General features: G+C 40.7%; 57 protein-coding genes, 1 tRNA gene and 1 pseudogene. 41 read left to right on the forward strand and 18 right to left on the reverse strand.

The features are described from left to right. The 6 genes from ACTB00_RS13750 to ACTB00_RS13775 form a co-directional block, all read left to right on the forward strand. Positions 1 to 277 (forward strand): hypothetical protein (locus ACTB00_RS13750; protein ID WP_463300498.1); only part of this gene is annotated, 277 nt, incomplete at its 5' end. A gap of 28 nt (positions 278 to 305) precedes the next feature. Then, positions 306 to 986: a hypothetical protein gene (locus ACTB00_RS13755; RefSeq protein ID WP_463300499.1), complete on the forward strand. Its 681-nt coding sequence runs from the start codon at positions 306 to 308 to the stop codon at positions 984 to 986. Positions 987 to 1,175: 189 nt separating this feature from the next. After that, positions 1,176 to 1,715, forward strand: a complete 540-nt coding sequence (locus tag ACTB00_RS13760; RefSeq protein ID WP_463300500.1) for a tetratricopeptide repeat protein — start codon at positions 1,176 to 1,178, stop codon at positions 1,713 to 1,715. Beyond that, on the forward strand, positions 1,712 to 2,107 hold the full coding sequence (locus tag ACTB00_RS13765) for a hypothetical protein (protein ID WP_463300501.1): 396 nt from the start codon (positions 1,712 to 1,714) through the stop codon (positions 2,105 to 2,107). The genes ACTB00_RS13760 and ACTB00_RS13765 overlap by 4 nt, the downstream gene beginning before the upstream one ends. Positions 2,108 to 2,256: 149 nt before the next feature. Then, on the forward strand, positions 2,257 to 2,379 hold the full coding sequence (locus tag ACTB00_RS13770; protein WP_463300502.1) for a hypothetical protein: 123 nt from the start codon (positions 2,257 to 2,259) through the stop codon (positions 2,377 to 2,379). A 147-nt stretch (positions 2,380 to 2,526) separates the two neighbouring features. Continuing rightward, the gene (locus ACTB00_RS13775; RefSeq protein ID WP_463300503.1) at positions 2,527 to 2,883 is read left to right on the forward strand and encodes a DUF4870 domain-containing protein; all 357 of its coding nucleotides are present in this window, start codon (positions 2,527 to 2,529) and stop codon (positions 2,881 to 2,883) included. 153 nt (positions 2,884 to 3,036) lie between these two features. Here the strand turns inward: ACTB00_RS13775 and ACTB00_RS13780 are convergent, their stop codons facing one another. Next, entirely contained in the window at positions 3,037 to 3,612 is a 576-nt protein-coding gene (locus ACTB00_RS13780) for a superoxide dismutase (protein ID WP_463300504.1), read from the reverse strand. 429 nt (positions 3,613 to 4,041) lie between these two features. Here ACTB00_RS13780 and ACTB00_RS13785 point away from each other — a divergent pair, with 429 nt between their 5' ends. Continuing rightward, a complete protein-coding gene (locus ACTB00_RS13785) occupies positions 4,042 to 4,290 on the forward strand; it encodes a hypothetical protein (protein WP_159522407.1) in 249 nt (82 codons plus the stop codon). A 135-nt stretch (positions 4,291 to 4,425) separates the two neighbouring features. On the opposite strand, the gene ACTB00_RS13790 is transcribed toward ACTB00_RS13785, so the two are convergent. Next, positions 4,426 to 5,427, reverse strand: coding sequence for an FAD:protein FMN transferase (locus ACTB00_RS13790; RefSeq protein ID WP_463300505.1), 1,002 nt, complete (start codon positions 5,425 to 5,427; stop codon positions 4,426 to 4,428). A 204-nt stretch (positions 5,428 to 5,631) separates the two neighbouring features. Here ACTB00_RS13790 and ACTB00_RS13795 point away from each other — a divergent pair, with 204 nt between their 5' ends. Next, positions 5,632 to 5,739 carry a hypothetical protein gene (locus tag ACTB00_RS13795; RefSeq protein WP_463300550.1) on the forward strand — a complete coding sequence of 36 codons (108 nt, stop codon included), beginning with the start codon at positions 5,632 to 5,634 and terminating at the stop codon, positions 5,737 to 5,739. Between the two features lie 104 nt (positions 5,740 to 5,843). Further along, entirely contained in the window at positions 5,844 to 6,554 is a 711-nt protein-coding gene (locus ACTB00_RS13800; RefSeq protein ID WP_159522401.1) for a YebC/PmpR family DNA-binding transcriptional regulator, read from the forward strand. A gap of 200 nt (positions 6,555 to 6,754) precedes the next feature. Here ACTB00_RS13800 and ACTB00_RS13805 read toward each other — a convergent pair whose 3' ends face one another. Next, a complete protein-coding gene (locus ACTB00_RS13805) occupies positions 6,755 to 7,987 on the reverse strand; it encodes a 3-phosphoshikimate 1-carboxyvinyltransferase (protein ID WP_463300506.1) in 1,233 nt (410 codons plus the stop codon). 17 nt (positions 7,988 to 8,004) lie between these two features. Beyond that, positions 8,005 to 9,069, reverse strand: a complete 1,065-nt coding sequence (gene aroB / locus ACTB00_RS13810) for a 3-dehydroquinate synthase (protein WP_463300507.1) — start codon at positions 9,067 to 9,069, stop codon at positions 8,005 to 8,007. A gap of 101 nt (positions 9,070 to 9,170) precedes the next feature. Here aroB and ACTB00_RS13815 point away from each other — a divergent pair, with 101 nt between their 5' ends. The 3 genes from ACTB00_RS13815 (at position 9,171) to ACTB00_RS13825 (ending at position 12,233) form a co-directional block, all read left to right on the forward strand. Next, positions 9,171 to 9,620 (forward strand): hypothetical protein, encoded by a 450-nt coding sequence (locus tag ACTB00_RS13815; RefSeq protein ID WP_463300508.1) that lies wholly within the window; start codon positions 9,171 to 9,173, stop codon positions 9,618 to 9,620. A gap of 49 nt (positions 9,621 to 9,669) precedes the next feature. Next, on the forward strand, positions 9,670 to 10,776 hold the full coding sequence (gene dprA / locus ACTB00_RS13820; protein ID WP_463300509.1) for a DNA-processing protein DprA: 1,107 nt from the start codon (positions 9,670 to 9,672) through the stop codon (positions 10,774 to 10,776). A 143-nt stretch (positions 10,777 to 10,919) separates the two neighbouring features. Beyond that, positions 10,920 to 12,233 carry a DEAD/DEAH box helicase gene (locus ACTB00_RS13825; protein WP_463300510.1) on the forward strand — a complete coding sequence of 438 codons (1,314 nt, stop codon included), beginning with the start codon at positions 10,920 to 10,922 and terminating at the stop codon, positions 12,231 to 12,233. On the opposite strand, the gene ACTB00_RS13830 is transcribed toward ACTB00_RS13825, so the two are convergent. The 7 genes from ACTB00_RS13830 to ACTB00_RS13860 all read right to left on the reverse strand — a co-directional run bounded on the left by ACTB00_RS13830 (position 12,234) and on the right by ACTB00_RS13860 (position 19,118). Further along, on the reverse strand, positions 12,234 to 12,521 hold the full coding sequence (locus ACTB00_RS13830) for a muconolactone Delta-isomerase family protein (protein WP_463300511.1): 288 nt from the start codon (positions 12,519 to 12,521) through the stop codon (positions 12,234 to 12,236). It abuts the gene before it with no gap. Between the two features lie 135 nt (positions 12,522 to 12,656). Next, on the reverse strand, positions 12,657 to 14,447 hold the full coding sequence (locus tag ACTB00_RS13835) for a histidine kinase N-terminal 7TM domain-containing protein (protein ID WP_463300512.1): 1,791 nt from the start codon (positions 14,445 to 14,447) through the stop codon (positions 12,657 to 12,659). Positions 14,448 to 14,925: 478 nt separating this feature from the next. Next, positions 14,926 to 16,077, reverse strand: coding sequence for an alkaline phosphatase (locus tag ACTB00_RS13840; protein WP_463300513.1), 1,152 nt, complete (start codon positions 16,075 to 16,077; stop codon positions 14,926 to 14,928). Positions 16,078 to 16,167: 90 nt separating this feature from the next. Further along, positions 16,168 to 16,950, reverse strand: a complete 783-nt coding sequence (locus ACTB00_RS13845; protein WP_463300514.1) for a zinc metalloprotease — start codon at positions 16,948 to 16,950, stop codon at positions 16,168 to 16,170. Between the two features lie 117 nt (positions 16,951 to 17,067). After that, complete coding sequence (locus ACTB00_RS13850; RefSeq protein ID WP_463300515.1) at positions 17,068 to 17,736, reverse strand: AlbA family DNA-binding domain-containing protein; 669 nt, start codon at positions 17,734 to 17,736, stop codon at positions 17,068 to 17,070. Positions 17,737 to 17,783: 47 nt separating this feature from the next. Beyond that, positions 17,784 to 18,665, reverse strand: a complete 882-nt coding sequence (locus tag ACTB00_RS13855; protein WP_463300516.1) for a VIT1/CCC1 transporter family protein — start codon at positions 18,663 to 18,665, stop codon at positions 17,784 to 17,786. A gap of 3 nt (positions 18,666 to 18,668) precedes the next feature. Further along, complete coding sequence (locus ACTB00_RS13860; RefSeq protein WP_463300517.1) at positions 18,669 to 19,118, reverse strand: GNAT family N-acetyltransferase; 450 nt, start codon at positions 19,116 to 19,118, stop codon at positions 18,669 to 18,671. Between the two features lie 64 nt (positions 19,119 to 19,182). On the opposite strand from ACTB00_RS13860, the gene yjjX reads away from it, so the two are divergent. Next, the gene (yjjX, locus tag ACTB00_RS13865) at positions 19,183 to 19,707 is read left to right on the forward strand and encodes an inosine/xanthosine triphosphatase (protein ID WP_463300518.1); all 525 of its coding nucleotides are present in this window, start codon (positions 19,183 to 19,185) and stop codon (positions 19,705 to 19,707) included. Between the two features lie 9 nt (positions 19,708 to 19,716). Here yjjX and ACTB00_RS13870 read toward each other — a convergent pair whose 3' ends face one another. Then, entirely contained in the window at positions 19,717 to 20,025 is a 309-nt protein-coding gene (locus ACTB00_RS13870) for a NifB/NifX family molybdenum-iron cluster-binding protein (RefSeq protein WP_463300519.1), read from the reverse strand. Positions 20,026 to 20,054: 29 nt separating this feature from the next. Next, complete coding sequence (locus ACTB00_RS13875; RefSeq protein WP_463300520.1) at positions 20,055 to 20,411, reverse strand: carboxymuconolactone decarboxylase family protein; 357 nt, start codon at positions 20,409 to 20,411, stop codon at positions 20,055 to 20,057. Between the two features lie 355 nt (positions 20,412 to 20,766). On the opposite strand from ACTB00_RS13875, the gene ACTB00_RS13880 reads away from it, so the two are divergent. Together ACTB00_RS13880 and ACTB00_RS13885 are read left to right on the forward strand one after the other, a co-directional pair. After that, positions 20,767 to 21,240, forward strand: a complete 474-nt coding sequence (locus ACTB00_RS13880) for an SPOR domain-containing protein (protein WP_463300521.1) — start codon at positions 20,767 to 20,769, stop codon at positions 21,238 to 21,240. Continuing rightward, positions 21,237 to 23,135, forward strand: coding sequence for an amidophosphoribosyltransferase (locus ACTB00_RS13885; RefSeq protein ID WP_463300522.1), 1,899 nt, complete (start codon positions 21,237 to 21,239; stop codon positions 23,133 to 23,135). Before ACTB00_RS13880 ends, ACTB00_RS13885 begins: the two co-directional genes overlap by 4 nt. A gap of 70 nt (positions 23,136 to 23,205) precedes the next feature. On the opposite strand, the gene ACTB00_RS13890 is transcribed toward ACTB00_RS13885, so the two are convergent. Together ACTB00_RS13890 and ACTB00_RS13895 are read right to left on the reverse strand one after the other, a co-directional pair. Continuing rightward, positions 23,206 to 24,162 carry a GNAT family N-acetyltransferase gene (locus ACTB00_RS13890; RefSeq protein ID WP_159522363.1) on the reverse strand — a complete coding sequence of 319 codons (957 nt, stop codon included), beginning with the start codon at positions 24,160 to 24,162 and terminating at the stop codon, positions 23,206 to 23,208. 77 nt (positions 24,163 to 24,239) lie between these two features. Then, on the reverse strand, positions 24,240 to 25,082 hold the full coding sequence (locus tag ACTB00_RS13895) for a 1-acyl-sn-glycerol-3-phosphate acyltransferase (protein ID WP_463300523.1): 843 nt from the start codon (positions 25,080 to 25,082) through the stop codon (positions 24,240 to 24,242). A 399-nt stretch (positions 25,083 to 25,481) separates the two neighbouring features. Here ACTB00_RS13895 and ACTB00_RS13900 point away from each other — a divergent pair, with 399 nt between their 5' ends. The 15 genes from ACTB00_RS13900 to ACTB00_RS13970 all read left to right on the forward strand — a co-directional run bounded on the left by ACTB00_RS13900 (position 25,482) and on the right by ACTB00_RS13970 (position 42,443). Then, the gene (locus tag ACTB00_RS13900; protein ID WP_463300524.1) at positions 25,482 to 25,937 is read left to right on the forward strand and encodes a division/cell wall cluster transcriptional repressor MraZ; all 456 of its coding nucleotides are present in this window, start codon (positions 25,482 to 25,484) and stop codon (positions 25,935 to 25,937) included. Between the two features lie 6 nt (positions 25,938 to 25,943). Then, positions 25,944 to 26,846, forward strand: coding sequence for a 16S rRNA (cytosine(1402)-N(4))-methyltransferase RsmH (rsmH, locus tag ACTB00_RS13905; protein WP_463300525.1), 903 nt, complete (start codon positions 25,944 to 25,946; stop codon positions 26,844 to 26,846). Continuing rightward, positions 26,843 to 27,211, forward strand: a complete 369-nt coding sequence (locus tag ACTB00_RS13910; protein ID WP_463300526.1) for an FtsL-like putative cell division protein — start codon at positions 26,843 to 26,845, stop codon at positions 27,209 to 27,211. Before rsmH ends, ACTB00_RS13910 begins: the two co-directional genes overlap by 4 nt. Continuing rightward, positions 27,211 to 29,325: a penicillin-binding protein gene (locus ACTB00_RS13915; protein WP_463300527.1), complete on the forward strand. Its 2,115-nt coding sequence runs from the start codon at positions 27,211 to 27,213 to the stop codon at positions 29,323 to 29,325. The genes ACTB00_RS13910 and ACTB00_RS13915 overlap by 1 nt, the downstream gene beginning before the upstream one ends. After that, complete coding sequence (locus ACTB00_RS13920) at positions 29,325 to 30,782, forward strand: UDP-N-acetylmuramoyl-L-alanyl-D-glutamate--2,6-diaminopimelate ligase (RefSeq protein WP_463300528.1); 1,458 nt, start codon at positions 29,325 to 29,327, stop codon at positions 30,780 to 30,782. The genes ACTB00_RS13915 and ACTB00_RS13920 overlap by 1 nt, the downstream gene beginning before the upstream one ends. A gap of 10 nt (positions 30,783 to 30,792) precedes the next feature. Then, positions 30,793 to 32,043, forward strand: coding sequence for a phospho-N-acetylmuramoyl-pentapeptide-transferase (gene mraY, locus ACTB00_RS13925; protein ID WP_463300529.1), 1,251 nt, complete (start codon positions 30,793 to 30,795; stop codon positions 32,041 to 32,043). Between the two features lie 2 nt (positions 32,044 to 32,045). Then, positions 32,046 to 33,383: a UDP-N-acetylmuramoyl-L-alanine--D-glutamate ligase gene (gene murD, locus ACTB00_RS13930; RefSeq protein WP_463300530.1), complete on the forward strand. Its 1,338-nt coding sequence runs from the start codon at positions 32,046 to 32,048 to the stop codon at positions 33,381 to 33,383. Positions 33,384 to 33,421: 38 nt separating this feature from the next. Beyond that, positions 33,422 to 34,621: an FtsW/RodA/SpoVE family cell cycle protein gene (locus ACTB00_RS13935; RefSeq protein ID WP_463300531.1), complete on the forward strand. Its 1,200-nt coding sequence runs from the start codon at positions 33,422 to 33,424 to the stop codon at positions 34,619 to 34,621. 1 nt (position 34,622) lies between these two features. Beyond that, the gene (murG, locus tag ACTB00_RS13940; RefSeq protein ID WP_463300532.1) at positions 34,623 to 35,726 is read left to right on the forward strand and encodes an undecaprenyldiphospho-muramoylpentapeptide beta-N-acetylglucosaminyltransferase; all 1,104 of its coding nucleotides are present in this window, start codon (positions 34,623 to 34,625) and stop codon (positions 35,724 to 35,726) included. Further along, positions 35,723 to 37,108, forward strand: a complete 1,386-nt coding sequence (gene murC, locus ACTB00_RS13945; protein WP_463300533.1) for a UDP-N-acetylmuramate--L-alanine ligase — start codon at positions 35,723 to 35,725, stop codon at positions 37,106 to 37,108. Before murG ends, murC begins: the two co-directional genes overlap by 4 nt. After that, complete coding sequence (locus ACTB00_RS13950) at positions 37,101 to 37,850, forward strand: cell division protein FtsQ/DivIB (protein WP_463300534.1); 750 nt, start codon at positions 37,101 to 37,103, stop codon at positions 37,848 to 37,850. The genes murC and ACTB00_RS13950 overlap by 8 nt, the downstream gene beginning before the upstream one ends. 5 nt (positions 37,851 to 37,855) lie before the next feature. Beyond that, the gene (gene ftsA / locus ACTB00_RS13955; protein ID WP_463300535.1) at positions 37,856 to 39,157 is read left to right on the forward strand and encodes a cell division protein FtsA; all 1,302 of its coding nucleotides are present in this window, start codon (positions 37,856 to 37,858) and stop codon (positions 39,155 to 39,157) included. A 20-nt stretch (positions 39,158 to 39,177) separates the two neighbouring features. Next, the gene (gene ftsZ, locus ACTB00_RS13960) at positions 39,178 to 40,443 is read left to right on the forward strand and encodes a cell division protein FtsZ (RefSeq protein WP_463300536.1); all 1,266 of its coding nucleotides are present in this window, start codon (positions 39,178 to 39,180) and stop codon (positions 40,441 to 40,443) included. A 17-nt stretch (positions 40,444 to 40,460) separates the two neighbouring features. Next, entirely contained in the window at positions 40,461 to 41,885 is a 1,425-nt protein-coding gene (gene ftsZ / locus ACTB00_RS13965; RefSeq protein ID WP_463300537.1) for a cell division protein FtsZ, read from the forward strand. 108 nt (positions 41,886 to 41,993) lie between these two features. After that, complete coding sequence (locus ACTB00_RS13970) at positions 41,994 to 42,443, forward strand: GatB/YqeY domain-containing protein (protein WP_463300538.1); 450 nt, start codon at positions 41,994 to 41,996, stop codon at positions 42,441 to 42,443. A gap of 126 nt (positions 42,444 to 42,569) precedes the next feature. Here ACTB00_RS13970 and ACTB00_RS13975 read toward each other — a convergent pair whose 3' ends face one another. Together ACTB00_RS13975 and ACTB00_RS13980 are read right to left on the reverse strand one after the other, a co-directional pair. Next, the gene (locus ACTB00_RS13975) at positions 42,570 to 43,499 is read right to left on the reverse strand and encodes a glycoside hydrolase family 43 protein (RefSeq protein WP_463300539.1); all 930 of its coding nucleotides are present in this window, start codon (positions 43,497 to 43,499) and stop codon (positions 42,570 to 42,572) included. A gap of 94 nt (positions 43,500 to 43,593) precedes the next feature. Next, positions 43,594 to 43,794, reverse strand: coding sequence for an L-threonylcarbamoyladenylate synthase (locus ACTB00_RS13980; protein ID WP_463300540.1), 201 nt, complete (start codon positions 43,792 to 43,794; stop codon positions 43,594 to 43,596). A 108-nt stretch (positions 43,795 to 43,902) separates the two neighbouring features. Between ACTB00_RS13980 and ACTB00_RS13985 the strand changes: the two genes are divergently transcribed. Then, entirely contained in the window at positions 43,903 to 47,274 is a 3,372-nt protein-coding gene (locus ACTB00_RS13985) for a ligand-binding sensor domain-containing protein (RefSeq protein ID WP_463300541.1), read from the forward strand. A gap of 362 nt (positions 47,275 to 47,636) precedes the next feature. Here the strand turns inward: ACTB00_RS13985 and ACTB00_RS13990 are convergent. After that, positions 47,637 to 47,710 (reverse strand) — tRNA-His (locus tag ACTB00_RS13990). A gap of 100 nt (positions 47,711 to 47,810) precedes the next feature. Here ACTB00_RS13990 and mobA point away from each other — a divergent pair. The 10 genes and pseudogenes from mobA (at position 47,811) to ACTB00_RS14040 (ending at position 56,882) form a co-directional block, all read left to right on the forward strand. Next, a complete protein-coding gene (gene mobA, locus ACTB00_RS13995; RefSeq protein WP_463300542.1) occupies positions 47,811 to 48,371 on the forward strand; it encodes a molybdenum cofactor guanylyltransferase in 561 nt (186 codons plus the stop codon). Between the two features lie 235 nt (positions 48,372 to 48,606). Beyond that, entirely contained in the window at positions 48,607 to 50,850 is a 2,244-nt protein-coding gene (locus tag ACTB00_RS14000; protein ID WP_463300543.1) for a molybdopterin-containing oxidoreductase family protein, read from the forward strand. 8 nt (positions 50,851 to 50,858) lie between these two features. Next, complete coding sequence (locus ACTB00_RS14005; RefSeq protein ID WP_201301055.1) at positions 50,859 to 51,380, forward strand: 4Fe-4S dicluster domain-containing protein; 522 nt, start codon at positions 50,859 to 50,861, stop codon at positions 51,378 to 51,380. Positions 51,381 to 51,392: 12 nt separating this feature from the next. Continuing rightward, on the forward strand, positions 51,393 to 52,334 hold the full coding sequence (gene nrfD / locus ACTB00_RS14010; RefSeq protein ID WP_463300544.1) for an NrfD/PsrC family molybdoenzyme membrane anchor subunit: 942 nt from the start codon (positions 51,393 to 51,395) through the stop codon (positions 52,332 to 52,334). Between the two features lie 105 nt (positions 52,335 to 52,439). Then, positions 52,440 to 52,955 (forward strand): YeeE/YedE thiosulfate transporter family protein, encoded by a 516-nt coding sequence (locus tag ACTB00_RS14015; RefSeq protein WP_159522319.1) that lies wholly within the window; start codon positions 52,440 to 52,442, stop codon positions 52,953 to 52,955. 43 nt (positions 52,956 to 52,998) lie between these two features. After that, positions 52,999 to 53,604 carry a YeeE/YedE thiosulfate transporter family protein gene (locus ACTB00_RS14020; protein WP_463300545.1) on the forward strand — a complete coding sequence of 202 codons (606 nt, stop codon included), beginning with the start codon at positions 52,999 to 53,001 and terminating at the stop codon, positions 53,602 to 53,604. A gap of 43 nt (positions 53,605 to 53,647) precedes the next feature. Then, positions 53,648 to 54,277, forward strand: coding sequence for a rhodanese-like domain-containing protein (locus ACTB00_RS14025; protein WP_463300546.1), 630 nt, complete (start codon positions 53,648 to 53,650; stop codon positions 54,275 to 54,277). A 94-nt stretch (positions 54,278 to 54,371) separates the two neighbouring features. Further along, a pseudogene (locus tag ACTB00_RS14030) lies at positions 54,372 to 54,548 on the forward strand (transposase); the annotation flags it as partial. A gap of 283 nt (positions 54,549 to 54,831) precedes the next feature. Beyond that, complete coding sequence (locus ACTB00_RS14035) at positions 54,832 to 55,827, forward strand: hypothetical protein (RefSeq protein ID WP_463300547.1); 996 nt, start codon at positions 54,832 to 54,834, stop codon at positions 55,825 to 55,827. Between the two features lie 2 nt (positions 55,828 to 55,829). Next, the gene (locus tag ACTB00_RS14040; RefSeq protein ID WP_463300548.1) at positions 55,830 to 56,882 is read left to right on the forward strand and encodes a GmrSD restriction endonuclease domain-containing protein; all 1,053 of its coding nucleotides are present in this window, start codon (positions 55,830 to 55,832) and stop codon (positions 56,880 to 56,882) included. The last annotated feature ends 789 nt before the right edge of the window (positions 56,883 to 57,671 follow it).

The raw sequence follows: 57,671 nt of genomic DNA on the forward strand, positions 1-57,671 counted from the left end.
TCATGATGATCAATATTTATTTGTTAAACATGACATCAATTTACAAACATTCAATAACTTTGGTTGCAGCTGTCCGCCGAATGGCGGATTTAGTTCAACACGGTATATAGCAAATAGGGCGTTCGGTGGTTTACGAAAGCTCAATGCTATTTACAAACACCGCCAAATCGTTGATTTGGCTTTTAAAATGAATAAGATAAAAACAAAATACAACGTTTTGGCTCAGTGCAAACTTGAAAGTTTATCGCTTTCTACTGCCCTACTTGCCATATACTAAACGTTATAGGGCATTTTGAAAAAAGACGATGAGACACATTTTCTACATATTGATTTTTCTTCTAACGACTACAAATAATGTCAATAGTCAGTCTATTCGAAAAGTTGTAGGTAAAAAGTCAATAGAAAATTATCAGAAATACTTGATTGAAAATCCCAGTTCACCTCTTATTCTTACAATTACAGATTCCTTGAGACAGATGTGGGATAGACAAAATATCAAAAATTACCACTGTTTTTGTTATTGCAACTGCATTGAACTATTCGTCAATTTAAAAAGTGAAATCAGACTTGAGAACAAAGAAATTGACATATCGGATTTAAAAGACTCATTGGTTTATGCAATTGACAATCCAGATAACAGGCAAAGTTTACCAGAAAAAGAAGTAATAAAATCGGCTTATTTCGGAGAATTTGTTCGCTCAAAAGGAATTGTCGACATTATCACGAAAGATGCAAATCAAGAATTCTATTCTGAGATAATCAAGATTGTAGAATCTGCATTTATAGAAATTAGGAATAATTGGGCAAGGTACTTCTTTGACAAAGATTACATATATCTCGACAAACAATTAAAGGTGAAACTTGACAAACTCTTGCCTTTCAAAATAAGATTTGAGAGATATATGCCATGGAATTTAAGATTGCCATATCCTCCTGAAGAGAAATATGAATTGAAAGGAATTCCTGACTCTGAAGAAAATGAATAATAAAAAACGCCCTATAACAATTTGTAATATGGCAGGCGGGGGTCTTCTCGGTTTGACAAGTCAAACCAGTGTTGCCACCTCCTGCGGGTCTGACAGGATTTCTGTTGGAAATCCCGCCCGACCACATACAAGTGACCGTTATAAGCCAGCTTGAAAGAAAGATGCAAAGTATTAATTTTGAATAGTAGAATGGAAAATGATTTTGACAATTATGACTTCGAAGAATGGGAAGGTGACTATCAACTTATCCAAGAAGAAGACTGGGCTGGACTGGTAAAATTAAGAAAACATAAAGCTGAAAAATATCCTAATGATTTACAAAGTCAATGGAGATATGGCGAAGCTCTGGTTTATAATCAAGAATTTGAACAAGCTCTTTCTTTTATGACCCCTATTTATAAAAAAGAACCCGGTTATTCTGATGTTGTTCATTCAATTCTCGATGCACTTTTAGGATTAGGAAAAACAGAAAATGATTTTGAGTGGATTGAAAAGCCAATTGTCTTAAAATTAGATGAACAAACAAAAATATTTTGTGCGAACTTTTTAAAGAACAAGAGAAAACCAACCAGATTTTACGACCTGATTGAACACTTCATTTTTCAATCTTATTATCTGACATTTAAAGAAGAAGAATTGTGTGCTTTTTTGAAAAAAGATAAACGTTTCGTGTTTACGAATGAAGAAGAATTTTGGGATGTTAAAATTAAACTATCAAAAAATAATTGAACAGAACAGAATTAAAAAATAAGATTAAAGAAATTAGTAATCAGTTGATAACAGATAAAGGATTTATTTGTTCCATCGACATATTATGTGAATTGGGTATTTTAAGTAAAGCCCAAATAAAAGACTGGAGATTTGGAAAAATTCCATATTTGGAAAAAGTCTGCAATAAAAATCTTGGGACTTTGACTTTTATAAACAGGACAATTAAAGAAATTGCAAAAGATAAAAATTTAAAACAATCCTGGACAGCTTATAACAAATTTGGGAAAGGGGTTAAATCCAGACTGATTTTTAGTAAAACCAGAGAAGATAATATTGAAAATGCTTATGCTACTCATTATATTGACACAGAAAAGATTAAAGAATTGAAAAGAGAAAAAGCCGGCTTATAACAAAGTACATATTTCAGAGCGGGGTTGGTGCGGTTAGCAACTGCGGATTCTCGTTCCATCGTTCAGTCCTACAGAACATGAACGCTCTCCGAAATCCGCTCCGCAACATGTACTAACCGTTGTGCCCAATATAAAAACAGACTACGAAAATGAAAAATAGATTACTGACTTTTGGATCCTTGCTGGATCGGATTTGCAATCCGATCCGTGTTAACTATGGATTTTCAATCCATAAAGGCGAACTAATGGAGAACAACCAACTGGAAAAGTAAAAACGGTAGCTAACAAGTGTTCGGCTCGCGCGTAGTGCAGTGCTTGAACCGGGTGTTGACTTAAGCCGGGATTAATGGCCGGAACAAGTATTATGGGTTTTGATTTCAAACCATACTTCTCTATCTTGCAAAGAAAAAAATTAAAACATGGAAAGAATCATTGATGATCGGGACGAGCGCATGTGGGGTATGCTCTGCCATATTGCTGCTTTTGCAGGTTTGGTGATTCCCTTTGCCGGGAATGTCATCGGCCCATTAGTTGTTTATTTAATGAAAAAGGAAGAATATGGTTTTGTCGATGATCAGGGAAAGGAATCCTTGAATTTTCAAATTACCGTAACCATCCTGATGTTCGTGTCGAGCCTGTTAATTATTGTAGGCATTGGATTTCTGTTGCTGGCAATTGTTGGAGTTGGCGCTTTGGTGCTAACCATTATTGCCGCAATAAAAGCAAACGAAGGCGAGTTTTATCGCTATCCCTGGACGATTCGGTTTCTGAAGTAATAAATAACCATAAAAGAGGGAATCGTTACGATTCCCTCTTTTTATTTTGTCAAGTCTGAGTCAGTCATGCTGAACTTGTTTCAGTATCTGTAACAAAAGGATACTCAGCAACAAGTTCAGATCGACTTTCCCAAAATGTGTCAATGCGATCTATTAAAATCGCTCTGAAACAACTTTCCAATCCAGTACTTTCCAGAAATCTTCCACATACTTAGGACGGGCATTTTGCTTATCCAAATAATAAGCGTGTTCCCACACGTCGCAAGTCAGTATTGGAGTTAGTCCATCGCGCATTGGGTTGGCTGCATTGCTGGTCTGAACGACGCTTAGTTTACCAGCATCGTCTTTAACTAGCCAAGCCCAACCAGAACCAAACAATGTAGCAGCTGCCTGCGAGAATGCCTCTTTAAAACCTTCAACGGTTTTCCACTCTGCTTCAATAGCAGCTTTCAGATTATCCTTTGGTTCGTTGCATCCATCAGGCGAAAACTGCATAAAATAAAAGGTATGGTTCCATACCTGAGCGCCATTGTTAAAAATCCCACCTTCAGCTTCTTTGACGATCGTTTCCAAATCAGCATTTTCAAATTTGGTTCCTGAAACAAGGTCGTTCAGCTTATTCACATAGGTCTGGTGATGTTTCCCATAGTGAAAATCCAATGTCTTTTCACTAATGTATGGCTCAAGAGCACTTTTTGCGTATGGTAATGCTGGTAATTCAAATGACATAATTCTGTAATTTAAAAGTTAGACGATTTTATGTTTGTTTTTGTCTTTCTTAACAGGAAGGAAGCTTAAAAGGTTTGAAAATAAAACGGGCATTCGTTTATTTAAAACGATTCCATATTGTGCGTTCTCATGGGGTGCTGATGCTCAAACACCTAATCTATTTCGAACGTGATGATCGTGAACTGGCGAACTATTTTCCCAGTTCGCATTCATTGGAAAATAATGTAGCGAAGGAGTAGATTTTATGATGTGATTTTAACCAACAAGTTTTTTGGGAATGGCTCACACGGACTTGTTTTCGTTCTGTTAAAATCCGAAACTAAAACTCAACCATTTGTTTGGTGATCTTGTTTATAATGAAAGGAAGCTTAAATTTTTCGGTTCACCTGATTTTAAGTATTTTTGTGGCGTTAAAGAAAGGATAAAACAATGGAATTTTTAATAGTATTTGGATTGGCAGTGGCATTGGTTGCTATTGCTTTTGTTGGGTTGGCTGTTCGGATGTTGATTCAAAAGAAAGGGAAATTTCCAAACTTGCATATTGGAAGTAACAAACATATGAAAGCACGTGGAATTACCTGTGCTCAAACTTTCGATAAAATGGAGCAGGCCAAAGCCAAACGACAACTTTCATTTAAAGAACTATCGATATTGAATGATGTAAAAGGAGGCTGCTAAGCTTCCTTTTTTTTGTAAGGATAAAGTCAGTCTGAATTTATTCATACTCTGTTTTTCGTAACCACAACATGTTTCTATAAATCCTGAAATATATTCAGGGCGACAGGCGGCCGCTGCCTTCAAGCTCTCATCTTCTTAAAACTCCTTTTTAAGCATGCTTTTAAAGCCGGGGCTAATGTAGGTTTTGTAGTTGCCTGCTTCATCCGAATAAATAAAGTACACCTCAATTTCCGGCTCTGCCTCGGCTATTTCAATGGATTTTTCCAATCCGCTGACCATAAAAGCAGTTGCGAAGGCATCGGCAGTCATGCAGTTGTCGGCTAATACGGTTGTGCTCAAGAGGCTGTGTTGAACCGGATATCCTGTTTTTGGGTCAATGGTATGGGCGTATTTCACCCCGTCTTCAATATAAAAATTGCGATAATTACCCGAAGTAGCCAAAGCCATATCTTTCAATTCTACGATAGCCTTTAGTTTTTGCTCCGTGAACAACTCATTGTCATCCGGATTGCTGATCCCAATTGACCAGTAATTGCCTTTGGCGTTTTTACCGCTGGCAACCACCTCACCTCCAATTTCAACCATGTAGTTTTCGCAGCCCTGATCTTGCAGGTAGTTGGCTACTAAATCGCTTGCAAAACCTTTTGCAATAGCGCTGGCATCGAGCATCGTATTCGGATGATCTTTTAAAAGCTTTCCGTTTTCAATTCGAACTTTTTTGTAACCCACAATGTTTTTCAACGAGTCGATTAGTTCTGATGTGACCTGTTCTTTGTTTTTAAAACCAAATCCCCAAACATTGACCATTGGCGCAACGGTAATATCAAATGCTCCATTGGTAATTTCCGAAATTTCTTCAGCTTTTTTAAAGACGGTCGTAAAATATTGATCCAGTTCAGTGTCAATATTCCTGTTCACTTTCGAAATGGTTGATGTTGAATCGTAGGTTGACATGGAATGATTCACTTCATTCATCACGGCTTCTATTTCAGTTTGTAAATCTTTACCTTCAGGGCTTTCATACGTGACATGATAGATGGTGCCATAAATAAATCCTTCGTTCGAAATGTATTGACGATTGCCTGAGCAAGAAGCAAGTGTTACAATTATCAGGAATATCCAGTATGTGTTTTTCATGTTGATTATGAGTTTTTTACCATTTCGGACCGTGTGCGTTTTTTGCAAGTTTAATCATTTAGGGGCGTAAAGATAGTTGATTCGGTTATATTAGAATGAATTATGAGATTAGTAATTGGAATGTTCGTTGAAAATCAGGAATAGATTTTTGAGCGTTTCGTTAAAGTGGAAGATGATCAATAGCAATATTTCAGAGGAACAGGAATTGGACTTTTTCTGTGTCAAAAAATTATTCAGAAACTAAATGTGCGTATTTTGGTCGAATCGCTTTATGGAGAAGGAGCTACTTTTTATTTTGTAATCGATGAATAATATACGAAAATCGATTTTTTAGCCTTTCAGAAATCAATTGTGAATGATTATTTTTATTTTTGCAGTCGTTTAAAATAATTCATTCACACTAAAATATTTGTACTGTGGGAAGAGCATTTGAATACCGGAGAGCAGCAAAGGAAAAACGCTGGGGACATATGTCTCGAATTTTTCCAAAGTTATCGCGTTCAATAACAATGGCAGCCAAAGAAGGAGGCCCTGATCCGGACATGAATGCTAAGCTGCGTACAGCGATTCAGAATGCCAAAGCGCAAAACATGCCCAAAGACAATATTGATTCGGCCATCAAGCGTGCAGCAGGGAAAGATGCCAGCGAGTACACCGAAGTTAACTACGAAGGAAAAGGTCCACATGGGGTGCTTATTTTTGTCGAATGTGCCACGGACAATTCAACCCGTACTGTAGCCAATGTAAAGTCCTATTTCAATAAGGCTGGCGGTAGTTTGGTGCCAACCGGATCGTTGGAATTTATGTTTGACCGAAAAGCGGTTTTTCAGTTCGAAGCCTACGAAGGTATGGATTTGGAAGAGCTGGAACTGGAGTTGATTGATGCGGGGCTGGATGACATTGAGCAAAATGAAGAAACTGTTTATGCCTATGGTGACTACACTGCTTTTGGAACGCTTTCATCAGCTTTAGAGGAGAAAAAAATAGATGTGAAAAAATCAAACCTGGAACGGATTCCTACTTCGGCTGTTGAGTTTACCGAAGAACAGCTGGAGGAAATTGAAAAGTTGATTGATAAGCTGGAGGAAGACGATGACGTTCAACAGGTGTTTACCAATATTGCCTGAGTAAGATACTTTATACATTGAAAAGCTGCTGCCGGAAGGTGGTGGCTTTTTTTGTTGTCGCGAGTTCTGTATTGAAAGATAAGGTCATTCCGAACTTGTTTCGGAATCTGCGTTGACTTCAAGCAGATCCTGAAATAAGTGCCGGATGACTTTCTTTGAGGTCGTTGATGACCATCAAAAACTCATTGTATAAACATTTGCTACTCGCGGTCGGTTACTTCAAATCCCACTTGTTTCAAGTGTTCGTAATATTCCGGGTACGATTTTGAGATAACCATTGGGTCGTCAATATCGATTGCTTGAAACATCGCAGCCGGGGCAAAGGCTAGTGCCATGCGGTGGTCGTGGTAAGTCGCAATGCAAGGCACTTCATCTTTGGGTAACGAGAAACTGCCATCCCATTTTAGCTCGCCGTGTTTGGGTTCTGTAATTTCGGCTCCAAATTTTGCCAGCTCATTTTGCAGTGCCGCAATGCGGTTGGTTTCCTTAATTTTTAAAGTTTCCAGGCCTGTAAAATGAAAAGGGACTTTTTTAAGCACGCACAGCATCGCCATGGTTTGTGCCACATCCGGATTTTCAATAAAGCTGAGTTGTAAATGTTTGGGTTGAATGTCAGCCGACTTTGTAATAATTACACCATCGCCAGTGGCTTGACTGTCAACTCCAAAATCTTTTAACCAAGCTGCAATTTGGCAATCGCCTTGCAAACTCATCAAACGAAGGTTTTTCAACTCAATTTCAGCTTCGTCAGACAATGCTGCTAGTTGATACCAATAAGATGCGCCAGTCCAATCTGCTTCAACCGTAAACTCACGGGCTTGGTAAGCTTGTTCAGCAACAAGGATTTCATTGCCTTTCCAAACGGAACGAACACCAAATTGCTTCATTAATTTCAGCGTCAACTCAATATAGGGGCGCGAGGTAATTTTGTTTTTCAACCGCAGTGTCAGGCCTCCTTCAATTACAGGGGCAATCATGAGCAATGCCGAAATGTATTGACTGCTGATACTTCCATCCAATTCCAATACTTTTCCTTTGAGATGTGAGCCAAAAATACGAAGTGGCGGATAGCCTTTGTTTTCCACATATTCAATTTTTGCTCCCAGTTCGGTCAACGCGTCGACCAAAATATGGATTGGGCGTTGCTTCATCCGATCTGACCCGGTAATCGTCCACTCACCAACGATCTGCGAGAGGAAAGCTGTGAGAAAGCGCATGGCTGTTCCTGCATGTCCAATATCAAATTTATTGGTGTTGGAGGTCAGTACTTGTTGCATTACCTCAATATCGTCGCTAACCGATAAGTTCTTCAAATGGTAAGGACTGTAACTCAAGGCATGAATAATCAGTGCGCGGTTAGCAATACTTTTCGACGATGGAAGGTCAATACTTCCGTTAACGGTTTTATCTGATTTGGAAAGGCGGTATTTCATGATTTGTTATTCCGAAATTAGAGTTGACGATAATAGTCAAGTGCTTCAATAATCAATTCTTTTGAGCAGTCTTTGTTTATTTCAACCTGACCAATTGTTGATATCAAGGTGAAGTTAATCCGGCTGCCTTCATTCTTTTTATCGTGCGTCATCAGCTCGTAAAGCTCGTCGTAAGCTGATGGCTCAATTTCAAACTTGCCATAGGTTTGAAGCATCCACTGGTTGATTTCCTTTAACTTTCTCTGGTCGAAACCACAAACTTTAGTAGAAAGGTACAACTCGACAATCATTCCGTAAACCACTGCAAAACCATGCAGGATTGGGCGATTGTCGTATAGAGCATAACTTTCAAAAGCATGGCCAACCGTGTGCCCGAAATTCAATGCCTTTCGGATATTTTTTTCGGTCGGGTCGTTTTGCACGTGCCATTCTTTGACAGCTACCGAGTGTGCAATAATTTCCTGCAACGAATCGTAGTCGACCTTTTTAAGATCGTATTGCATCAATTCTTCCCAGTGCTCAGGATTTTTAATTAAGCCGTGTTTCAGCATTTCAGCATAACCGGAAAGGAAATTGTCCGCATCAATTGTCTTTAAAAAGCTGGTGTTGATGATGACTGCATCCGGCTCATTAAATACCCCGATTTCATTTTTTAAACCATTAAAGTTGATGCCGGTTTTTCCGCCTAGCGAAGCATCAACCTGTGCTAACAGAGTTGTTGGGATATTTACGAATGACATTCCGCGTTTAAAGGTTGAGGCTACAAAACCACCCAAATCGGTGAGCATTCCGCCACCAATATTGATCAGCAGCGATTTGCGGTCAGCACCATTCTTTGATAGGAATTCCCAAACTTGCTCTACCGAGCGAACTGATTTATTGGGTTCTCCTCCTCGGATACTGATTGTTTTGATGCCATACTCTTCTATAACATTGTTGATTGAAGGAAGGCAAAGCTCTTTGGGTGTTTCTTCGGTCAATAAAAATACTTTGCCGGCAGGAAATTGCTGAACGATTTTCTCGAGTTCGTCAGCTACCTTTTGGGAAAAGATAATATTTGAATGTATTTTTGATGTCGCCATTTGTCTGTTTTAAAATGCGGAGCACAAAGTTAAGATATTTTTAGCAGTGCTATAAAGTCAATAGGAAAAACGGCTCATTATTTACAATTCAATAAAAGGTTATGGAGATATCGAATCAAAAGCGTTCACAGAAAATAAAAAGAGGTTTTAATCTGGGAGTTGTGCTGTTGTTATTGCCTATTTTGCTTTTTGTGTGGCAGGAGATGGACTTATTTGCGCTGATAAATGGCGGTTTGTTAATCATTTTTATTATTGTTTTTCAAATTGTGGGACTGGATTACGTGCAGTATGAGTCGACCAATGAGATGATTAAAGTGCGTTACTATCCTATCATTTCTTTTTTCGGTAAGGAATATAATTCAATTGAGTTCAGGAAAGTGCTTTTGCATAAAGCTGAAGTGAAGAAGACGTTTTTATTTAGCGATTTATTTCTGGAAGTAAAGACAAAAAGAGGAGTTGCCGAATATCCTTCTGTCAGTTTGGCGGCGATGAGTAAGAAAGATATTGGTGCGATTAAGGCCGATTTATCTCAATATTTAATGGAAAAATAGTACTTGCAAATTCAGGAGGGAATAACTAAATTTATCATAAACCTCGTGGATGTCTGAAACAGAAAATCTAAAATATCAAATTGCATTGTCATTAATTCCGGGTATTGCTCTAGGCAATGCCAGACGATTGGTTCATGCCTTAGGCGGGATTAAGCCTATTTTTGATGCCAACGAAAAAGCCTTAAAACGAATACCGTACATTGGTGAAATAAAAGCTCGTGCCATTATTGAAAGCGACGCCCTGGAGCGAGCTTCAGAGGAAGTTGAATTTATTCTGAAAAATGATATTCACTATGTTTCATTTTGGGATGACCATTATCCCATGCGATTAAAGCGCTGCGTGGATGCACCGCTCATGCTTTTCTGGAAAGGGAATATCCAATTTAATGCAGAAAAAACGGTGGCAATTGTAGGAACCCGTAATGCAACGAACTATGGCCGCGATTTTTGTGATGGGTTGGTTCAGGATCTGGCGCAGCGAGGCGGTTACACAGTAATTAGCGGCTTGGCCTACGGAATAGATGTTGCGGCTCACAAAGCTTGTTTGAAAAATGGAGTGCCAACGATTGGTGTTTTTGCTCACGGCTTGGATCAGATTTATCCCCGGCAGCATCGTCAGGTGGCAGAGCGAATGCTTGAGTCGGGTGGCGTGGTCACTGACTTTATTAGCGAAACGAAAATCGATCGGCAGAATTTCTTGCGCCGCAACCGGATAATTGCCGGTTTAGCTGATGCCACAATAATTGTTGAATCAGCTGAAAAGGGTGGTTCACTGGTGACCGCAGATATTGCCGATTCGTACAATCGCGATGTTTTTGCACTTCCTGGCCGGCATATCGATCTGTTTTCGAGAGGTTGCAATCAGCTGATCAAATCAAACAAAGCGGCAATGATTGAAACCTTGGATGATCTGGAGTATGCCATGTCGTGGCAACAAACTGTGGATAAACCAACCAAAATACAGAAGCAACTGTTTGTTGAATTGAATGATGAAGAGCAGCGAATTGTTGATTCGTTGAACGAGGCTCCTTTGTACATCGACCAGCTCTGTTCCATCGTGCAAATGCCAATGGGCAAGGTTTCTTCAGTATTGTTGGCACTCGAATTTAAAGGTTTGGTAGCGAGCTTGCCGGGGAAAATGTACAAGTTGACGTAGGGTGCTTCAGCTTCTAATCGGCGATTATCAATGCGCAGGTGAAAACCGCGGCACCCAATTCAATTGACAATTCAAAACACGCGGTTAAAAACCGGAACATCCGTTTGGTAAACTGGAAATTTAAAAGTGTATCTTTGCGGCCTATGACAAGTTTCAGTGAATTAAAAATAAACAAGTCAATTTTGAAGGTGTTGGACGAGATTGGCTTCGAACATCCAACTCCTATTCAGGAAAAAGCAATCCCTATCATTAAGTCGGGCATGGATGTCGTTGGAGTGGCGCAAACCGGAACGGGCAAAACCGCAGCTTACCTGTTGCCAATTTTTTCCAAACTGGTGAAAGCCGAAGGCGAAGATCCGAGAGTACTCATTTTGGTGCCGACCCGGGAACTAGCGATCCAAGTTGGAGAGGATATTGAAGAGTTGACTCCCTATAGTAACATTCGACATGCTGCCGTTTTTGGTGGCGTAGGATGGACCAAACACGCAGCTTTGATTGAGCCGGGTATTGACATTTTGGTGGCAACCCCCGGGCGACTCCGTGATTTGTATCATGCCAATGCTGTTTCGCTGAAAAAAATAAAAACACTTGTAATTGACGAAGCCGACCGAATGCTGGATATGGGCTTTATGCCACAAATTCGTCAATTGTTGGAGATTATTCCGGTCAAGCGGCAAAACCTGCTATTCTCTGCAACATTTAATGAGAAGGTGGAAGTAATGACTCACGAGTTTCTTGATTTTCCGGAGCGTGTCGAAGTTTCTCCATCGGCTACTCCTGCCCAGTTGGTTAAACAATCCTATTATAAAGTTCCGAATTTTAAAACCAAGTTGAATCTGATTCGGCACTGGTTAGAAGATGAGGAGGTATTTAGCCGGGTTTTGATTTTTGTGCGAACCAAGGAACACGCTGAAAAGGTCTTTAAAGTCATCAAACGAAAGACGGAAGGGGAGAAGCGGATACTTCATTCAAACAAGGGGCAAAATGCCCGGATGAATGCGATTCAGGCCTTTAAAGATGGAGAATTAAGAATACTGATTTCCACCGACGTCTCGGCTCGGGGACTGGATGTTTCAATGATAACACATGTCATCAACTTTGATTTGCCACAGCGTTACGAAGATTACGTGCACCGAATTGGACGAACTGCACGAGCCAATAATCATGGCGAGGCAATTGCCCTGATTGATCCCGCGGAGGAATACCATTTAGTAAAAATTGAAGAGGTTATCCGAATGAAAGTTGAGGAAAAATCTATTCCTGACGAAGTGGTGATCGAACCGACCGGGAAAGCTGAAGCGCAAGAGCAATCGCGGGAAATCGACCGACAAAAGAAAATGGATGATCCTACTTTTCAAGGAGCTTTCCACGAAAAAAAGAGAAAGCCGCCTGTGGAACGAAAAGATGGCAAAAACCTGGCGAAACAGCGGAAGAAGCATAAACGTAAACGCCGTTAATTATTGGAACAGTCTGGCAAATCCGGGATAGGCTTTTAAAGGGATTAATTCAAACTCAATGAGCTTATTTTCAACGAGGGGAAGCTGCTGTAATTTTTGATTTGCCTGATCAACCGAATTAGCTTCAAGAATTAAAACGGCACTGTTTTCATCTGCCCGGAAGTAAATTTCACGAATAAACCCGTCTTGCTGAAATTCCCAGGCTTTTTTGGCCTCTTCTTTAGCGTATTTAGTAAAGTCTGTCGTTTTAGCGTGTGGAAGTTCTTTTTCCAGTGCAATAATTTTCATGTGCTTTTTAATTTTACGTTTGTACAATTTCCGTACGTCGCTGTAGTTCTTAAGTTTTGTACACCAATGCATCGAATTCCCACTAATCATCCTCCTGGGTGAGCAAAATTTTGATCATGGTCGTTTCAGCGTATTTTATTCTTGAGGTAACGTGAAGTAAAAGATGCAGCCTTCACCTTTTATTCCGGCACTAATTACACCAACTTCTCCACCAAGCTTCTCCACAATTCGCTTGACTATTGACAGGCCGAGTCCGGTTCCTTCGATATGTGTTTGGTTGAATCGCTCGTATTTTTTGAACAGCTTTGTCTGGTCTTGTTTTGTCAACCCATTGCCATTGTCCTTTATCCAATAGCGAATTTTCTTCTCATGATAGAATTGTTTTGCCCCTAGTTCGAGAACCGGAGGTTTTCCACCATACTTAATGGCGTTGCTGATATAATTAACCCACACCTCCTCAATCCATGGGGAATAGCCAAGAGCTGTGGGCCATTCTTTGGGTTTGATGATGGTGACGTTCGACGTTTTAATCATGTCGTCCAGGCGAATCTCACATTCTTTTAATATACCAGCCATGTCCACTTGCTCTCTTTTTATATCCTGCTGCCGAACACTGGCCATTGTCAACAGCTCTTTAATGACATGAAAAGATTTGTTTGCCGAAAGCTGGATCAGTTCAATTATCTCTTCCAGATTTTGATAGTTCTTGTTCTCAATTTCCAGTTTCAGCAAATCGTTGGACGTAACAATAGCACCAATCACGTTTTTTAAATCGTGAGCCACGGTGTGATCAAATGCATCCAAGTCAGCGATCAGTTTTTCCTTTTCTTCGATCTCTTTTTTTAATTGCTGATTCGTGTTTTGGATGGATTGCTGATAGATTGTTTTTTCGGTAATATTCCGCAAGACAATCAGTTTCCCATTCATCTGATTGGCTTGATCAAACAGCGAAGTAACCCGAATATCAAAATAGGTAAGTTGGCCACTTAGTTCTGCTTCCAGATCCATCGATTCAATTTGTTCCTTTGGGGCGAGTTGGTCAATCAATGATTTCTGTTTAGGGAACACATCTGCCAGCGATTTTCCAATTGTATCATTTTTGCTGCGGTGTGTGAGCTCCAGAAAGGCTGGGTTCACATCTGCAATCCGACGGTGTTTATCAACAATAATAACTCCGTCGGGTAAAATGGCTAATAGTTTATTTCGGGCAATTGGCACCAGGTCGAATATGCCAAATCGCAGATTGATGTATGTTAGAATAACTCCGGAAAAAGCAAAGAAAATTGGAGTCCAGTCAAACCCCTGTATCGGTCCAACATTGAAAACATACATCACATTGCCAACCACGGGAAACACACAAGCGATAACGATGAAAATGATTTGCTGCTGGTAGTTTTCCGGGTACTTAAAGATTAACGGAATGATGTTGGCTATACTTAAGGTTAGCAAGATGTAGTTGAAAGCAAAAACAAGCCAGAACGATATCCCATACGTGTATATCGTGGTGTTTAATTTCGGATCAACATGATAAGATTTCCAATGTAGGAAATGGTAATCATTGGTGGTTACAGAAATTAAAAAAATTGCAGATAACCCAAATAACAAAGCTAGTAGAGTCGCATTTATTCGGTGCTGCTTATAGGCAAAATGAAGACTGAATAAATAGAAAAATACCGGAGCAAAAACAATACCCAGATACGAGAGTTTTGACCAAAATATTTTTGATTCGATTACCGTGGCAGAATATTCGAGAGCATAAAAAAAAGCCCAGGCTGCTATCGCAATTTGTAAAAGCGACAGATGCAAAATTCCCGGCGTTTTTCGGTATTTATACAAATAAACACTGATGATTATCCCTGTGACTCCTGACATGAGAAGTATGATTGTTAAGGGAGTAATCAGGTATGTTCCAATTTCGTGATGCATGCGGTAATATTGTCCGCGTGAATATACAAATTTTGCCTCTTGTTCTCCCTTGTCGGTTTAAATTAGAAAGCGCCTTTTATTTCTCAGGCATGGATAATTCGATCTAATGATTTTTTCTGACGACAGTTATTTTTTTGCGACTTAGCCAAAAGGCAAGTCACACGAGCTGTTTCGCGATTTCATGCCTCAGCGACCACTTCTTCATATTAGGCTAATAATTCCCGTAATTGCCGACTTGGGTTTTCGTAGAATATCGTTGAAATCAGCTGGCTTTATTTCCAATGCTACCCCGAACATGACAACGGCCAATGAAATGTTTAGAAACAATAAGCCTGAAGAGGAGAAGTTCAGTTGCGGTCAATTATGTCTGTTGACGAATTCATTGGAAAAAGCTTAGTTAAACCAAGCTCTAAAACTAAAAAACTATTGAAAGAAAGCATGTCCCTTCAATAGTTTTTTAGTTCTGTGAGTGTTGAATCTATTTCAAATCAAGTAATTTCATCATTCGATTGGCAATTTCAGTGTTATCAAGGATTCCTGTGAAATTTACAGCTCCCGGGCCAAAAGCAAAAACAGGAACCATAACTGCTGTGTGGTGTCCGGTTGCAAATCCGCCTTCAACAATTTTGTTTTCGATGTCGCCTCCATTTATTGCAAATCCGCCGGTTTCATGATCCGCCGTTACTATGATCAGCGTTTCTTTATTGTTGGCGGCAAACTCAAGGGCTTTGCCAATACTCTGATCAAAATCAAGCATCTCTTCGGTAATGTATGTGGTATTGTTTTGATGGCCCCCCCAGTCAATTTGAGACCCTTCAACCATTAAAAAGAATCCTTTATGGTTTTGACTGAGTAGGTCAATCACTTTTTCAGTCGCTTTGGGCAGCAATCCATTTCGTTCAGGAGCTCGGCCATTGTGCTCGGGTGCTGTTAACCCAACTAATTTACCTTCGGTGAAATTTTCAATCTGATCAATGTCTTTCAATACCGTGTAATTTTTGGCTTCCAGTTCTTCAACCAGGTTTCGGCCGTCTTTACGCTCCGTGAAATGTTTATATCCACCTCCAACAAAAACATCGATATCCGTTTTCAGAAAATCGGCGGCAATTTCTTCATACATATTACGCGATGACTGATGTGCAATAAATGAAGCAGGTGTTGCATGGGTAATGGCAGAAGTGGAAACAAGTCCGGTTGATAAGCCATCTTCTTCGGCCAACTCTAAAATTGTAGGATGCGAAACGGTATCGGCATCAACACCAATAGCTCCGTTGTATGTTTTATAACCACTTGAAAGAGCTGTTCCTCCGGCTGCTGAGTCGGTAATGTAGTTGCTGGCCGATTGTGTTTTCGAAAAGCCAGCGTGTTTGAAATTTTCAAGAAACAGATGACCTCCGTTGGCTGTTAATCCCGCAAAAACCTGAGCCGTTCCCATTCCGTCGCCAATCATTAATATGATATTTTTCGGCTTCTTATTTTTGAATGAATCCTCATATTTTTTCACCTCGTAATTGATCGTACCTCTATAAACTTTAACTGAATCTTCTTTTGTCAGTGTTTTGTAATTTTCCTGAGCATGCACCGAGCAGGCCATTATAATACTCAAGATAAAAGTTGCTATCTTCTTCATGTTTGTCTGTTTTATTTTAGAACAGTAAAAATAATCAGAAATATATAAATGAATGGATTAGCCGGATTAATTATTGATTAATTGAATAGATTATTTGCCTCCATTGTTTCTCAGATCCTCTATACAGTCGGACCGTAGTGCAGGAGTGCTGTTGGTTGAAAAAGTTGAAGAAAAATTGTTGGTTTCCGCAGCATAATACATCAAGCACCTTGGGTTGGAGCAATGATTACTGCTATGAATGCTGTCAAGGTGATTATTGATCATCGGAGTACCATTGTTTACCAATCCAAAAAGATGACCAAATTCGTGTTTTAAGACCGTGGTCTCCACGTTGTGTGTTGTGGGCTGATTTTCACCTCCACTATATTCCTGAATTGTTTTTTTAAACAAGGCAAATGAGCTTGCGCCATAGGCTAGTCCCAGTTTTTTTTCGTCAGCACTGTTGCCGGCATAATCCCCATTCGTAATAAAAATCCACGCGGTCAGCAACGTGTCATTCGTCAATTTTTCCCGGTAACTCGCTTCAATAGTTTTTAAATCTTCTAACGAATAAGAGGTTTTTCCGGTTTTGGGAATTGGTTTGTAAAAAAGCTGGATTCCCTTCGGTTTGTGGATACGTTCATCCAGAAAAGAGACTAACTTATAAATTGATAGACTATCGAGTTGTTGCCCATCGAGGTATACCGCCTCAATAACAAGCTGTTTGTATTTAACATCTGATAAAAAATCATTTGGAGTAACATTGTCGTTAATGTTTTGCTCCGGAACTTCAGGGATTGGAGGTTCAACAGGATCTGTTCCGCCGTTATTACAACGAACAAAAGCTATTAGAATAGCAAGTAAAATAGAAAAGTGTATTAAAAAACGAATCATTTTGCAGAGAATTATTCCCTATCTAAAAGAACTCATTTTTTATTAGAAAGGTTCGCTATTTGCAATTAAATGATTGTAAAATCAGTTGACCTTGAAAAGAACTTATGACTATTTAAGCTACCGGACTTTTTCGATATTCCACTCATCGCGATCGAAATTTTCAGAAATAGCATAGATGATATTTTTCTCTGAGGTTCTTATTTCAAGAATTCCCAAAACAATAAAATCAGAAATAATTCGCTCGGCTTCGCGATAACTAATTTGCGCTTTCCGGGTAAATGACGAATGGCTGATGGTTTCGTTTTTGTCCAAATAATCAAGCAGAAATTGTTCCGAATTTGAGTAGTTGAGGAATATGCCGTTGTTTCGTTTTTCTTTTTTCCAAACCTCAATCATAATTCTATTGGCCAGTTTGTTTTCGTCATCCTTCCGGTAGTAGGCCATCCATCTTCCGTCATCGTTTTTTGCAAAATGCGGCTTGTTTTCACTTGATTTGATTGTGGCTTCCAGTACCGTTTTTCCGTCAATAAAATGTTGATGGGTTGTAAAATCAATTTCGGGTTTGCTGTATATTTTGGCTGCCGATTCAACCATGTAGTATTCTTCTTCCGACCGCACTCCCGCAATATTGCCATTGTCTTTTACGCCAATCAAAAGGCGTCCACCATCGGTGTTGGCAAACGCAACCAGCGATTTGGCAATCTTTTTAGAATCGCTGATGCAATATTTAAAATCCTGTCGTTGGTGTTCTCCTTCAAGGATCAATTTTGACAAATAAAAACTCACAATATTTCTCCATTTTTTCAGATTAACAAGCCTTGACTTGGATTGTTTTAAACCTTGATACCAAAAGCAATGCGAATCAGGTAACCCAGCCCAAATGAAATCAAACCAACTACTGTACTTAGAATGACCATTTCCAAAAATCGCTTTCTGAATGGTTGGTCGTTGGCTACTGAGATGTAATAACTGTAAACAAAGACAACAAATATGGAGTCAGCTACAGCAACTGCCAGCGCCACAAAGGGAGATGCAAAAATGAGGAATGGTGCGACTAGAAAGACAACGGCAACCAGATAGGCCAGACCGGTGAAAATAGCAGACTTAATTGCTCCGTCTTCATTGCCTTCTGATTTATTCGAGAGGTATTCCGACGACGACATGGATAATGCACCGGCAATACCGGCTATGATTCCGGCCAAAGCAACTATTTTGGTGTTTTGCAAGGCGAAAGTCAGCCCGGCTAAAGTTCCCAGGATTTCAACCAAAGCATCGTTTAGTCCTAGCACGATTGATCCGATGTACTCCAGCTTGTCTTCTTTAATGAGCTTGATCAGTTCTTTTTCGTGGTCGTTTTCATCTTTGCTGATGCCGGCTGCTTCGGGAACCTCTTTGGCAATTTGGTTGTAATTGATTTGGGCATTTTCTTCGCCCTTTTCCATTAGTTTAATACCAAACGTAATTCCAAAAATACGGGCAATCCAGTAAAATTTAAATATATCCCATTGGCTCGGATTTACCTCACGGGCAGTGTATTTTTGCCAGATTTTGTAATGCCGCAGTTCATCGTCAGCAATGTCGTTTAAAACTTTGCGATTATGGTCGTTTTGGATCCGACTTGCCAGCCGTTTGTAGATATTATATTCTGTAATTTCATTTCGCTGAGCAATGATCAGTTGCTTACGAACTTCAGGTGAAATTGGTTTTCTTTCCATCGTTCAGTCTTTTAACCATTCGAATAACCGGTAGTGCTCGGCCGTCATACCTAATTTTTGATAGACTTGTTGAGCCGGGGTGTTGCTCTGGTCAACATACAAACGAATTCCTTTTAAACGATCCTCTTTTTTCACCAAGCCCTGGATGTGGCTGTACATTTTTTTGTATACGCCGGTTCCTCTGAATTCGGGTGAAACGTAGACCGATTGAATCCAAAGAACGGTGCCATTTCTCCAGTCGCTCCATTCGTATGTTGTTAACAGTGATGCAATGATTCTTCCATCCCGATCAGCTACATAATAAGTTCCTTTCGATTGATCGTCGAATACGTGTTTTACACCCAGATCAACTGTTGTTTTGTCTAATTGTATGTTTTCTGTTTCCAAGGCCATAGCCAATTGAAATTCTGCAATCTGTCCGGCGTCTTTAACTTTTGCTTCGCGGATAATCATTCTCTGGATATTTTTTCGGTGTAAAAGTAACTTTATTGACTGATTATTTTATAGATTTATCCGAATGAAAATTCTGGTTGCATCTAAAAATCCGGTCAAAGTTAATGCTGTTCAAGAAGCTTTCAAAATGTGCTTCACTAATCCTGTTGATGTTGCTGGTTTGTCCGTGAAATCAGATGTCTCGGATCAGCCGATGAGTGATGGCGAAACCAGGACAGGAGCAAAAAACAGGGTGAATAATTTGATGCGCGCTGATTTGAAAGCCGATTTTTATGTTGGTATTGAAGGAGGTGTTGATCTGGTGGATGCTCGGATGCAGGCTTTTGCATGGATTGCGATTTCGAATGGGGATAAACTAGCACTTGGACGAACAGGAAGTTTTGAGTTACCTCCTGAAATTGCGCAACTGATAGGGCAAGGTCTGGAGCTTGGAGACGCAGATGATCAGGTATTCAAAGCAAGTAATTCGAAACAACAAAATGGCGCCGTTGGCTTACTGACTCACGACTTGATTACGCGCCAGCAGTTTTACCAACACGCAATTATGTTGGCACTTATTCCCTTTTTAAACACTGAATTATACGATTGATTGTCGAAATCAGGAGTTAATTTTTTTGAGTATCTGGTTTATTTTAATCCGCTCCTCTTCAAGCATGATAACCTGGATGTTGTTTTTCTGCAAGCTAGCGTGTGCTTTCGGTCCAATTTCCCCGGTTATTATTTTATCAACCCGTTCGGTTGCTAATAATTCCACAACCCGGGGAGCAACGTTATTTTCTTCCTGGCAGTAGGGGTTCACGATAAAGCGAGATTCTTCACCATCGGAGATATAAAAATAGGGAGCACGTCCGAATCTCAGATCCATCGGAGCAGTTAATTTTTTTTCAGTGGCGCTGATTGCAATCATAATACCTTAATTTAAATTGTTCAAATTTGTCATTTACTTTTTACTTGTTCTTGAAGTGCCTCCCAATACTCAACAGCTCGTCTGGTATGTGGAATAACAATCGTACCTCCCACAAGGTTTGCGATACTGAAAACTTCAACGATTTCGTCGGTCGTTGTTCCTTGTTCAAAACATTTTTCCAGATGGTATTTTATACAGTCATCGCATCGCAACACCATCGAAGAAACCAGTCCCAGCATTTCTTTTGTTTTTACACTCAGCGCTCCCTTCTGGTAGGCTATGGTATCAACACTGAAAATCCGTTTCATCACTTTATTGTCATTCGAAAGGATTTTTTCGTTCATTTCAGAACGATAATTCTGGAAATCTTCAATTAATTTGCTCATTGCCTGGAAATATTATAAGTTGACTAGCCTGTATTAATCTGAAAATATACTTTTCAGTAACGGTTTAAAATACTAAAAGTTTTTAGTTTCGAATGGAATAGGAGTGAGATATAGTACTTACATGATCAGTCCTTCCCGGATTTAAGAAATCGATGCGCAAATTTATCAAAATTGAAGAAATACTGAAATGGAAAATTTTCTTCGATCCACTTCGTTATGTTTGTGTGAACGAATAGTAAATATTAGTCATTTGATGTTAATGTAAAGTTTTTTCGTTTTTTCAGATGATTGAAATTATCCGTTCTTGTATTCTACCAATTAAGTTTATATTTGCACTTTTAAAGGACAATAAATTATGAAGTTGATCATACCATGGATCGCATTTATCCTTTTTTGCTTGAGTGTCAGTGCTCAACAGTCCTCATACAACCCCAATCAGCCTGAAACAGAAAATGTGTCGCAACCAATAAGTGAGCAACTGCCTGTGTCGCAAGATGCAAGGATTGATAGCTTGTTAAAGAGGCATATTGCGATGAATAAACGGATGAACGGTACTGAAGGGTATCGGCTAGAAGTTTTTTTCAGCTCTGGCTTGAAGGCAAGGGAGGAAGCGATGAGTGTAAAGACCGAGTTTCTGACAAAATACCCGGATGTTCAGGCTTATATGATTTTTCAAAGTCCTGATTTCAAGGTCAGGGTTGGAGACTTTCGGACAAAGAACGAAGCATTAGCCTTGAAAGATCGAATAAAAAAAACGTATCCGAATGCGTTTATTGTGAAAGATATAATTCAGTTTCCAAAATTAATTACCGACAAAGAGAGTAAATGAGTGATCAGATAAAACACGAGTGTGGAATTGCATTAATTCGTCTGAAGAAACCCTTAAGTTATTATCAGGAAAAATACGGCACCTGGCAATATGGGGTTAATAAGCTTTACCTGTTGATGGAGAAGCAACATAACAGGGGACAAGATGGCGCAGGAGTCGTTAGTGTAAAAATGAACCTTAAGCCAGGACAGGAATACATTAGCCGGTATCGCTCAATTGAGCAAAATCCAATTCAAGATGTATTTGATAAGGTAACCAAAGGAGTTAAGAAAGCCATCAAGCATGGTAAGGATATTAATGATACAGACTGGGTTTATAAAAATCTGCCGTATTCGGGCGAGCTTTATTTAGGCCATTTGCGCTACGGGACTTTTGGGCGAAACAGCATTAACTTTGTGCATCCGGTGATGCGCCAAAATAACTGGAAGTCGCGCACATTGGTTTTGGCAGGTAATTTTAATTTGACAAATACAGATGAGCTTTTTCAGAAGTTGATCGACCTTGGTCAACATCCGAAGAATTATACTGATACAGTAACTGTTCTCGAAAAAGTTGGTCATTTTCTGGATGAAGAAAACCAATTTCGTTTCCGTCAATACAAAAACGAAGGCTATTCAAATAAAGAAATTTCGCCACTAATTGAAGAAAACCTGGATGTCCAAAGTATTTTGGAAAATGCCAGCAAAGATTGGGATGGCGGTTATGCTATTGCCGGAATGATAGGACATGGTGATGCATTTGTAATACGAGATCCATGGGGGATACGCCCTGCTCATTACTACGAGGATGATGAGATTGCCGTTGTGGCATCTGAGCGTCCGGTAATTCAGACTGTCATGGATGTAAGAGCCGATCAGGTAAAAGAAATCAAACCGGGAGAAGCATTGATCATTAAAAGAAATGGAGATGTTTCGAGGCAAATGATTCGTGTTCCTCACAATCGGGTGTCATGCTCTTTTGAGCGTATTTATTTTTCGCGCGGTAGTGATAAAGATATTTACCAGGAGCGAAAAGAGTTAGGTCGATTGCTGGCTCCGATGATTATGAAGTCAATCAACTATGACCTGGAAAATGCAGTGTTCTCCTATATTCCGAATACTTCGGAAACTGCTTTTTATGGCATGATGACCGGTGTGCGTCAGCATCTACTTGAACGCAAGAAGAAGTTGATTCGTGAAGGAAACGGAACGATGACTGAAAAGGAGTTAGAGGATATTATTTCTATTGAACCCCGCGTTGAGAAGATCGCAATTAAAGATGTTAAACTGAGGACTTTTATTGCTGACGATGCGAGTCGCGATGATTTGGTGGCTCATGTTTACGATGTTACCTATGGCGTCATTCGTGAAAAGACAGATACGTTGGTGATTATTGATGATTCCATTGTTCGTGGCACTACTTTAAAAACAAGTATTCTTCGTATTCTCGGACGACTGAATCCGAAGAAAATTATCGTGGTTTCGTCAGCACCTCAAATTCGCTATCCCGATTGCTATGGTATTGATATGGCAGTATTGGAGCGGTTTATTGCTTTTACGGCAGCCATTGAATTATTAAAAGATAAGAAGAAAGAGCATATCATTGACGAAGTTTATAAGAAATGTAAGGCACAGGAAAATCTTCCGAAAGAAGAAATTGTCAATTATGTGAAAGATATTTATCGCCAGTCTACAGCGGAGGAAATATCGGCTAAAATTGCCGAATTGTTGAAGCCTGAAGATTGTGAGTCAGAAGTTGAAATTGTATATCAGAGCATCGAAAACTTGCATCAGGCATGTCCGAATGATAAAGGAGATTGGTATTTTACTGGTAATTTCCCAACTCCGGGGGGCAATAAAGTGGTCAATAAATCCTTCATCAATTTTGTTGAGGGGGTTTCAGGAAGAGCGTATTAATAACGAAATCGATAAGAATAAAAAAAGCAGGCTTCAAGCCTGCTTTTTTTGTATCTGTATTTTTATAAATCTATTCTGGGTTAGGGAAATTATCCTCTTTCCCTTTTACGTACGTCTCAATATGACGATCCTTTTTTGCCTCGTAAATATCCTTAATGGTAAGAATAATTCCCGTTTCTTCAACACCCCCAAAGTGGTCGTTTAGAACCGTCCCGAATGTTTTCATTGAAGGGCTCAAATTCATATAAGCATTAATCAGCGGGGGAATATTTTCTCCAAAATCCCTTACTCGTTGGGTCAATATTTTATAATCCTCCTGATAAGAACCGCCATTAAATATTTTCTCCAATGATTCCATATCCATATTCATCTCCATGGGTGTTTTGGGGTAAACCAAATTTTCCCGGTCCCTGAAGTATTTTAGGAAAAAATACTGGATGGTGTTGCGGGCATCCGTGTGAAAATGAGAATACATCGTAACTTTTCCAAAAAAGTATTTCATTTCCGGATGGTCAACGATCAATGCGCCCAAGCCATCCCATAGGTTGTCGAGTGCAAAGAGTGCTTTTGCTCCAGCTTTACTTGATTGATATGCCGGTTGAACAAATGAGCGGCCCAGCTCTAATGTGTATGGAAGATAATTCTTCGTAAACTCTTCAGAAAAATGAAATAAGCGGGAAGTGGCAAGTACGACCTCTCCATTTTCATCAACCGGAAGATTGGCACACATGAGGTAGCGGTAGCCACCAAGTATTTCCTGCGCATCCGGATCCCAAACGATCAATTGATGATAGGGATTTTCCTTCGTGTCGTATTTGTCTATGTCGAGCTCTTTGCCTGTTCCGCCTCCGGCATCACGAAAAGTGATTTCTCGTAAACGGCCAATCTCTTGCATTAAATTGGGAGAATCGTGATGTGTAATCACGTAGATCTCATTGGCACCTTTGTTCGTCTTCCTCAAAAGCTTATCCGGGGTTAACTCGGCAATAATAGCTTCTTTAGGCATCGGTGCAACAATATCTTTCATACTTAATCGCGCTAAATTTGTTGAGCTACAAAACTATAAAAATTTATTTAAGAACGTGGGTGTGCTTACCTTTAAATTCAGTGCTTGTGTATTTCAGACATTGAATAGACTTTGTCTCTTACATAGTCAGCCCATTCTTTGTGTTTCTTGCTTTTGTCGAATGTAGCATAGGGTATTGGTTTTCCAAAGGTTATCGTGAAGCTCTGCCCGCGATGTCTGAAAGTCTCATCAGGTAAGAAAAATTGTTCAAGGTTCCACTTCAGGCCGAGGAGCTTGCGAAAATTTGCAAAATTGTAAAAGAAATTTGAATTTCGTCCCGAGACATGAACAGGGATAATGTCTCGTTCGTATTGAATCGATTTTTGAATGAAGTGTTTTTTCCAATCCGTGTCGGTAATGGTTCCTTTTATTTTTCGTGAAGCATAGCCTGAAGGGAAAATCAGAATTTGGGAGTTGGACTGGTATTGCTCATGCACAATACGGGCAACATCGCGCCCATGACCACCGTGTTTGTTGATAGGAACAAATACACTTTCGAGTTGAGGGATGTTCATTAAGACATCGTTAACCAAAAACCGAACATCGCCGAGTATTTTATTTACGTTCGACATGAGTAGTAGTCCGTCGAAGCCTCCAAGAGGATGGTTGGAGGCAAAAATAAAACGACCGTTCTTTGGAATATTTTCAGTGCCAACAACCTTTTCGGTTACATCGAAATGCGCTACCATTTGGTGCACGAATTCGATTCCGGTCTTGTCGCCATATTTAGCCAATATTTCATTGATGTCATGAATGTGCATAATCCGGGTAATGTAATTGTAAACGAATCCCGGGATAAACTTGGCAAGTTTTGGATTTTTTGCTTTGAAAACCTCCCTGATATCAATCGGTTTAATGCCATTTGGATATTGATCAGTCATGTCTGGATTTTTTGATGCCGAAAAATAGGAAATAAAACTGAGCTAACTTATGTCTTCGGTTTATTTGTAGTTTTTCATGTTTTTGTAATTGTTTATTTTTTGCAAAACATGGAACTCGCTTTAGATAATCATACTCCTGTGTGTGAATAATTTTTACATGCTCTTTTCATCTTTGAGTCTTTGTTTTATTAACGCATGTTGAAAAGTGTTGTTTGTTTTGTAATTGTCAGTTAATTAGGTTTTTGGTTGACGTTGTTAACAGTGATTGCGTTGTTGTTAACAAATAATGAACACTCTTGAAGTCAAATAAATGTGGTGCAAAGTGACTTAATGTGACTAAGAGTGGAATTTTGAGGAAGAATTTGCTAATTTTACAATTGAAAAATAGACATTTAACTCATGGATTTCTCCGCAGAAAAGAGCGCAACATTTGACGAAAAAGGACGTGTCGTGCTGCCTGTCGACTATAAAAACGAGATGGGAGGGCGCATTCCGGGTGGTCAGCTGGCGATTGAGATTGATCCGTTTGAGAAGTGTCTAAATATTTATCCAATGGAAGCATGGGAGGCTAGATTGGCCTCTTTTAAAGCAAAGTTGAATAGAAATAACCCCCGGCAAAGTCGATTGCTGGATATGATCTACCGAAATTTTAAAATCCTGAATGTACCTGAAAGTTGCCGAATGAACTTCCCCAACAGTTTTTTGGAGAAAGTGAACATCAAGAAAGATGTTTTTTTCGTTGGTGTTGGCGATCGGATTCGATTGTGGGATATTAATGAATACGAGGCTTACTATTCAGATACTGATAAGGAAAGCTTTAAGGATATGTTTACCGAATTTTTTGGAGGAGAGTAGGACTGCATGGAACAACCGTATCACATACCGGTTTTATTGAATGAAAGCATCGAAGGGCTAAATATTCAAAACGATGGCGATTACGTTGATGTCACCTTTGGTGGAGGTGGTCACTCTCGCGAAATCTTAAAATATATTGAAAAGGGTCGCTTGTTTGGGTTTGATCAGGATGAAGATGCAGCGGCAAACGCCTTTGATGATTCCCGCTTCATATTTGTTCGTCACAATTTCAAATATATCCGCAATTTTTTACGTTACCATGATGTTGAAAAAGTGGATGGAATTTTAGCTGACCTTGGTGTTTCTTCTCATGATTTTGATGTTGCTGAACGTGGTTTCTCTTTCCGGTTTTCCGGGGAGCTGGATATGCGCATGAACCGCGATGCCAAATTGACCGCAGCCGATATTGTTAATGAATACGATGAGGCTGGTTTGCTCAAGATCTTTCGGGAGTATGGCGAAATCAATAATGCCTATCGGTTGGTGACGCAGTTGATTGCGGCACGGCGCAATAGTCCGGTCAAAACGATTGATCAGTTTAAAGCTGTAATTGCCAATTGTGTTTCAAAAAAGAATGAGAGCAAATATTTGGCGAAGGTTTTTCAGGCTTTGCGAATCGAAACAAATAAGGAACTGGACGTGCTTAAAGATTTTCTGGAGCAAAGCGCCAGCCTGTTAAAGCCAGGTGGCCGCCTTGTGGTAATTACCTATCACTCGTTAGAGGATCGTTTGGTAAAAAACTTTATTAAGTCAGGCAATTTTGAAGGCAAACAAGAGAAAGACTTTTATGGAAATGTAAGCTCGGTGTTGAAAGCGGTTAACCGAAAGGTGATCGTTCCTTCTGATGAGGAGATCAATAGAAATCCGAGGGCTCGCAGTGCCAAATTGCGAATAGCGAAAAAAGTATGAGCGAAGAAAAAAACATAACAGGAAAAGCTGAAAATCGCCGAAACGGACTGAAGTCCTTGTTAGGCGGTAGCTTGCTGGCCAGCGAAAAGGTGGTGAAGCAAATGCCTTTTGTGTTTTTCTTGGTTTTTCTGGGTATTCTGTTGATTTCGAATCGCTATTGGTCTGAAAAAACAATTCGGAAGATGGAGGCCGCGCAGGATTCGATTAAGGAATTGCGAGCAGAGTCGGTAACCTATGAGACTGAGTTGATGAAAATGAACCGGCCTTCGGAAATTGTGGCGAAAGTAAAGTCGAGTGGATTGGACTTGTTGGAGCCAGCTGAACCGGCCCGGAAAATAGAGGTTGAAAAAATAGACAACGAATAATGGAGATTAGAAAAGAAATAACAGCCCGTTTTGGGTTTATTTACTTTGCGGCGGCAATTTTTGGGATTGTCATCGTTACTAAAATCTTCATGATCCAAAATATGGATACCGATAAATGGAAGGGTATCGCCAAGGATTTAAAAAACAATACGACCGAAATTGAAGCCAAGCGTGGAAATATTTGTGCTGACGATGGAAGTATTCTGGCCACATCGGTGCCAAAATATGAATTACGATTGGATTTGGCTGCTCCACGAATTAAACGAGTTTATGACGAGAAGGCCGATGCTTTTGCACTGGAGGTAGCGGAGTTTTTTGGAATTTCAAAATATCAATTCAAACTAAAACTGGATAAGGACTTTAAGCAGGGGAATCGATGGTTTTTGATTTATCCGGAAGAAGTTAACTATAATCAACTTCAAAGATTTAAGCGCTTATCGACAATGAACCGGGGCATCTTTGGCAGTGGGTTGATTGTCGTGACAGAGAATGAACGGGTGATGCCGCACAGCGAGTTGGCCAGCCGAACCATTGGGACATTAAACAAAGGAGCTTTTGGAGGTATTCATGGTAATGTCGGCTATTCCGGTATCGAAGGATTGATGGAAGGATACCTCAGTGGAGAGAATGGCAAGGCTGTTAAACGCAACTATTCGGGACGTTGGATTAATGTGCCCATTATTGAACCCAATGATGGTAGTGATGTGGTCACGACGCTGAATGTGAATTTGCAGGACTTTGCCAACAATGCATTGTTTCGTCAGATGGAAACTTCGCAGGCAGAGTGGGGAACAGCAATCGTTATGGAAGTTAAAACGGGTGAGGTGAAAGCCATTGCCAATCTTGGTCGCCGTAAAGATGGTGCCTATGCTGAAACTTACAACTTTGCGTTGGGCCATGCTGGATGCAGTGAGCCGGGGTCAACTTTTAAGCTGATGTCGATGATGGTTGCCATGGAGCAGGGTTATGTTGATACGGCTGATGTATTTGACACAGGAAACGGAGCATGGGACTATCGTGGTCAGACAATTTATGATAGTGACTACCACCATGGAGGGCACGGCAAGCTGACCATGAAAGAAATTTTTGAGCTTTCGTCGAACGTTGGAGTAGCCAAAATAATTACGAAATATTACGAGGGGCACGAAGAAGATTATATCGACCGGATTTACAATTTCGGTTTAAATAAGCCACTCGGACTTGGTTTTGCAGGAGAAGGTGTTCCTTACATTAAGTATCCGGATGACAAGGTTTGGTGGGGACCCTCACTGGCTTGGATTTCGTATGGCTACGAGATCAAATTAACACCGCTGCAAACAGCTACTTTTTACAATGCCGTGGCCAACAATGGTCGAATGGTGAAACCGAAGTTCGTTAAGGAAGTGCGTCGGAATGGTATTTTAGAAAAGGAGTTTAAAACCGAAGTGATTAACCCTTCCATCTGCTCGAAGCAAACACTGAAAAAGGCTCAGGCTTTACTAGAAGGGGTATGTGTTGATGGTACCGGAAAATCACTGAATAATCCGTATTTCGCAATTGCCGGAAAAACAGGTACAGCGCAGGTGGCGTACGATAATGAGGGTTACTCTAAAGGCGGCCGTAAAAATTACCAGGCCTCATTTGCCGGCTATTTTCCGGCTGACGATCCGCAATATACTTGTGTGGTGGTTATTGTAGGACCTAAGGGTACGTACTACGGTTCATCGGTAGCCGGACCAGTATTTAAAGAAATTGTGAGTAAAGTGTATGCGAGTTTTATGGATCCACGCGAAAAAGAGATGAATCAAATTGCAGCTCTTCCAATCGTGAAAACCGGTTTTAAAGATGAAATTGAAATAACAGCAAATGAGCTTGACTTGCCGATGGAGGCGAAGGTGGACTCAAAATTAATCAAGATTAATCAAGGAACTGAAGAGCTAAGTGCAGAAGCATTGGCTGTTGCAGAAGGATTGGTTCCCGATGTTCGCGGAATGGGTGGCAGCGATGCGCTTTATTTATTGGAGAACGCGGGGCTGAAGGTGAAAATGAAAGGGATTGGCAGGGTCAAAAAACAATCGTTGAAAGCTGGAAATAAAATTAGAGAAGGACAAACAATCTATATCGATTTAGGATAATGATGAAGCTGAGTGACATATTGAAAGGACTGGAATACGAAGTGATCGAAGGGAACGATTCGGTAGACGTAGGCGAATTGCAATTCGATTCCAGGAAAGTGAGTGAGGGCGATGTTTTTGTCGCGGTAGCCGGCACCCATGTCGATGGACACCAATTTATAGGAAGTGCGTTGAATGAAAGAGCGAAGGTAGTTATTGCAGAGAGATTTGACGGTGTTCAGACTGGGTCGGCTACTTTGGTGAAAATGAAAAATATAGCTTCTGTTTTTGGATGCATGGCAGCCAATTTTTACTGCAATCCTTCATCTAATTTGAAAGTTGTGGGAGTAACCGGAACAAATGGCAAGACAACCATTGCAACCTTGCTGTATCGAGTATTCAAGAAATTGGGGTATCAGGTTGGTTTAATTTCAACTATAAAATATTACGTGGGAGATGAAGAATTACCAGCAACACACACAACCCCGGATGCCTTGCAAATTCAGGCAATAATGGCAAAAATGGTTGATGCAGGTTGTGACTACTGCTTCATGGAGGTGAGTTCGCATGCTATTCATCAGGATCGTATTGCAGGGGTTGAGTTTGATGGAGGAGTCTTTACAAATCTAACCCACGATCATCTGGATTATCATCAAACTTTTGCTGAATACTTAAAAGCCAAGAAAAAGTTTTTTGACCAGCTTCCAAAATCAGCATTTGCACTCACGAATGCCGATGAGAAAAACGGCTTGGTTATGCTTCAAAATACACCAGCAATTAAAAAAACATACGGGTTAAAATCCTTGGCTGATTTCAAATGTAAAGTGCTCGAAAAACATTTTGATGGCATGTTACTGGATGTCGATGGCAGGGAAGTGTGGACTCATTTCGCGGGTCTATTTAATGCTTACAATTTAATGGCCGTTTATGGTTCGGCGGTTTTATTGGGCGAAGAAGTCGAAAGTGTACTGCCGGTGATTAGCGAGATGAGATCTGTTGCCGGACGGTTTGAAATTCTCCGCTCGGTTGATGGGAGATATGCTGTGGTAGATTATGCCCACACACCTGATGCTCTGAAAAATGTGTTGAATGGAATTACTGATATCCGAACGGGCAACGAGCAGGTGATTACGGTTGTTGGTGCTGGTGGAGACCGTGACAAAACAAAGCGTCCGGTGATGGCACAGGAGGCGGCGTTGCAAAGCGATAAAGTGATTCTTACATCAGACAATCCTCGGAGTGAAGTGCCGGAGCAAATTATTGCCGATATGGAAACCGGTATTGAGCCTCACCAGAAAAATAAAGTGCTTTCTATCGTTAGTCGGAAGGAAGCCATTCGCACGGCTTGCATGTTGGCACAGCCCGGAGATATTGTGCTTGTTGCTGGCAAAGGTCACGAAGACTATCAAGAAATCAACGGGGTGAAACATCATTTCGATGATAAAGAGATTATTAAAGAAATTTTCAATTTAAACTAAATACAGAAGGATGATTCATTTACTGTACGAGTGGTTGAAATATTTAGATATTCCCGGAATTGGGATGATCCAATACATCTCATTTCGCTCAGCGGCGGCTATTATTACCTCGCTGTTCATTACGATGGGATTTGGTCGAAAACTGATCAATTTTCTACACCAGAAGCAGATTGGAGAAGAGGTCCGAGACTTAGGCTTGGAAGGTCAGATACAAAAGAAAGGAACACCAACCATGGGGGGACTGATTATCCTGGCTTCAATTATCATTCCCACACTACTATTTGCTAAGCTCGACAATATCTACATCCTGCTGATGTTGATTACAACAATTTGGTTGGGACTGATTGGCTTTACTGATGATTACATCAAAGTGTTTTTGAAAGATAAAGAAGGTTTGGCCGGCAAGTTTAAAATTTTGGGCCAAATCAGTTTAGGAGTTATTGTAGCTTCAACACTCTATTTTTCTGAAGACGTAGTTGTACGTGAAAGAGTGCTGAACGAAAGTGGCGATTTTAAAAAGGAAATTGTAATTGATGTTGAATCCGGACTTCAGGATGTGCAGTTCATAACCAAAGATGTAAAATCAACTCGCACCACTATTCCATTCTTTAAAAACCATGAGTTTGACTATGCCTGGTTGGTGCCATTTGCTAATCAGACAGGGAATTTCTGGCGTTGGCTGGTGTACGCTTTGGCCATTATTCTGATTATTACGGCCGTTTCAAATGCCACCAATTTAACTGATGGAATCGATGGTCTGGCAACCGGAACCTCGGCAATTAGCGGGGTGACTTTGGGGATTTTAGCATACGTTAGTGGTAACATCATTTACTCTGATTACCTGAATATCATGTACATTCCCAACATTGGAGAACTGACGATATTTATTGCGGCATTCATAGGTGCAACAGTCGGGTTTTTATGGTACAATTCATACCCGGCACAGGTGTTTATGGGCGATACCGGAAGTTTAGCACTGGGTGGTATTTTAGCAGTTTTTGCAGTTATCATCCGTAAAGAGATTCTGATTCCTTTGTTGTGCGGAATCTTTTTGGTTGAAAATTTATCGGTGATTATTCAGGTTGCCTATTTTAAATATACAAAACGCAAATATGGTGAAGGGCACCGGGTTTTTCTGATGAGTCCGATCCACCATCACTATCAAAAAAAGGGAATTCCGGAGGCGAAGATTGTTACGCGCTTTTGGATTGTGGGAATTATATTGGCCGTGTTGACCATTGTGACGCTTAAAATGAGGTAGTTGTGGCGAAACGTGCAGTGATTATAGGAGCAGGGGAGAGTGGCGTTGGTGCTGCAATTTTAGCAAAGAAACAAGGCTTTGAGGTGTTCGTTACTGATGCCGGAAAAGTACAAGATAAATACAAAGACGTTCTAACAAAGTCTGATATTCTTTATGAAGAGGGCAAGCATTCAGAAGAACAAATTGTAAACGCCGATTTGGTGATAAAGAGTCCCGGTGTGCCGGATAAAGTTCCACTGGTTCTGAGATTAAGAGAAATGGAAATTCCGGTGATTTCAGAAATCGAATTTGCAGGAAGATACACCGAGGCTAAAACAATTTGTATTACCGGGAGCAATGGCAAAACAACCACAACCATGATGACTTATCATCTGCTAAAAGAAGCGGGTTTTAATGTTGGGTTGGCTGGAAATGTTGGACAAAGCCTCGCGTGGCAGGTTGCTGAAAGAGATTTTGACTACTACGTCATTGAGTTAAGCAGCTTTCAGTTGGATGGCATGTATGAGTTTAAAGCGAACGTAGCAGTTTTGCTCAATATCACGCCAGATCATTTAGATCGATATGATTATCAGTTGCAAAACTATGTGGACTCAAAATTTCGCATTCTGCAAAACCAAACTGAGGAGGATTATTTCATCTATGGTGCTGACGATCCAATCATTCAAAAAGAAATAGAGAAAAGAAATATACCAGCTATTTGCTTGCCATTTGGTTGGACAGAGACTCCGGAAAATGGAGCAGGAATAAAAGGGGAAGAACTATTAATCAATTGGAAACAAAAATCATTCAATATGTCCATTTTTGATATCGCATTACAGGGAAGACACAACACCTACAACTCCATGGCAGCGGGGTTGACCGGGATGGTGTTGAATATCAGGAACGAAAAAATCAGAGAGAGTCTTTCTGATTTCAAAGGGGTAGAGCATCGTTTGGAGCGCTTTCTGCGCGTTCATGGAATCGAGTTTATCAACGATTCAAAGGCAACCAATGTGAATTCGACCTGGTATGCACTGGAGAGTTTAAGCAAGCCCATTGTGTGGATTGCCGGAGGGGTTGACAAAGGCAACGATTACGATGCCCTGAAAGACTTGGTGAAAGATAAAGTGAAAGCGATCATTTGTCTTGGGACCGACAATCGAAAGATTAAGGAAGCCTTTGTCGATATCGTACCGGATATAATTGAAACGCAAGATATGAAAGATGCGGTTCGGTCAGCCTATTACCTCGCTAAGGATGGAGAAACCGTTTTGTTATCGCCTGCATGTGCAAGTTTCGACTTGTTTGATAATTATGAAGATCGTGGGCGCCAGTTTAAAATGGCCGTACGCGAGTTGTAGTTTTTTTAGGATTGAGATGATTTTGTAAAGAAAGAAGAATGGATTTTTCAATAGGTAAAATATTAAAAGGAGACCGGATACTTTGGGTGGTGTTGGTATTTTTATCACTCATCTCATTGTTGATTGTATACAGCGCCACGGGGCGTTTGGCCTACCGCGAGGCAGGTGGCAATACCGGTTATTACCTAATCAGGCAGCTTGTCTTCCTATTGCTTGGTTTTGGGGTCATGACCTTCCTTGTTAATGTGATACCTGTTAAGTTCTACACCTACATTGCACCACTACTTTTGATGATAACAATCGGCGCCTTGCTGGCTGCCATCGTTCAGTATAAACTAACACCTTCTAAACCAACACCGCGTTCGCTTGATTTGGGCTTTTTGAGTTTTCAACCCGCTGAGTTGGCGAAGATTTCTTTAGTGATGTTTGTGGCAAAAGTATTGGCCAAACGTCAGAAAACGAAAGAGGATTTGAAAAAGGCTTTTTTGTGGGTGATGGGTGTGAGTGGTGTTGTTTGTGGTATTATTTTTTACGGCGATATTTCTACTTCAGCTCTCATTTTTGTCAGCATTATGGTGCTGATGTTGATTGCACGAATTCCAATTAAATTTTTATTCCTCACATTCGCAACAGGAGTGCTATTGTTGGTGTTAGTATATTCGACGGCTGACTATCTTCCTGAATGGGCCGGACGTGTTCATACCTTCAAAGAGCGGATTGATGATTTTGTATCGGGTGATGATGATGCAGAGTTGGGAACAACTCAGGCCGATTACGCCAAGTTAGCAATCTATGAAGGAGGAACATTCGGAAAAGGGCCCGGAAGGAGTGAGGTGAGCAACTATATGGAGGCTGCGTATAATGATTTTATATATGCCATAATTATTGAAGAGTATGGAATTGTAGGAGGTTTTTTTGTCGCTTTACTCTATCTCATCCTGTTGTATCGAGGTGTTGTTATTGTCAGGCGATCTAAACGGACTTACCCTGCATTCTTAACCGCAGGACTAGTTTTGCTGCTCGTATTCCAGGCGGTCATCAATATGGCGGTTTCGGTTGGAGCGGCACCTGTTACCGGGCAACCACTGCCATGGGTGAGTATGGGCGGTACTTCAATGCTTTTTACGGCAGTTTCATTTGGAGCCATTTTATCTGTTAGTTATCACAATCAGCGTAAAAATCAAGTTATTGAACCACCGGTTGTAGTCGATATGCCGGACGAAGACGAGGAATTGTAACATGACAAAATTAAAAGTTATCATTAGCGGCGGAGGAACCGGGGGACATTTATTTCCGGCCTTATCCATTGCCAACGAGATTAAAGCTCGTGTTCCTGAAGTTGATATTTTATTTGTTGGAGCTTTAGGAAGAATGGAAATGGAACGTGTGCCAATTGCTGGATATCCAATATATGGACTCCCGGTAATCGGTATGCCCCGGAAGTTTTCTCTAAAGATGTTCAAGTTTTTGTGGTTGCTGAATAAGAGTATGTTCGAAGCACGTAAGATCGTTCGGAATTTTAAACCCGATATTGCCATTGGAGTGGGAGGATATGCAAGTGGACCGTTGTTAAAAGCGGCTAACCAGAAAGGCATTCCCACGGTTATTCAGGAACAGAACTCCTATGCCGGTGTAACAAATAAACTGTTGGCAAAGTCGGCTCGCAAAATTTGTGTGGCTTATCAGGGAATGGAGAAATATTTTCCTCAAGATAAATTGGTTGTAACAGGAAATCCGATACGGCAGAATTTGTTGGAGAAAGTGGACAAGAAGGAGGCCTTGAAGTTGCTTGGGTTAAAAGGAAATATGCCGGTTGTTTTAATGCTGGGGGGTAGTTTGGGTGCCAAAACATTAAACGAAAGCATCCTTGATAATATGGATTTTGTCGATCACTCTGGTGTTCAGGTTATTTGGCAGTCGGGTAAAGTTTACCACAATGCTATTCTAGAACGATTGAACGGAAAACTTCGGGAGAATATACAATTGCATCAGTTTTTAGCTCATATGGATAAAGCTTTTGCTGTAGCTGATTTGGTTATTTCAAGAGCAGGAGCTGCGACCATTTCTGAAATATGTTTACTGGGCAAGCCTTCAATACTGGTGCCTTCTCCGAATGTGGCAGAAGATCATCAAACCAAAAATGCGATGGCACTGGTGGATAATAACGCGGCCGTGATGGTGAAGGATTCAGACGCGGTAAAGAATTTATTCCCAACAGCCTTTGAGCTTATTAAGGATAAAGAGAAATTAGCAGAGTTATCGAAAAACAGCAAGCAAATGGCCCGGCCAAATGCAACAGCCGACATTGTGAACGTCATTTTAAATGAAGTGAAGGATTTATGATTGGATTAGCAAATATCACGCAGGTTTATTTTCTCGGAATCGGAGGAATCGGGATGAGTGCTTTGGCGCGCTACTTTAAGCATGCCGGGTATGAGGTGTCCGGTTATGACCGAACGGAAACTACTTTGACGCGTGAATTGCAATCAGAGGGAATTGATATTCATTTTGATGATCGGCCTGAGTGGTTGACAGGTCACCTGAAAAAGGGCAACTGTCTCGTGGTCTTTACTCCGGCAGTACCCAATGATTTAGGCGAACGAGTAGTTGTGGAGTCGAATGGTTTCCCAATGAAAAAACGGTCGGAAGTACTGGGGATGATTTGCAACGAGTTGAGCTGTTGTGCGGTTGCCGGAACACATGGAAAAACTTCCGTGTCAACCATGTTGGCTCATATTCTTTATACTTCTGCTGTAGGATGTACTGCTTTTCTGGGAGGGATATCGAAAAACTACCGGAGCAATTTATTACTGAGCTCAGATAGCGATTGGGTAGTTGCTGAAGCCGATGAGTTTGATCGTTCTTTCTTACGCTTGTTCCCCAATCTGGCAGTAATTACATCAATGGATGCCGATCACCTGGACATCTATGGAAGTGAAGAAGCTATCGTTGATTCTTTCAACGCCTTTGCAAGTCAGGTGAAAAGCGAGGGAGCAGTTGTTGCTAAAAAGGGATTGCTAATAGATAAAGCCAGAAACAAGAATATAAAACATTACACCTATTCGTTGAATGAGCAAGCTGATTTTTATGCTGAAAACATACAGTTAGTTGGAGAAGCTTACCAATTCGATTTGGTTCATCCGAAGGGTAAAATTGAAGGCATGCACCTGAATTATCCGGGATTGATGAATGTGGAGAATGCCATTGCTGCTTCGTCGTTGGCATTGCTCGCCGGAGTAAATTCCGAAGAATTGATGGTTGCTCTGGCTGCTTATCAAGGGGTGAAACGACGGTTTGATATTCAATATCGAAGCGAGCAATTTGTGTTGATTGACGATTACGCACATCATCCGGAAGAATTGAAAGCGACCATCACTTCGGTGCGCGACATGTATGTAGGTCGCAAGGTGACGGGTGTTTTTCAACCTCATTTATATAGCCGGACAAATGATTTTGCTGATGGCTTTGCAAGAGAATTAGATCGGTTGGATAATATCGTTTTACTGGATATTTATCCGGCACGAGAGAAACCGATGGCGGGAGTTACTTCGAGCCTGATTTTTGATCAGATTCAAAATAAAAATAAACAGCTGGCTACGAAGCAATCGTTACCGGAATTGGCAGCGAAATTTGATCCGGGAGTGATCTTAATGATGGGAGCAGGTGATATTGACACTTTGGTTGAACCGGTTAAGAAAAAGCTAATGGAAACTGAACATGTTTAAGTCAATTGTAAAAATAGCATTTTTTGGTTTGTTGGTTGCCTTTGTGGTAGTCACCATGGCATTTTCAACCAGCAAGTTGGCGAAGGTTCATTGTGATGAGATTGTGGTAGTCATTGACAAGGACTCCCCGCGGTTTATTGACGAGGAGGAGATTGCAGCTCTTGTTAAAAAGGCAGGAGGGAACTTGCTAAACACCCGCTTGGATAGCATTAATACGGAAAGGTTGGAGGCTGAACTTCGAAAAGTGACAGCCATAAAAAATATTGAAATTTACCGCAGGGTGACCGGTGAGGACATGGACTTTAAAGGTCGTCTAATGGTTGAAGTTAAGCAGCGTCAGCCAATTTTGCGGGTGATTAATGATAAGGAAAACTTTTATCTTGATGATGAGGGGGTTCGGATTCCTGCCAACCAGGGAGTGGCTACTCAGGTGCTTTTGGTAAATGGTGATGTTAGTGAGAAATATGCCAGAGAAGAATTATTACCCATGGTCAAGTTTATTCGGAGCGACGAATTTTGGAACGCTCAGATTGAGCAATTGCAGGTCAACAGGCAGGGAGATGTGATCATGGCGCCCTTAGTGGGCGATCAAATTATTGAGCTGGGGAAAACGGTTGATTTTCAGATTAAATTTCGAAACCTGAGAGCTTTATACGATCAGGCATTTTCGAAGGTAGGATGGGAATACTATTCAAAAATAAACTTGAAATATAGGAATCAGGTGGTGTGTACAAAAAAATGAAGCTTATGGGCAAAAGCGAAAAAATAGTAGCGGCAGTTGACGTCGGCACAACCAAAGTGGTTGTGGTGGCTGGTCGCAAGGATAGAGAAGGAACGATCGAAATTCTGGGATACGGAAAATCTTGTTCCATGGGGGTGAAGCGCGGCGTGGTGTTAAATATCGGCGAAGCTTTTTCTTCCATTCACGAGGCTATTCGTCAGGCTGAAGATATGTTCGAAGGAGACATTGAGGAAGTGTATGTCAATATTGTCGGGCAACAACTAAAAACATTTACTAAGCGTGGCGAACAATACATTAACGAAAGCCGGATTGTTTCTGAGGAAGATGTTGATGCCATGTTTCAACAGGTGAAAAATGTTGAACTACCTGAAGCGTATAAGATATACCATACGTCGCCACAGTTGTTTACAATCGACAATGAGGCAGGTATTCCAAATCCGGTTGGAATGACGGGTGAAAGATTGGAAGCGGACTTCAAACTTTTGGTTGCCCCCCAATTGTACGAAGATAACCTACAGCTTTGCTTCGAGCGTGCTGGAATCACAGTCCGAAAAATGGTGATCGATCCTTTGGCTTCGTCCGAAATACTGCTTTCTGAAGATGAGAAGGAAGCCGGTGTCGTCATGCTCGACATTGGCGGAGGTACCACAAAAATGGCAATTTACCACGATGGTGTTTTGTGCTACTCATCGCTCATTCCGTTTGGAGGAAACGTGATAACACACGATATAAAAGAGGGATGCACCATTTTAGCCCGTCAGGCCGAATCGCTGAAAGTACAGTTTGGTGAGGCGATGGGTGATTTTGCCCCTGAAGATAAAGTGGTTACCATACCCGGAATTTCCGGATGGGAACCCAAAGAAATTTCATTTAAAAACCTGGCTTTTATCATCCAGGCCCGGATGGAGGAAATTATAGAAGCTTTTTTCTTTCAAATTGAAAAATCGGGCTATATGGATAAAGTAGGAGCTGGAATTGTGCTCACAGGGGGGTGTGCTTTACTCCCTAACCTGAGCCAGCTAATCAAGTTTCAGACCGGCTTGGATGTTCGTAAAGGCATTCCACGGATGAAAGCTGGTGAGCAGTGGAAGGAATTGGAAGATCCTCGAAATGCAACTGTCCTGGGCTTACTGCTCATTGCTCTGAATGAATCAGAGGATTCGGAGGCGACCAGGAACTCTTTCAAAAATAGAAAGGGAAAGAAAACGCGCTCAACACAACCTGGCTTTTTATCAAAAATGAAAAATGAGGTAGCTCGTCAGGTTACGCTGTTCTTCGACGAAGATCAGGATACGGAAATGTTTTAGTAAACAATTAATCCTCGAATATGAATGAGGACATATTAAACTTCGGTTTTCAAGAGACAAAATCATCAATCATCAAGGTGATTGGGGTAGGCGGTGGTGGCTGCAATGCAGTTAACCACATGCTTGAAGAAGGTATAACAGGTGTTGATTTCATGATTTGCAATACTGATGCTCAGGCATTGAGGGGGAGTGCTGTGCCCGTGAAAATTCAATTAGGGGTAACCCTTACTGAAGGTCGTGGAGCAGGTAATTTACCGGCTCAGGGAGAGCAGGCTGCCATTGAAAATCTCGAAGATATTCGAACTGTGCTGGATGGAACCACCAAAATGTTGTTTATTACAGCAGGAATGGGGGGAGGAACAGGAACAGGTGCTGCTCCGGTAATTGCCGGATTAGCGCGCGAACTGGATATTCTGACCATTGCAGTTGTTACCATCCCGTCGCCAGCCGAGGGGAAGCGCCGGTTTCAACAAGCACTGGAAGGTGTCGATAAGCTCAAGGAGCACGTAGATAGTTTGCTGGTGATCAGTAATGAGAAGCTGCACAAAATTTATGGCGATTTGCCTGCTTCGCAAGCCTTTAAAAAGGCGGACAATATTTTGGGAACTGCGGTAAAAGGCGTTGCTGAAATTATTACCCTGCACGGAAATATCAATATTGATTATGCCGATGTTGAGACTGTGATGGCGAAGAGTGAGGTATTCATCATGGGAACTGGTATTTCTGAAGGTGACGGCCGAGCGATGGATGCGGTGATTAAAGCACTGGAATCGCCCTTATTGGATAGCAACGACATCAAAGGTACAAAAGATATTTTGCTGAATATTACGTCGGGTGAAGAGGAAATCCGAATGGGCGAGATTGGCGATATCATTGAGTTTTTGCAGGAAAAAGCAGGTCAGGATGCCAATATTATTTGGGGTAACAGTTTGGATAAGCGACTTGGAACGAAAGTCAGCGTAACCTTAATTGCGACCCGATTTGATAAAAATCCCAATAGCTTACTTCAAAAGGAAGAGCCCAAAGAGGAAGTTATTCTTGAAGATCAACCAGTAGATATTAACCTGGAAGATGATGAAGACGACTTTTCCAGGATTTTTGAAGATGAAATGAAAAAGCAACCACAGCAAGTGGCTAAGAAAACAAACCAGTCGCGTAATCCAAAAAAGCAAAAAAAGCGCGAGTTGGTCTCTGAAGAAGCTCGGGAAAATGGGAATACGGATAGCTGGTTTCAGCGCCAGTTTAATCGTTTTTTCGACGATCAGGATGAAGAAATGGATAATTAATAAAAAGAGAAAAGTGTATGTCAAGTGATATGGTGAATTTCGATCAAGATAAATCTTCCGATGCAATTATTAAAGTGATTGGAGTTGGAGGCGGCGGTGGAAATGCGGTTAACCACATGTATGAGCAAGGAATAAAAGATGTAGGTTTTATGCTCTGCAATACGGATGAGCAGGCTTTGAAAAACAGCCTGGTGCCACTGAAAATACAACTTGGAGCTTCACTCACTGAAGGACGGGGAGCCGGAAATAAACCTCAGATTGGGCGTGAAGCAGCCATCGAAAATATTGAAGATGTCAAAAGAACATTGCAATCGAATACCAAGATGGTGTTTATTACTGCTGGAATGGGTGGCGGAACCGGAACAGGTGCAGCTCCTGTAATTGCGGAAGCATGCCGCGAGCTTGATATTTTAACAGTCGGTATTGTTACGCTTCCATTTCGCAACGAAGGTCGCCGGCGTATCAAACAGGCCATTGATGGTATTGCAGAGATGGAGACTCACGTTGATTCGCTTTTGGTGATCAACAACGAACGGATTCGTGAAATGTATGGTGATTTTAAAATCTCGGAGGCGTTTGCGAAGGCTGATAATGTGTTAACCACTGCAGCGAAAGGCATTGCCGAAATTATCACGGTCCCGGGTTATATCAATGTTGACTTTGCCGATGTTGAGACTGTTATGCGAAGCAGTGGCGTGGCCATTATGGGATCGGCAAAAGCTGAAGGTGAAAATCGCGCGCTCAAAGCGGTTGAAGAAGCCATGAATTCTCCCTTGCTGAATAATAACGATATTAATGGTGCACGAAATATATTGCTGAATATTACTTCCGGAAGTGAAGAAGTAACCATGGATGAGATTGGTGAGATTACGGACTATATTCAGGCTAAGGCAGGGCACGATGCCGATCTGATTTGGGGTAATGGTGTTGATGAGACGTTGGGCAACGAAATTTCAGTAACCGTAATTGCAACAGGGTTTAGCGTAAGCAGCATACCGGAAATGATGGCTGCCCGGAAAGTGGAAAAAACCTACCATACACTGGTTGATGATCCTCAGCCAACCGCACCTCCTCGTCCGAAGCCGGAGGCACGAGTTCCATTCACCGGAGATTCGAGTCGTTCTGTTACAAGTCAAAATCAACAATCGATTGAGTTTGAGGTAAACAAGCCGGGCGATGAATTTGATGAGTTGTACCGAAAATCAAGTTCATCTGCTGATCCGGAGAAAGAATACTCAGTAAAACTGGATTATTCTATTTCGAGTGATGAGGAAGTTGACGAACTGGAAAATATTCCGGCTTACCGACGCAAGAAGGTTAATATTCAGAGTATGAAAAAGAAGTTTGAAGAAAAATTGTCGCGTTTTTCTTTATCACCCGATGATGATGACAACACAAAGTTGCGCGACAACAATTCCTATCTGCACGATAAAGTAGATTAAGAGAGCAGGGAAAGGGAAGTCGGAAGTGAAATTTAGAACATGAAACCTGATCACTGCGACTGTCAACTATTTGAAACTCGAAACTAAAAACTTGAAACTAAAAATATCATGAGTGTATTTGATCAAATTAATGAAGATATAAAAGCGGCCATGAAGGCACGCGAGAAGGAAAAACTTGAAGCACTACGGGCCGTTAAAAAAGTGCTTTTGGAAGCCAAAACAGCAAAAGGTGCATCTGGAGATTTGGATGATCAGGATGCCGTAAAAGCGATTCAGAAATTGGCCAAGCAAGGTCGTGATTCGGCCACTATTTATAAAGAGCAAGGGCGCGATGACTTGTATCAGCAAGAGATGAAACAAGTGGAAGTGTTGGAAACATACTTGCCCGAGAAAATGAGCGATGAGATGCTGGAAGCGAATATTAAAACCATCATCGACTCGGTAGGAGCAACCAGCATGAAAGACATGGGCAAGGTTATGGGAATGGCATCAAAGCAGTTGGCCGGACAAGCCGACGGAAAAGATATTGCTGACAAAGTGAAGGCTTTACTCAGTTAGTTCAATCAATCAATCAATCAATCAATTCGAAATTATCAATCTTTTCGGATGGAAAGCGGATTTTAACGAATTCGCTTTTTTTTAGAAAAAAGCAGGTTTTTTGAAGCCTGCTTTTTTGAATTCCGGTTAATGAATTTCAAGTAGTTTATTCAGGACACTTTCCGGAGCCTTAAAAACAGTTCCATGCCGTGTTCCTTCAGGGAAATTGATTTGATCGTTAATCACTTCCCAGTTTTTTAAATCGGTACTACGCACAGCTCCCATGTAATGGCGGGTATATTCATCATAGAAAACGACCCAGCTATCACCGATCCTGGTAACCGTTGGTCCTTCAACCCAGTCGGGACTGATGGGATCGCTAATTAACTGATAACCTTCGGTTAGTTGATCGCTTTTAGCAATCCGGATATGTTTTTTCGCCGGGTTTTTTGTTTCGTCCTTGAGAAACATGTAATACGCACCATCAATATTCTTAATAACAGCATCTATTACATTAAATCCTTCGTCATAAAGAAGTTTTGTGTCGCTGAAGTGGACAAAATCGTTGGTTGTTGTATAGTACATTCGATGGTTGTATTTCGAATCACCCAATCCTTCACCTGCTGCAAATCGTCCGGGAATGGTTGTTGCCCAGTAGATCATGTATTGATTACTTTTTTCATCATAAATAAGTTCGGGAGCCCAGCAATTCAGCGCATCAGGCTCATCTTGCATCACCGGAATAAATTGTTGCTCCGACCAGTGAATTAAATCTTCGGACCACGCATAGCCAATCCCCCGGTCGTTCCAACTCACGGTCCAAACCATATGAAATTTCCCGCCAGACCCCTGAATAATGCATGGGTCGCGCATGAGTTTGTCTTCAGCAACAGTCGGTGTTAAAAATGATTTATTGTCGTTCAACGCAGTGTAATTGTACCCATCGTAACTGTATGCCAGATGAAGCCCGTCTTGTCCATTGTCCTGAAAATAAGAGAAGAGATAGACTTCTTTTTCTGAAGTTTGACAGCCAGTAAACAGCATTAGAATGAGCGAGGCAAGCAATAGTGGTTTCATGTTATCTATTTTGAGTGTAAAAATACGAAAAATTAGGCCGGACCGAGATGTCATCACCCCGATGTTTGACGCATTAACCATTTGTTGTAAGCTTTTAGCTATTTAATTCATCCTGCCTATATTGTACAAAGTAACCGACCTGCGCTTTGATGTCGTTTGAGATGTCGTTGAAATTGACGGGTGATGGTTCGCTGCTGATGTTGGCCGAGGTGGAAAGAAATGGCTTGCGAAAACGCCGGATCAACCGTTGTGTAAAGTTTTCTTTGTTCATTCTGATTCCTATCCTACCATCCAATGTATTCGTCTGGTTTTTAATACTACAGGTTCATTGATGAGTGGTATCTTAACGGCTTATCACAATAATTTTTTATATTTACCGCTGGAATTTTTTTAACTTCACATTATGAGGAGTTTAGCAAAGGTTGAGGAAGGCGATTTTTTTCAGAAACTGTTATTGGTGGCATTAATGCTTTGCATACAACAAGTATGTATTGGTACTAATCAATCAGCTAATGATTCAGTTTTTTTCAGGCAAATCGATTATGAAGACGGTTTGCCCGGCAATAATATGATATACCAGATTCAGGATCACTCAGGTATCATGTGGATATCAGTTGAAGGTTCAGGTGTTTGCCGTTATGACGGCCAGGTATTTACGACGTTTAAAAATATTCCTGATGATTCAACTTCAATTTCAAATAATTTTGTGAACCACATTGTCGAAAGCAAATCAAATAACTTATGGTTTGCAACCGATAATGGTTTAAGCATGTTCGACAGGGAAACATTATCCTTTAAACAGTTTCATGTTCACCCCGGAGATAGAGCAAGCCTGCCGCATAATAAATGTAACACCATTTTTATTGATTCAAAACAACGTATCTGGATTGGCACCGGAAATGGCCTCGCTTTATTGAATGAAGATGAAGAAACATTTCAAAGCTTTTTGAATGTGAGTGGTGGTGATGCTCTCGAAGGGCAATTTTCGGTATATAAGATTATTGAATATCCCGAAGGCACTTTTTATCTGGGCACGAATCAGGGTATGTTTAAGTTTTCTGTTGAAGAGGGCATCTTGAACAGATGGGGCGCAAATAATAATCTGATCAACAAACTTGTACAGGCTTTTGAAATTGATTCGCAAGGGAGATTATGGTTAGGAACGCATCGTGGACTTCAGCGCTTCGATTTAAAAAAACAACGGTTCGACCAGTGGCATTACAACGCGGCTGATTCATCAAAATACAGGGAAGAAGGTATTAACAGCATTCAATGTATTGATGATTCTTTGTTATGGGTCAGCACCTACACGAAAGGGATATTGGTTATTAATACCAATAATGAGAGCTATAAGTTTATCAAAGCAGAACCTGGAAAAATAGGAGCTCTTCAAAGTAATCACATTCAGTATGTTTTTAATGACCGCGATGGCGTTATTTGGGTAGGAACGAAGTTTAGCGGATTATTCCAGATGAATGAGCGGATCAACTTGTTTAGAAAGTGGCCGGAAAAATACAAGTTGCTCAAGAATATAAACTCAGTTTATATTTATTCGTTTCTGGATGATGGAGAAGTATGCTGGGTTGGGTCTAAGTTAAACGGATTGTTTAAATGCGACCTGAACAACGATACCATAATTAATTACACAACCAACCCATCAAACAGCAGTTCGTTGCTATCCATGAGGGTACAGGCATTATTTCGCGACAGAAGTGGCGTGTTGTGGGTTGGTACCGATCGTGGGCTGCAATTCATCAACAAGACTGATAACTCCTTCAGTCAGATTAGTGCACTGTCAATCAATACGATGTTTCAGGATGAAGAAGGTACAATCTGGGTTGGTACTGTTAAGGGGCTTTTTTATATCGATAATCAATTAAATAAGCTGGTGCGTCACAATGATCAGGGCGATTCTATTCTGTTTCAAAATGACCTGCTCAATATCTATTCCATCATTCAGGCATCCGATGGGCGAATGTGGGTTTCAACACGTAACAATGGCCTGTTTGTTTTCGATACGAAATCGGATTATTTCCGTCATTACACCGGGAATTTGCCATTACATACCAGTGTTAACAGCAGTATGGTACGGTGCCTGTATGAAGATTCGAAAAAGAATGTCTGGATAGGTACCAAGGTAGGCGGCTTAAATAAATACGACCCAAATACCGGTCGCTTTTCTTATTACGATGTTGCAAGCGGGTTACCTTCTCCGCTGATCATGAGCATCAGAGAAGACCGTTCAAACAATTTATGGATCGGTACGCATAACGGCATATCAAAGTTTAATCCCGAAACCGAACACTTCGTGAACTTTAACAGCGAAGTGGGTTTAAAGAGCAATATCGTTGAACCGGGGGCTGTTTGCCATTTCCCAACCGGAGAAATGTTGTTTGGAGGTAATGACGGATTCAATATTTTTTATCCGGACGAAGTCAATCATGTGGATGTCGAACCGAAGGTTATGATTTCAAATTTGCTGGTATACGGGAAAAGTATGGTGCAGGATGTACTTTACCAGGAAGAGCTGAAACTTTCGCACGATCAGAATTACATCAGTTTCGATTTTATCCAGCTGGATTACAAAAACCCGTACCGCCATAATTATTTTTATAAGCTTGAAGGTGCCGACCTGCAGTGGAATAATTCGGGGAACAGAAACTTTGTTTCCTACAGTGATCTCAAGCCAGGTGATTATACTTTTAAGGTTAAAACACTAAATGAATATGGGATATGGTCATCTGTAACACCGAAAATCCGTATCGTAATTCAACCACCATTTTATCAAAAAAACTGGTTCCGTTTTTTGATGGGCTTCGTTGTTATTGGGTTGATTTTCTTTATCTATAAGTACCAGTCAACAAAAATAAAAAGGAGACAGGCTGAATTAAAGCGATTGGTGAGTGAACGAACCCGCGACTTAAGAAATGCAGTTGAAGAATTGTCGAAAAAAAACCGGATAATTGGCGGGCAGAAAAAGAAAATAGAGGTGCATCATGCCGAACTTGAAAATAATGTACGTGAGCGGACACGTGAACTGGAACTTGCAATGCGTAGGGCAGAAGAATCCGAAGAACTGAAATCGTCGTTTCTGGCAAACATGTCACACGAAATAAGGACGCCTTTAAATGCTATTTGTGGGTTTTCTTCACTTCTGGAAGATGATGAGCTGGATCAGTCAACCCGAAGGCAGTACATCGATATGGTCACTTCTAATTCAACTATGTTGCTTAAACTCATTGATGATATTCTTGATCTTTCGAAAATTGAAGCCAAACAGCTCACCGTTAAAAAAGAGAATTTTGGCGTTAATGAGCTGATGTCCGGTTTGTTCAGTACTTTTAAAAATGAGGTTGAGCAACAGCACGGGAGGAAGGTTAAGCTGGTTTTTTCAAATTTAAGTGAACATACTGGTGAAGTGATTCTGTTTTCAGATCAGTACAGGATTAAACAGGTGTTGAGTAACCTGATAAGCAATGCCATCAAATTTTGCAGACAAGGAGAAATTTCGTTTGGCTTTGCAGACAAGGCCGATCATATCCTGTTCTTTGTGAGAGATACGGGTATTGGTATTCCTGAAGCGCACCAGTCCAAAATATTTAACCGCTTTATTAAAATAGAGGACAAAAAGGTGATGTACAGGGGAACAGGTTTAGGATTAAGTATTTCGCAAAGTATTGTTGAAATGTTTGGTGGTGAAATTTGGGTAAAATCTAAACTCGGCGAGGGCTCCGAATTTCTTTTCACAATATCGAAGGAATCTAAAAAAGATTAACCATTTTAATTTATCGTTGTCGCATTGCCAACGTTTTTCAGAGAAATGCAAAACATATTATTTCCTGATAATCTTAATCTACCTTGAAATGTCCGGTAAAATCTACCGGACACTAATGTTTTAAAATATCCAATGCTAGCTATAGATAATCCCGTATAAAGCCAGAGACTTTATACGGGCGAGAATTTATTTAGGATGCGAATGATATCTGGTATTTGAAAACGAAAACTGATCGAGAAAGCAACAACGTGCGGATCTGGTTGAGATTTTGGATTTAATTTGTTGCTGGAGAATTTGCCCTGGAGTTGGGGAGTATATGAGTAAAAAAAAACTCCGCTGTATCCAACGGAGTTTTTTTGTTGGGTGGATGATGGGATTTGAACCCACGACCTCCGGAACCACAATCCGGCGTTCTAACCAACTGAACTACAACCACCATGTTTGCTTTGATTGCCAAAGCGGGTGCAAATATAACATTTTTATTTTTTCTCAAATAAAAAATCGACAATTTTGAGTAATATTTTTCAAAACAATTTATGGCGCTAACCGGCATTATATTGGCAGGAGGGAAAAGTTCGAGAATGGGACAGGATAAGGCCTTGGTTGACTACCAGGGCAAAAGGTTAATTGAATATGCCATTGATTTGTTGAGGCCGCTTTGTTCACACATGCTCATTAGTGCCAATCAATCAGGCTATGATCAATTTGAGTTACCTGTTGTGACTGATGTTTATCCGGGTTGTGGGCCGATTGGAGGTTTGCACGCTGCTTTAAGTGCTTCGAAAACTGATTGGAATATTGTCGTTAGCTGTGATACTCCAAACCTAAACAGCCAGCTTTTTCAGTTTCTGCTTGCCAAAAAGGAGGATGCACAGGCAATTATTCCTAAACACGATAATGGTGTAGAACCTATGGCGGCGTTGTACAATAAAGAGCTCAGCGGGTTTTTAGAAGAAAAGATCAAGCACGGAGATTTAAAATTGCAAAAGGTTATTCGGGAAATACCCGTTCGGTTTGTTGATGTTTCGTCTGTGCTTCAAAAGTTTCCCGATTTGTTCTTAAATCTAAACAGGCCTGAGGATTTGAATCAGAAATAATGCTTTTAAAAGTCCCATCTGCCTGCTTGGAATAGATATAAATTGAGCTATCACTTTATTTATAGTAAATCTAAATAGGCGACAATCTCTCTGCTTTCGTTTGAAATTCAGTAATTTGTGTGAGTTGTTTTTTCAAGTTTAAAATCAACATATCGAAGCTCGTCGATATATTGAGGTTTCTACATATTTCGATATAAGGAGTTTTGTATGTTTGTGGAAATAAAATTAAAAACACATGGCACAAAAACGTCGTGATTTTATAAAAATATCCTCTTTAAGTGCTGCCGGATTAATCTTCGGGGCTCAGCAATTAAGCTCGGCAACAAAGATAAATTCAAAAAGCAAGTTAGGTGATTTTGGCCCGCTGGATACTCTTCGGACACCAACCTATTGCGAAGTTTGTTTTTGGAAGTGCGCCGGATGGGTTTATAAAGACAAAGAAGGTAATATCAAAAAAGTAGTTGGTAATGATGACGATCCGAATTGCAATGGTCGCTTATGTCCTCGCGGGACCGGCGGTGTTGGAATGTATCATGATGAAGATCGTTTGAAGTCGCCATTAATTCGGGTTGCAGGCAAAGATGGAAAGCAAACATTCCGGGAAGCCAGCTGGGACGAGGCGTTGGATGTAGTCGCGAAAGGCTTGCAAAAAGTTAAGGATGAGCACGGAGCAGAATGCACGGCTTTACTGACACATGGTTCAGGAGGCCACTATTTTGGCACTTTGCTAAAAGCTTTTGGATCGGGAAATATTGCGGCTCCATCATACGCTCAATGCCGGGGGCCTCGTGAAGTTGGTTTTATCGCCACGTTTGGAGATGGACTGAATTCTCCGGAACCAACAGATATCCGCGACACCCGTTGTTTGGTCTTGATCGGCTCACATTTGGGCGAAAACATGCACAATGGCCAGGTTCAGGAAATGTCGGATGCCATAGATAAAGGAGCCGCCATTATTACGGTTGATCCTCGTTTTTCAACTGTTGCCAGTAAATCAAAATTTTGGTTGCCGATAAAACCTTCAACCGATATCGCTTTGTTGTTAACCTGGATTCATGAAATTATAGAAAATGAATGGTACGACAAAAACTACGTTGAAAAGTACACTTATGGATTTGAGCAGTTAAAGGCTCATGTTAAAAATTATACGCCCGAATGGGCTTATGGAATTACAACTATCAAACCGCACGTAATTCGCGAAACGGCAAGGGAAATGGCGAATGCCGCTCCATCAGTAATCATTCACCCCGGGCGTCATGTGACGTGGTATGGCGATGATACCCAGCGTTTACGTGCTGTGGCAATTTTAAATGCATTACTTGGTTCCTGGGGGCGGCGCGGTGGTTTTTATGTGCCTGAAAAAGCGTCAGTTCCAGCATATCCTCATCCTCAGTTTCCTAAACCTACCCGCACTTGGCGAGATGCGATGGGCGGTAAGTATAAGCTGGCAGACCTGGCGCTTGCATCGGGAGTTTGCGATGCCACTATCCCTTCAGCTGACTTGGATTGCCATATTAAGGCCTGGATTGTGAATGGAACAAACCTGATCATGACTCTACCTGATCCGAAAAAGACATTGGAAGCTATCCAAAACTTGGATTTTATGGTGACGGTCGATACCATGCCAATGGAAATAACAGGTTATGCCGATGTAGTCCTGCCAGAATGCACCTATTTAGAGCGTTGGGATGATTTGCGGGTGATACAGGGGAGGGAGCCTAATATTGCATTGAGGATGCCTGCTGCAGAACCAAAATACAATACTAAACCGGCTTATTGGATTGCAAAAGAATTGGCCAATAAAATGGGACTGGGCGACTATTTTGCCTGGGAGAAATTTGAAGACAAACTGGATTGGGAACTGAAGCAAATTGGATCTTCGCTGGAAGAGATGAAGCGTATCGGCGTGAAAAATCTACCGCGAGAATTTGGTCCTTTGTATTATCAGAAAGGCCAGGATATTGACTTCTTTACCAATACCGGTAAAATCGAGTTGTATTCGACTGCATTGGCTGAAGAGGGGTTTGATCCTATGCCGAAATACACATCTCACATGGAACCGCCAGCCGGCTTTTATCATTTGAATTATGGCCGGGCACCGCAGCATACATTCAGTCGAACATCTAACAATCCGAACCTGACTGATTTAATGGATGAAAATGTGGTTTGGGTGAATCCTAAGGTTGCTAAAGAATGGGGACTGAAAAGTGGTCAGCCAATTTATTTGCAAAATCAGGATGGTGTTGTTTCTGATTTTCCAATAAAAGTGAGAGTGACAGAGCGCATTCGTTTCGATTCAGTGTATATGGTTCATGGTTTTGGGCATAACAATAAAAAATTAAGTCGGGCTTTTGGTAAGGGAGCAAGCGACTCGCAGTTGATTACCCGGGTGCTGGTTGATCCGATAATGGGGGGAACCGGCATGCGCGGCAACTTCGTAACCTTCCGTTTTGAAAAAGAAAGTGAGGTGACATCATGAGATATGCGATGGCAGTTGATACAAAAAAATGTGTAGGATGTGCCGATTGCGTGGTAGCCTGTCAAACGGAAAATAATGTTCCGATTGGTTATTGCCGCGATTGGATAGTGGAGGTAACAGATGGAACCTATCCACAGTTGGAGATCGAAATCCGTTCTGAGCGCTGCAATCACTGCGACAATTCGCCTTGTGTTCGTTGTTGCCCAACCGGAGCAAGCCATTATGTCGAAGGTGGGATCGTCAAGGTTACTCCGCACGAATGTATTGGATGTGGTGCCTGTATTACCAGTTGCCCCTACGATGCGCGATATGGACACCCCGATGGATATGTCGACAAATGTACGTTTTGTGATCATCGGATTCAGGATGGACTGCAACCTGCTTGTGTATCGGTGTGTCCTACCAAATGTATGTATTTTGGCGATCTGGATGACGCAAATAGTGAAGTCTCCAAAGTGTTGAAGAAAAGAAAGTTTAAAACCCTGATACCGCAGGCCGGAACCAAACCTCAGGTGTATTATTTGATTTAAAATTGTAAGAAGATGAGAGAAGAACTTATTACCAGCGGACGCTTGAACCCGAACGTTGATCCATATTTGGAAATATGGCACTGGCAAATTCCGCTTTATCTTTTTCTGGGAGGATTAGCTGCAGGAATTCTGTTTTTTGCTTCCCTTTATGTTATTCTTGGTAAAGAAAACGAATATCGTGGAGCTGTTCGTCGTGCCCCTATTATTGTTCCGTTTATTTTAATGATCGGGTTGGGTGCATTGTTTCTCGATTTACGTCACAAACTGTTTTTCTGGCAACTATACACAACCATAAAATTGGAATCTCCTATGTCGTGGGGAGCATGGACATTGATGGCTATTACTCCGATTTCAATTATTTGGGTCGCCATTCATATTCAGGAATACTTCCCCGGGTGGGAATGGAAAAATGTCATTCTGAGAGACCTGAATGCATTCTTTTTAAAGAATAAAGTCGGGCTGGCCTGGGTGACCATTGTTCTTTCCGTTATCCTTGGAATTTACACCGGTATTTTGTTTTCTGCGTTTAATGCCCGGCCACTCTGGAATACTTCTATTTTGGGGCCATTATTTCTGACCTCCGGTTTGTCGGCAGGTGCGGCTGCCATTATTTTGTTTGCCCAAAGCAAGAAAGAGAAAGTGGTTTTTGCCAAAATAGATATCATGCTTATCGTTATTGAATTGTTTCTGATCATCCATATGTTTATGGGGTTCAGAGCCAGCACGCAAGTGCAAATTGACGCTGCAGATATGTTTTTGGGAGGAGCTTACACTGCACCGTTCTGGATTTTTGTGGTGGTATTGGGAATGATCGTCCCCGCGATTTTGGAGCTGATGGAGCTGCGCCACAAGAAAATTCCGGTTTATATCCCGGTAGTCTTGGTTTTATTCGGAAGTTTAATGCTTCGTTTTATTATTTCCTATGCCGGACAAATGAGCCGCTGGCTTTACTAGCATAAAGTGGGAGCCATCCTGAACTGGTTTCAGGATCTCATTGCAAACAGATTTTGAAACAAGTTCAGAAATGACAATTAAAAAAACTATAAAACTTATACAGATATGAAAGAAGCTAAAAAATACATGAATCCATACCTCGGTGGAGTTTTGCTGGGATTGGTTTTGATTGTTGCCTTTTGGGTGTCGGGGCGTGGTTTAGGCGCAAGTGGTGCACCAAAAGCTGCATTGGTTGCAGGGATCAATGCTATTGCTCCTTCGCATACGGCCAATACGGCTTTTTACCAAGAGTACCTGGGCGGACATGCGCATCCGTTGAAGTCGTGGTTGGTGTTTGAGATGCTGGGGGTACTGGTTGGAGGGTTCCTTTCCGGAGCTGTGGCAGGCCGTTTGAAATTTAAAGTTGAAAAAGGCCCCAATGTGACCAGCAAAGTGAGGATCATTTTCGCCGTGTTTGGCGGAATTCTGTTTGGGTTTGGTTCGCAACTGGGGCGTGGTTGTACCAGTGGATCGGCGCTCACCGGAATGGCGGTGCTTTCGGCCGGAGGTTTCATTACCATGGCAGCGATTTTTGGAACCGCTTTTGGCATGGCCTATTTTGTTCGAAAACTTTGGCTTTAATTCAACCATTCATTCATTCAATTACGCAATAATTCAATCTATTATGGGACCATTAATTGTAAACGAAATAATATCACCCAATACCAATTTACTCATCGCCTTTTTGATTGGCATCGGCTTTGGCTTTGTGCTCGAAGCCAATGGGTTTTCATCCAGCCGCCGCTTGGCCGGTATGTTTTATGGCTACGACACAACTGTGCTTAAAGTGTTTTTTACCGCTGCTATTACTGCAGGAATAGGCCTCTTGTTTTTAAGCCTTTTTGGATGGATCGATCTCAGCTTCATCTATATTAACCCAACATTTCTTTGGTCGGCTATTGGTGGAGGAGTAATTATGGGTGCCGGCTTTATTTTGGGTGGCTATTGCCCGGGAACTTCCTTTTGTGCGGCTGCCATTGGTAAGCTTGATGCATTAGCTTTTATTGGAGGAATCCTGATTGGTATTGTCATTTTTATGGAAGGTTACCCATTGTGGGAAGGCTTCTTTAAAGCGAAATATATGGGAAGCCCGTTGTTAAGCGACTGGCTGAATATGTCACGCGGACTATTGGCATTTTTAATTGCTATTGTGGCAATCGGTATGTTTTGGGTTGGAGAATGGGCTGAGAAAAAATTTGCCCGTGATGATTACGAAATCAATCAGCACTAAGCTTCCATCATTCAATTGTTGAACATTAAAAAAAAATAAAACGATGAAACCAAGACTAATATTAGCAAGTGTTATTTTACCGTTGGGACTGATCATCGCAGCAGTTCCGCCAAATACCACCAAAGCCTATAAATTAACCGCCGGGCAACTTCTCAACGAAGTTCGGGAAAATTTACAATTTATTCATCCCGACCAGGTGGCTGATATGTTGATTCAGAAAGATCCTTCGTTACAGCTGATTGATGTAAGAAGTAAAGCTGAATTCGAGAAGTTTAGCCTGCCGGGAGCGATTAATGTTCCGTTGGAAAACTTGCTCTCCGAAGATTACGAATATTACATTAATCAGGATGTGAAGTTGAATGTGTTTTATTCCAACGGATCGACTGACGCTAACGAAGCCTGGATGATTACCCGCCAATTGGGGTACAAAAATAACTATGTGCTACAGGGAGGTTTGAACTACTGGGTGGAGACGATTATGAATCCTGAAAAACCCGCTTCAACCAGCCCGAATGAAGAGATCGCAAAATACGATTTTCGGAAAGCTGCAAGCTCGGCTCTTGGCGGAGGTGGTGGTGACATCGCGCCAGCTGCCACCGAATTGGATGCACCGGCAGCAGCACCTCCGGTAATTAAAAATAAAAAGAAAAAGCGCGTGCAAGGCGGATGCTGACGCATGACTGGGAAGAAAACCAAAAATCAGAAAGACTGTCCGAAAGGATGGTCTTTTTTTGTGTTTGTTGTTTCTGAGTGCCGTGCGCGTTTATGAAACCTTTGTCAAACGGTTCCTACTTCATGTACTTCCTTTGGGTTTTTACAAAATCAGGTACTTCGGAGTTTTGGCTTCGGCAAACGCACGAGCTAAAAAAGAGCAATGCCTGTCCCTGATCGACAAGCCTCAGTACCTGTCAGAACTGGAAGGAAAACGGCAACGGGAAAGTTATGCCCGCAAGCAAACAAAACAAAAGCGAAATGAGAAAAAAATCAGTTCAAAGCAACAACATCACCACTCAATTGATATTTAAAAACACGACCCTTAGTCATAACAGGCCCATAGCGGCGCGGGGAACAGTCCAACTTAATTTTATCCACTATTCATCAGCTCTTTTAAAAAACTGCTGATCAAATCGAAGATTATTCCTACTTTTAACATCGTTCGTTAAGAACATTGGATAAAATACTAATACGTTGGGCGTCATTAGAAAGAATGAATAAAAATATATTTAAATGAAGAATATTTATATAATACTGGGAAATGGATTTACACTTGATTTCTTATTTAGTATCGACAAGATAAATTTAATTGATTCAAGAAATCTTTTTAAAAATGGAGAAAAAGTTCCATGGCCAGGGAATAACAATTCAGGATTTCTATCTTTTAAGTATTGTCCGAATCTTTGGAATTTAGGAGCAAGACCTAATGCTGATGCAAAACAAACTATTGAATTAATTGAGGATATCATTACTTGCGCCAATATTCTTCAGAAAAACAACCGCAATGATTCGAATATTTACATAAAAGCCTACAAAGAACTAGCGGCATTTCTCTATGCTTTGTTTGTTAATTATGACAAGCAAATAGATGTGCCTAACATTAATCTTGAAGATTGGGGTTGGTCATCGTATTTTAGCAAGTTAAATAATAGTGCGTCTATTTCTAAGGTTCATATAATTACATATAATTACGACATTTGGTTAGAGCGAATATTGCAAAAGTTAAATATTCCGTTTGATATTGTAGGTTTTGGAGATACTGACAGTAAATTTAACATTTATAAACCTCATGGCTCTATAAGTTTCTGTCATAAAGTAAGAAAGGTTGTGGATGATTTTAAAATTGATTATGACTCAGATTCAAATGATGGTAATATTTCAGAGTTTTCAATAAAATATCAGGATTTAGATGCACTAAATAAAATAAATGCAATTATCCCACCTGCCGGTGATTCAAGTAGATTAGATTTTAAATGGGCTTCAGTTATAAGAGAGAAGGCAATAGAACAAGCAAAAAAACTAACGAAAGAGGATGAATTAATTTTTTGCGGAATGTCCTATTGGCACGTTGATAGATTAGAAGTAGATACTTTATTGACAAATATATCTTCTGAGATTAGTAATGTTAAGGTTATTAATCCTAACCCTCCAAGAGTCCTAAATGCAGTTATGACAACACTTTTTAAAAATGTAATTTTTTATAATGATTCAAAAACTTTAAGTGAATAGCTATGAAAATATTAGAAAGAAATAGTAATAATATAAATATTGCAACATTTTGGGAAAATTGTCAATTGGACAAATATAATTTTAACCCAGATTATCAGAGACCTTCCAATGTGTGGGCAGCTACTAAAAAGTCCTTCCTAATTGATACAATTATGAAGAATTTTCCAATGCCGCCTATTTTTTTACATCAACACATTGATGTTGATACTGGTAAAACCATTTATGATGTAATTGATGGAAAACAAAGACTAACTACAATAATTTCGTTTATTAATAATGAAATTCCACTTCCAGATGATTTCAGTAGTGATTCCTTTGGCAATGAGAAATTAAACGGATTATTTTTCAAGGACTTGGAAAATCCTGAAATTGATGGTTGGAAAAAATCTTTCTGGAAATATGAGTTAACAATTGAGTATGTAGATACAGACCAGATTGGTATTGTTAATAATATTTTTGACCGATTAAATAGAAATGGAGAACCTTTAACCGCTCAAGAATTAAGAAATGCAAAATTCCATAGTACTGAATTTTATAATTTAGTTAGAGAATGTTCTGAATTAAAATTTTGGGATAATATTTTAAGTAAACTTGAAAAAAATAGATTAGAACATCATGAATTTATCTCTGAATTATTATTTGTTTTATTAGAGAACCAAATTTATGCAAGTGATAGAACCGAATTAGTTGATGAACTATTTGAAAAGTATTCTATTCGAAATCCATTTGATAAAGCTAATATTGAGCAACAATTTAATGCGATTACAGATATAATGGAAAGTTTTAATCTTGATTATGAAAAATATCGTATTTATGGAGTGAGTCACCTATATGGTATATTTGGACTTGCATGGGTAATTCAAACAAATAATCTGCAAATTACAGATTTAGCAAAAAAACTGGGCACATTCTATACCGAGTTAAGAAATAAGAGTGAAAATCCATTCACAACAGAATATCAGATTTCAATGAATGCTGGAACAAAAAGTAAAGCACGAAAAACAAGACGAATTAATGCTTTATTAAATTATTTAGGACAGAATTCAATAGAATAACTGCATACAATCGAGTGGGAAGCCGCTAGGCTAAAAGCCTAGTGGATAACCCCTCACACCACCCAGCGTACGGGTCTCGTACTGGGCGGTTCGCTAAATCATAGGAAACAAAACCTTGCTGGATTGGATTTGCAATCCTCAGCTTTTCGGTTTCGGGATCTCAAATCCCGAAAAGCATGTGGTTTGATGTGTATGAGTTTTAACTCACCCCCGAGTCGATCCCAATCCTACGGATTGCTCTGACTCGTCCCCTCTCTTCAGGAAGAGAGGGGAAAAGACCGCGCAGCGGGCTGAGGGGAGAGTTTTTGATATTTAAAGGAAGAAACACTACAGTTGTCTTCGTTTTTCTCTGGTGTTTCAGGTCGATTTGTTCCGCTTGCAAACCGGAACGCCCAGTGTTAAATATTCTAAAATCCTCTGGTTATAAGGTTTTTGGCGGTTTGGCGATCTGTCCATGCAAACCATGGATGTCGTTCCGAAGGATAATTCCATAAGGAATAATAGAACTTCTCTATAGAATTGCCTTGCTTCCAAATGGAATATCTATGATTCCACGTTGCTTTAAAGCTATTCCATAGCTCCGAGAGACAATTCCCTTTGGAATAATAGAAATTCTCTATGGAATTATCCCTGTTCCTTAGAGAATTTATATAATTCCAAGTGGCAGCATAATCATTCCATGGTGCTAAACCCTTATTCCCGGTGTTATTTCGCCTCAAATGTAGAGATGTATTTTGTTGCAGCACGGGGAATTGCCACAAGCCCCGGCTACCGCACGAATCTTGCTGG

The organism is Sunxiuqinia sp. (genome assembly GCF_055140945.1).

Bases quoted from the DNA above. Each gene is read 5' to 3' on its own strand.
- ACTB00_RS13755 (WP_463300499.1), top strand. From the start codon at position 306: ATGAGACACATTTTCTACATATTGATTTTTCTTCTAACGACTACAAAT.
- ACTB00_RS13760 (WP_463300500.1), top strand. From the start codon at position 1,176: ATGGAAAATGATTTTGACAATTATGACTTCGAAGAATGGGAAGGTGAC.
- ACTB00_RS13770 (WP_463300502.1), top strand. From the start codon at position 2,257: ATGAAAAATAGATTACTGACTTTTGGATCCTTGCTGGATCGGATTTGC.
- ACTB00_RS13775 (WP_463300503.1), top strand. From the start codon at position 2,527: ATGGAAAGAATCATTGATGATCGGGACGAGCGCATGTGGGGTATGCTC.
- ACTB00_RS13780 (WP_463300504.1), bottom strand. From the start codon at position 3,612: ATGTCATTTGAATTACCAGCATTACCATACGCAAAAAGTGCTCTTGAG.
- ACTB00_RS13785 (WP_159522407.1), top strand. From the start codon at position 4,042: ATGGAATTTTTAATAGTATTTGGATTGGCAGTGGCATTGGTTGCTATT.
- ACTB00_RS13790 (WP_463300505.1), bottom strand. From the start codon at position 5,427: ATGAAAAACACATACTGGATATTCCTGATAATTGTAACACTTGCTTCT.
- ACTB00_RS13805 (WP_463300506.1), bottom strand. From the start codon at position 7,987: ATGAAATACCGCCTTTCCAAATCAGATAAAACCGTTAACGGAAGTATT.
- aroB (WP_463300507.1), bottom strand. From the start codon at position 9,069: ATGGCGACATCAAAAATACATTCAAATATTATCTTTTCCCAAAAGGTA.
- ACTB00_RS13815 (WP_463300508.1), top strand. From the start codon at position 9,171: ATGGAGATATCGAATCAAAAGCGTTCACAGAAAATAAAAAGAGGTTTT.
- dprA (WP_463300509.1), top strand. From the start codon at position 9,670: ATGTCTGAAACAGAAAATCTAAAATATCAAATTGCATTGTCATTAATT.
- ACTB00_RS13825 (WP_463300510.1), top strand. From the start codon at position 10,920: ATGACAAGTTTCAGTGAATTAAAAATAAACAAGTCAATTTTGAAGGTG.
- ACTB00_RS13830 (WP_463300511.1), bottom strand. From the start codon at position 12,521: ATGAAAATTATTGCACTGGAAAAAGAACTTCCACACGCTAAAACGACA.
- ACTB00_RS13835 (WP_463300512.1), bottom strand. From the start codon at position 14,447: ATGCATCACGAAATTGGAACATACCTGATTACTCCCTTAACAATCATA.
- ACTB00_RS13840 (WP_463300513.1), bottom strand. From the start codon at position 16,077: ATGAAGAAGATAGCAACTTTTATCTTGAGTATTATAATGGCCTGCTCG.
- ACTB00_RS13845 (WP_463300514.1), bottom strand. From the start codon at position 16,950: ATGATTCGTTTTTTAATACACTTTTCTATTTTACTTGCTATTCTAATA.
- ACTB00_RS13855 (WP_463300516.1), bottom strand. From the start codon at position 18,665: ATGGAAAGAAAACCAATTTCACCTGAAGTTCGTAAGCAACTGATCATT.
- ACTB00_RS13860 (WP_463300517.1), bottom strand. From the start codon at position 19,118: ATGATTATCCGCGAAGCAAAAGTTAAAGACGCCGGACAGATTGCAGAA.
- yjjX (WP_463300518.1), top strand. From the start codon at position 19,183: ATGAAAATTCTGGTTGCATCTAAAAATCCGGTCAAAGTTAATGCTGTT.
- ACTB00_RS13870 (WP_463300519.1), bottom strand. From the start codon at position 20,025: ATGATTGCAATCAGCGCCACTGAAAAAAAATTAACTGCTCCGATGGAT.
- ACTB00_RS13875 (WP_463300520.1), bottom strand. From the start codon at position 20,411: ATGAGCAAATTAATTGAAGATTTCCAGAATTATCGTTCTGAAATGAAC.
- ACTB00_RS13880 (WP_463300521.1), top strand. From the start codon at position 20,767: ATGAAGTTGATCATACCATGGATCGCATTTATCCTTTTTTGCTTGAGT.
- ACTB00_RS13885 (WP_463300522.1), top strand. From the start codon at position 21,237: ATGAGTGATCAGATAAAACACGAGTGTGGAATTGCATTAATTCGTCTG.
- ACTB00_RS13890 (WP_159522363.1), bottom strand. From the start codon at position 24,162: ATGAAAGATATTGTTGCACCGATGCCTAAAGAAGCTATTATTGCCGAG.
- ACTB00_RS13895 (WP_463300523.1), bottom strand. From the start codon at position 25,082: ATGACTGATCAATATCCAAATGGCATTAAACCGATTGATATCAGGGAG.
- ACTB00_RS13900 (WP_463300524.1), top strand. From the start codon at position 25,482: ATGGATTTCTCCGCAGAAAAGAGCGCAACATTTGACGAAAAAGGACGT.
- rsmH (WP_463300525.1), top strand. From the start codon at position 25,944: ATGGAACAACCGTATCACATACCGGTTTTATTGAATGAAAGCATCGAA.
- ACTB00_RS13910 (WP_463300526.1), top strand. From the start codon at position 26,843: ATGAGCGAAGAAAAAAACATAACAGGAAAAGCTGAAAATCGCCGAAAC.
- ACTB00_RS13915 (WP_463300527.1), top strand. From the start codon at position 27,211: ATGGAGATTAGAAAAGAAATAACAGCCCGTTTTGGGTTTATTTACTTT.
- ACTB00_RS13920 (WP_463300528.1), top strand. From the start codon at position 29,325: ATGATGAAGCTGAGTGACATATTGAAAGGACTGGAATACGAAGTGATC.
- mraY (WP_463300529.1), top strand. From the start codon at position 30,793: ATGATTCATTTACTGTACGAGTGGTTGAAATATTTAGATATTCCCGGA.
- ACTB00_RS13935 (WP_463300531.1), top strand. From the start codon at position 33,422: ATGGATTTTTCAATAGGTAAAATATTAAAAGGAGACCGGATACTTTGG.
- murG (WP_463300532.1), top strand. From the start codon at position 34,623: ATGACAAAATTAAAAGTTATCATTAGCGGCGGAGGAACCGGGGGACAT.
- murC (WP_463300533.1), top strand. From the start codon at position 35,723: ATGATTGGATTAGCAAATATCACGCAGGTTTATTTTCTCGGAATCGGA.
- ACTB00_RS13950 (WP_463300534.1), top strand. From the start codon at position 37,101: ATGTTTAAGTCAATTGTAAAAATAGCATTTTTTGGTTTGTTGGTTGCC.
- ftsA (WP_463300535.1), top strand. From the start codon at position 37,856: ATGGGCAAAAGCGAAAAAATAGTAGCGGCAGTTGACGTCGGCACAACC.
- ftsZ (WP_463300536.1), top strand. From the start codon at position 39,178: ATGAATGAGGACATATTAAACTTCGGTTTTCAAGAGACAAAATCATCA.
- ftsZ (WP_463300537.1), top strand. From the start codon at position 40,461: ATGTCAAGTGATATGGTGAATTTCGATCAAGATAAATCTTCCGATGCA.
- ACTB00_RS13970 (WP_463300538.1), top strand. From the start codon at position 41,994: ATGAGTGTATTTGATCAAATTAATGAAGATATAAAAGCGGCCATGAAG.
- ACTB00_RS13975 (WP_463300539.1), bottom strand. From the start codon at position 43,499: ATGAAACCACTATTGCTTGCCTCGCTCATTCTAATGCTGTTTACTGGC.
- ACTB00_RS13985 (WP_463300541.1), top strand. From the start codon at position 43,903: ATGAGGAGTTTAGCAAAGGTTGAGGAAGGCGATTTTTTTCAGAAACTG.
- mobA (WP_463300542.1), top strand. From the start codon at position 47,811: ATGGCGCTAACCGGCATTATATTGGCAGGAGGGAAAAGTTCGAGAATG.
- ACTB00_RS14000 (WP_463300543.1), top strand. From the start codon at position 48,607: ATGGCACAAAAACGTCGTGATTTTATAAAAATATCCTCTTTAAGTGCT.
- ACTB00_RS14005 (WP_201301055.1), top strand. From the start codon at position 50,859: ATGGCAGTTGATACAAAAAAATGTGTAGGATGTGCCGATTGCGTGGTA.
- nrfD (WP_463300544.1), top strand. From the start codon at position 51,393: ATGAGAGAAGAACTTATTACCAGCGGACGCTTGAACCCGAACGTTGAT.
- ACTB00_RS14015 (WP_159522319.1), top strand. From the start codon at position 52,440: ATGAAAGAAGCTAAAAAATACATGAATCCATACCTCGGTGGAGTTTTG.
- ACTB00_RS14020 (WP_463300545.1), top strand. From the start codon at position 52,999: ATGGGACCATTAATTGTAAACGAAATAATATCACCCAATACCAATTTA.
- ACTB00_RS14025 (WP_463300546.1), top strand. From the start codon at position 53,648: ATGAAACCAAGACTAATATTAGCAAGTGTTATTTTACCGTTGGGACTG.
- ACTB00_RS14035 (WP_463300547.1), top strand. From the start codon at position 54,832: ATGAAGAATATTTATATAATACTGGGAAATGGATTTACACTTGATTTC.
- ACTB00_RS14040 (WP_463300548.1), top strand. From the start codon at position 55,830: ATGAAAATATTAGAAAGAAATAGTAATAATATAAATATTGCAACATTT.